Source organism: Flavobacterium ginsenosidimutans, assembly GCF_003254625.1.
GTDB lineage: Bacteria > Bacteroidota > Bacteroidia > Flavobacteriales > Flavobacteriaceae > Flavobacterium > Flavobacterium ginsenosidimutans.
The window spans coordinates 288357-346027 of record NZ_QJRJ01000079.1; the positions used below are offsets into that span (position 1 = coordinate 288357).

The 57671-nt window shown below is 33.1% G+C and carries 54 protein-coding genes and 1 tRNA gene (2 of these 55 cut by a window edge); 36 read left to right on the plus strand and 19 right to left on the minus strand.

Annotated elements, in window-relative coordinates; all coding sequences use genetic code 11:
* The 3 genes in view from DM444_RS15905 to DM444_RS15915 are tightly spaced (at most 37 nt apart) and all read right to left on the minus strand, a layout consistent with a single transcriptional unit that may run on beyond the window.
* Positions 1-464, minus strand: the start of a protein-coding gene (locus DM444_RS15905; protein ID WP_111288542.1) for a peptide MFS transporter. Its footprint begins 1021 nt before the window's first position; 464 of the gene's 1485 nt are visible here — the first part of the coding sequence; the start codon lies at positions 462-464; its stop codon lies beyond the left edge, outside the window.
* A gap of 4 nt (positions 465-468) precedes the next feature.
* The gene (locus tag DM444_RS15910) at positions 469-2160 is read right to left on the minus strand and encodes a peptide MFS transporter (RefSeq protein WP_111288372.1); all 1692 of its coding nucleotides are present in this window, start codon (positions 2158-2160) and stop codon (positions 469-471) included.
* Between the two features lie 37 nt (positions 2161-2197).
* Positions 2198-4369 carry a S9 family peptidase gene (locus tag DM444_RS15915; protein WP_111288374.1) on the minus strand — a complete coding sequence of 724 codons (2172 nt, stop codon included), beginning with the start codon at positions 4367-4369 and terminating at the stop codon, positions 2198-2200.
* A 182-nt stretch (positions 4370-4551) separates the two neighbouring features.
* Between DM444_RS15915 and DM444_RS15920 the strand changes: the two genes are divergently transcribed.
* A complete protein-coding gene (locus DM444_RS15920; protein WP_111288376.1) occupies positions 4552-5865 on the plus strand; it encodes a hydroxymethylglutaryl-CoA reductase, degradative in 1314 nt (437 codons plus the stop codon).
* A 100-nt stretch (positions 5866-5965) separates the two neighbouring features.
* Positions 5966-6874 carry a GYDIA family GHMP kinase gene (locus tag DM444_RS15925; RefSeq protein ID WP_111288544.1) on the plus strand — a complete coding sequence of 303 codons (909 nt, stop codon included), beginning with the start codon at positions 5966-5968 and terminating at the stop codon, positions 6872-6874.
* 18 nt (positions 6875-6892) lie between these two features.
* Here DM444_RS15925 and DM444_RS15930 read toward each other — a convergent pair whose 3' ends face one another.
* The 7 genes from DM444_RS15930 to DM444_RS15960 all read right to left on the minus strand — a co-directional run bounded on the left by DM444_RS15930 (position 6893) and on the right by DM444_RS15960 (position 13847).
* Positions 6893-7339, minus strand: a complete 447-nt coding sequence (locus DM444_RS15930) for a hypothetical protein (protein ID WP_111288378.1) — start codon at positions 7337-7339, stop codon at positions 6893-6895.
* Between the two features lie 276 nt (positions 7340-7615).
* Positions 7616-9715, minus strand: coding sequence for a peptidylprolyl isomerase (locus DM444_RS15935; RefSeq protein ID WP_111288380.1), 2100 nt, complete (start codon positions 9713-9715; stop codon positions 7616-7618).
* 107 nt (positions 9716-9822) lie between these two features.
* A complete protein-coding gene (locus tag DM444_RS15940) occupies positions 9823-11079 on the minus strand; it encodes a hemolysin family protein (protein WP_111288382.1) in 1257 nt (418 codons plus the stop codon).
* A 2-nt stretch (positions 11080-11081) separates the two neighbouring features.
* Complete coding sequence (locus tag DM444_RS15945) at positions 11082-11276, minus strand: hypothetical protein (protein WP_111288384.1); 195 nt, start codon at positions 11274-11276, stop codon at positions 11082-11084.
* Positions 11277-11284: 8 nt separating this feature from the next.
* Positions 11285-11839, minus strand: a complete 555-nt coding sequence (gene lptC, locus DM444_RS15950) for an LPS export ABC transporter periplasmic protein LptC (protein WP_111288386.1) — start codon at positions 11837-11839, stop codon at positions 11285-11287.
* Between the two features lie 51 nt (positions 11840-11890).
* Positions 11891-13120, minus strand: coding sequence for a hypothetical protein (locus DM444_RS15955; protein WP_111288388.1), 1230 nt, complete (start codon positions 13118-13120; stop codon positions 11891-11893).
* The gene (locus tag DM444_RS15960) at positions 13113-13847 is read right to left on the minus strand and encodes a type III pantothenate kinase (protein ID WP_111288390.1); all 735 of its coding nucleotides are present in this window, start codon (positions 13845-13847) and stop codon (positions 13113-13115) included. Before DM444_RS15960 ends, DM444_RS15955 begins: the two co-directional genes overlap by 8 nt.
* A gap of 103 nt (positions 13848-13950) precedes the next feature.
* Between DM444_RS15960 and DM444_RS15965 the strand changes: the two genes are divergently transcribed.
* The 4 genes from DM444_RS15965 to DM444_RS15980 all read left to right on the plus strand — a co-directional run bounded on the left by DM444_RS15965 (position 13951) and on the right by DM444_RS15980 (position 16444).
* Positions 13951-14023: transfer RNA gene (locus DM444_RS15965), tRNA-Phe, on the plus strand.
* Positions 14024-14074: 51 nt separating this feature from the next.
* Entirely contained in the window at positions 14075-14362 is a 288-nt protein-coding gene (locus DM444_RS15970; RefSeq protein ID WP_111288392.1) for a GIY-YIG nuclease family protein, read from the plus strand.
* Positions 14363-14709: 347 nt separating this feature from the next.
* Positions 14710-16203, plus strand: coding sequence for an MFS transporter (locus DM444_RS15975; protein ID WP_111288394.1), 1494 nt, complete (start codon positions 14710-14712; stop codon positions 16201-16203).
* 13 nt (positions 16204-16216) lie between these two features.
* Complete coding sequence (locus DM444_RS15980; protein ID WP_111288546.1) at positions 16217-16444, plus strand: DUF6814 family protein; 228 nt, start codon at positions 16217-16219, stop codon at positions 16442-16444.
* A 61-nt stretch (positions 16445-16505) separates the two neighbouring features.
* Here the strand turns inward: DM444_RS15980 and DM444_RS15985 are convergent, their stop codons facing one another.
* The 4 genes from DM444_RS15985 to DM444_RS16000 all read right to left on the minus strand — a co-directional run bounded on the left by DM444_RS15985 (position 16506) and on the right by DM444_RS16000 (position 24920).
* Complete coding sequence (locus tag DM444_RS15985; protein WP_111288396.1) at positions 16506-19382, minus strand: alpha-amylase family glycosyl hydrolase; 2877 nt, start codon at positions 19380-19382, stop codon at positions 16506-16508.
* 80 nt (positions 19383-19462) lie between these two features.
* Positions 19463-20278 (minus strand): SusE domain-containing protein, encoded by an 816-nt coding sequence (locus DM444_RS15990; protein ID WP_111288398.1) that lies wholly within the window; start codon positions 20276-20278, stop codon positions 19463-19465.
* Between the two features lie 23 nt (positions 20279-20301).
* Positions 20302-21909 carry a RagB/SusD family nutrient uptake outer membrane protein gene (locus DM444_RS15995; protein ID WP_111288400.1) on the minus strand — a complete coding sequence of 536 codons (1608 nt, stop codon included), beginning with the start codon at positions 21907-21909 and terminating at the stop codon, positions 20302-20304.
* Between the two features lie 35 nt (positions 21910-21944).
* A complete protein-coding gene (locus tag DM444_RS16000; protein WP_111288402.1) occupies positions 21945-24920 on the minus strand; it encodes a SusC/RagA family TonB-linked outer membrane protein in 2976 nt (991 codons plus the stop codon).
* A gap of 236 nt (positions 24921-25156) precedes the next feature.
* Between DM444_RS16000 and DM444_RS16005 the strand changes: the two genes are divergently transcribed.
* The 17 genes from DM444_RS16005 to DM444_RS16085 all read left to right on the plus strand — a co-directional run bounded on the left by DM444_RS16005 (position 25157) and on the right by DM444_RS16085 (position 43645).
* Complete coding sequence (locus tag DM444_RS16005) at positions 25157-26188, plus strand: LacI family DNA-binding transcriptional regulator (RefSeq protein ID WP_111288404.1); 1032 nt, start codon at positions 25157-25159, stop codon at positions 26186-26188.
* A 178-nt stretch (positions 26189-26366) separates the two neighbouring features.
* Positions 26367-27722, plus strand: a complete 1356-nt coding sequence (locus DM444_RS16010) for an MFS transporter (RefSeq protein WP_111288406.1) — start codon at positions 26367-26369, stop codon at positions 27720-27722.
* Between the two features lie 24 nt (positions 27723-27746).
* Positions 27747-28400 (plus strand): beta-phosphoglucomutase, encoded by a 654-nt coding sequence (gene pgmB, locus DM444_RS16015; RefSeq protein ID WP_111288407.1) that lies wholly within the window; start codon positions 27747-27749, stop codon positions 28398-28400.
* Positions 28401-28541: 141 nt separating this feature from the next.
* Positions 28542-30845 (plus strand): glycoside hydrolase family 65 protein, encoded by a 2304-nt coding sequence (locus tag DM444_RS16020; RefSeq protein ID WP_111288408.1) that lies wholly within the window; start codon positions 28542-28544, stop codon positions 30843-30845.
* Between the two features lie 28 nt (positions 30846-30873).
* The gene (locus tag DM444_RS16025) at positions 30874-32988 is read left to right on the plus strand and encodes a glycoside hydrolase family 97 protein (RefSeq protein ID WP_111288409.1); all 2115 of its coding nucleotides are present in this window, start codon (positions 30874-30876) and stop codon (positions 32986-32988) included.
* 110 nt (positions 32989-33098) lie between these two features.
* Complete coding sequence (locus tag DM444_RS16030) at positions 33099-33800, plus strand: carboxylesterase family protein (protein WP_111288410.1); 702 nt, start codon at positions 33099-33101, stop codon at positions 33798-33800.
* 1 nt (position 33801) lies between these two features.
* Positions 33802-34110 carry a hypothetical protein gene (locus DM444_RS16035; protein ID WP_111288411.1) on the plus strand — a complete coding sequence of 103 codons (309 nt, stop codon included), beginning with the start codon at positions 33802-33804 and terminating at the stop codon, positions 34108-34110.
* 57 nt (positions 34111-34167) lie between these two features.
* Positions 34168-34347 carry a hypothetical protein gene (locus DM444_RS16040; RefSeq protein WP_111288413.1) on the plus strand — a complete coding sequence of 60 codons (180 nt, stop codon included), beginning with the start codon at positions 34168-34170 and terminating at the stop codon, positions 34345-34347.
* A 28-nt stretch (positions 34348-34375) separates the two neighbouring features.
* Positions 34376-36241, plus strand: coding sequence for a glycoside hydrolase family 13 protein (locus DM444_RS16045; protein WP_111288415.1), 1866 nt, complete (start codon positions 34376-34378; stop codon positions 36239-36241).
* Between the two features lie 163 nt (positions 36242-36404).
* A complete protein-coding gene (locus tag DM444_RS16050; RefSeq protein WP_111288417.1) occupies positions 36405-38072 on the plus strand; it encodes an alpha-amylase family glycosyl hydrolase in 1668 nt (555 codons plus the stop codon).
* Between the two features lie 136 nt (positions 38073-38208).
* Positions 38209-38886 (plus strand): glycerophosphodiester phosphodiesterase, encoded by a 678-nt coding sequence (locus tag DM444_RS16055; protein ID WP_111288418.1) that lies wholly within the window; start codon positions 38209-38211, stop codon positions 38884-38886.
* A 76-nt stretch (positions 38887-38962) separates the two neighbouring features.
* On the plus strand, positions 38963-40171 hold the full coding sequence (locus DM444_RS16060; RefSeq protein ID WP_111288420.1) for a BaiN/RdsA family NAD(P)/FAD-dependent oxidoreductase: 1209 nt from the start codon (positions 38963-38965) through the stop codon (positions 40169-40171).
* Positions 40172-40177: 6 nt separating this feature from the next.
* Positions 40178-40825 carry an HAD family hydrolase gene (locus DM444_RS16065; RefSeq protein WP_111288422.1) on the plus strand — a complete coding sequence of 216 codons (648 nt, stop codon included), beginning with the start codon at positions 40178-40180 and terminating at the stop codon, positions 40823-40825.
* A gap of 1 nt (position 40826) precedes the next feature.
* The gene (locus DM444_RS16070; protein WP_111288424.1) at positions 40827-41399 is read left to right on the plus strand and encodes a Crp/Fnr family transcriptional regulator; all 573 of its coding nucleotides are present in this window, start codon (positions 40827-40829) and stop codon (positions 41397-41399) included.
* 60 nt (positions 41400-41459) lie between these two features.
* Entirely contained in the window at positions 41460-42128 is a 669-nt protein-coding gene (locus DM444_RS16075; RefSeq protein ID WP_111288426.1) for an MBL fold metallo-hydrolase, read from the plus strand.
* Between the two features lie 82 nt (positions 42129-42210).
* Positions 42211-42927, plus strand: a complete 717-nt coding sequence (locus tag DM444_RS16080; protein ID WP_111288428.1) for a hypothetical protein — start codon at positions 42211-42213, stop codon at positions 42925-42927.
* A gap of 10 nt (positions 42928-42937) precedes the next feature.
* Entirely contained in the window at positions 42938-43645 is a 708-nt protein-coding gene (locus tag DM444_RS16085; protein WP_111288430.1) for a hypothetical protein, read from the plus strand.
* 6 nt (positions 43646-43651) lie between these two features.
* Here the strand turns inward: DM444_RS16085 and DM444_RS16090 are convergent, their stop codons facing one another.
* The gene (locus DM444_RS16090) at positions 43652-44128 is read right to left on the minus strand and encodes a TspO/MBR family protein (RefSeq protein WP_111288432.1); all 477 of its coding nucleotides are present in this window, start codon (positions 44126-44128) and stop codon (positions 43652-43654) included.
* A gap of 143 nt (positions 44129-44271) precedes the next feature.
* On the opposite strand from DM444_RS16090, the gene DM444_RS16095 reads away from it, so the two are divergent.
* From DM444_RS16095 to DM444_RS16120, 6 genes are all read left to right on the plus strand, one after another.
* Positions 44272-45372 carry a diphosphomevalonate/mevalonate 3,5-bisphosphate decarboxylase family protein gene (locus tag DM444_RS16095; RefSeq protein WP_111288434.1) on the plus strand — a complete coding sequence of 367 codons (1101 nt, stop codon included), beginning with the start codon at positions 44272-44274 and terminating at the stop codon, positions 45370-45372.
* A gap of 44 nt (positions 45373-45416) precedes the next feature.
* Positions 45417-45671, plus strand: a complete 255-nt coding sequence (locus DM444_RS16100; RefSeq protein ID WP_111288436.1) for a hypothetical protein — start codon at positions 45417-45419, stop codon at positions 45669-45671.
* A gap of 45 nt (positions 45672-45716) precedes the next feature.
* Positions 45717-46655, plus strand: a complete 939-nt coding sequence (locus DM444_RS16105; RefSeq protein ID WP_111288438.1) for a mevalonate kinase family protein — start codon at positions 45717-45719, stop codon at positions 46653-46655.
* Between the two features lie 76 nt (positions 46656-46731).
* Positions 46732-47322 carry a DUF502 domain-containing protein gene (locus tag DM444_RS16110; RefSeq protein WP_111288440.1) on the plus strand — a complete coding sequence of 197 codons (591 nt, stop codon included), beginning with the start codon at positions 46732-46734 and terminating at the stop codon, positions 47320-47322.
* A gap of 59 nt (positions 47323-47381) precedes the next feature.
* Positions 47382-48338, plus strand: coding sequence for a geranylgeranylglycerol-phosphate geranylgeranyltransferase (locus DM444_RS16115; protein WP_111288442.1), 957 nt, complete (start codon positions 47382-47384; stop codon positions 48336-48338).
* A gap of 327 nt (positions 48339-48665) precedes the next feature.
* On the plus strand, positions 48666-49574 hold the full coding sequence (locus tag DM444_RS16120; protein WP_111288444.1) for a pseudouridine synthase: 909 nt from the start codon (positions 48666-48668) through the stop codon (positions 49572-49574).
* A 64-nt stretch (positions 49575-49638) separates the two neighbouring features.
* On the opposite strand, the gene DM444_RS16125 is transcribed toward DM444_RS16120, so the two are convergent.
* Entirely contained in the window at positions 49639-50241 is a 603-nt protein-coding gene (locus DM444_RS16125) for a DUF937 domain-containing protein (RefSeq protein WP_111288446.1), read from the minus strand.
* 275 nt (positions 50242-50516) lie between these two features.
* Positions 50517-51017: a DUF456 domain-containing protein gene (locus DM444_RS16130; RefSeq protein WP_111288448.1), complete on the minus strand. Its 501-nt coding sequence runs from the start codon at positions 51015-51017 to the stop codon at positions 50517-50519.
* A gap of 166 nt (positions 51018-51183) precedes the next feature.
* Here DM444_RS16130 and DM444_RS16135 point away from each other — a divergent pair, with 166 nt between their 5' ends.
* Positions 51184-51669, plus strand: a complete 486-nt coding sequence (locus tag DM444_RS16135; protein WP_111288450.1) for a hypothetical protein — start codon at positions 51184-51186, stop codon at positions 51667-51669.
* Positions 51670-51799: 130 nt separating this feature from the next.
* Here DM444_RS16135 and DM444_RS16140 read toward each other — a convergent pair whose 3' ends face one another.
* Both DM444_RS16140 and DM444_RS16145 read right to left on the minus strand, forming a co-directional pair.
* The gene (locus DM444_RS16140) at positions 51800-52903 is read right to left on the minus strand and encodes a glycosyltransferase family 2 protein (RefSeq protein ID WP_111288452.1); all 1104 of its coding nucleotides are present in this window, start codon (positions 52901-52903) and stop codon (positions 51800-51802) included.
* Positions 52900-53844: a lysylphosphatidylglycerol synthase transmembrane domain-containing protein gene (locus tag DM444_RS16145; RefSeq protein WP_111288454.1), complete on the minus strand. Its 945-nt coding sequence runs from the start codon at positions 53842-53844 to the stop codon at positions 52900-52902. The genes DM444_RS16140 and DM444_RS16145 overlap by 4 nt, the downstream gene beginning before the upstream one ends.
* Positions 53845-53941: 97 nt before the next feature.
* Between DM444_RS16145 and ruvC the strand changes: the two genes are divergently transcribed.
* From ruvC to DM444_RS16175, 6 genes are all read left to right on the plus strand, one after another.
* Entirely contained in the window at positions 53942-54496 is a 555-nt protein-coding gene (gene ruvC, locus DM444_RS16150) for a crossover junction endodeoxyribonuclease RuvC (RefSeq protein ID WP_111288456.1), read from the plus strand.
* A gap of 99 nt (positions 54497-54595) precedes the next feature.
* The gene (locus DM444_RS16155; RefSeq protein WP_111288458.1) at positions 54596-54967 is read left to right on the plus strand and encodes a four helix bundle protein; all 372 of its coding nucleotides are present in this window, start codon (positions 54596-54598) and stop codon (positions 54965-54967) included.
* A 98-nt stretch (positions 54968-55065) separates the two neighbouring features.
* Positions 55066-56202 (plus strand): radical SAM family heme chaperone HemW, encoded by a 1137-nt coding sequence (hemW, locus tag DM444_RS16160; protein WP_111288460.1) that lies wholly within the window; start codon positions 55066-55068, stop codon positions 56200-56202.
* Between the two features lie 80 nt (positions 56203-56282).
* Positions 56283-57047: a cyclase family protein gene (locus DM444_RS16165; protein WP_111288462.1), complete on the plus strand. Its 765-nt coding sequence runs from the start codon at positions 56283-56285 to the stop codon at positions 57045-57047.
* A gap of 58 nt (positions 57048-57105) precedes the next feature.
* The gene (locus DM444_RS16170; RefSeq protein ID WP_111288464.1) at positions 57106-57507 is read left to right on the plus strand and encodes a GNAT family N-acetyltransferase; all 402 of its coding nucleotides are present in this window, start codon (positions 57106-57108) and stop codon (positions 57505-57507) included.
* Positions 57504-57671 carry the beginning of a DUF4260 domain-containing protein gene (locus DM444_RS16175; protein WP_111288466.1) on the plus strand. 183 nt of this gene lie beyond the right edge of the window, so 168 of the gene's 351 nt are visible here — the first part of the coding sequence; it begins with the start codon at positions 57504-57506; its stop codon lies beyond the right edge, outside the window. Before DM444_RS16170 ends, DM444_RS16175 begins: the two co-directional genes overlap by 4 nt.

A 57671-nucleotide genomic window follows, 5' to 3' on the forward strand; every position in this document is an offset into this window, starting at 1 on the left:
ATTCCCGCGTAAAACATTCCGTAACCCGCATCTCTTCTTCCATCATCTTCTTTGTACAACTCTCCAACCATTGATGAAACGTTTGGCTTAAAAAAACCTGTTCCAATAATAGAGAAAGCAATTCCGTAGTAAAACATTTCCTGTGGAGAAAAAGCAATCAAAAGATTTCCAAGAATCATGACGATTGCTCCGAAAAATAATGATTTTTTAAATCCTAAAACTTTATCAGCAAAAATACCTCCGACAAAAGTAAAAGCATATACAAAAGCCTGAATAGCTCCATATTGTAAATTGGCATGCTCATCTTTTAAAAAAAGCTGATCTACCATAAAAATGGTAAGAACACCACGCATTCCGTAGAAACAGAAACGTTCCCACATTTCAACAAAAAACAAGTACCACAATTGCTTTGGGTACTTGCCTTCGAAATTTTGAATTTCTTCTAGAGTAATTTTGTTTTCCATTTTATTATCTAACACCGTGCATCATTTTTTTCAGTAAAGGAGTCAAAGCAAATAATATAATTGCCGCAATACCAGTTAATCCAACAAAAACCATAAAAAATTCAAATAAATTATGGATTTCAAAACCAGCAAATTTTGGATTATGATCACTTATGTGATTATCTGCTAATATTTTTAATTGATCTGCAGTAGGAGTAACTGTTTTATCTAAAATTGGTTGCAAATCAACACCAAACTTTTTGGCTTTCACAAATTTATCACTAGTTGCAGGCAATATTGAACCTAATGTTCCAGACAAAGCGTATCCAGCTGCATTTGACAAAAAGAAAACACCAAACAATAATGATGCAAAACGTTTTGGAGATAATTTACCAACTAATGACAATCCGATAGGAGACAAACATAATTCAGCAAAAGTATTAAGCAAATACAATAAAATCAACCATTTAACACTTAACAATCCTGAAGTCCCCAAAGATTTAAATTGATATGCCAACATAAAAAAACTGATAGTAATTATAGCCAATCCAACCGCTAACTTCACTGGAGAAATTGGCTCTTTACCCTTAGCTCTTAAGTAATCCCATAATATACTAAATGGTAATGCAAAACCAAAAACAAAAATTCCATTAAAAACTTGAACCATTGACGCTGGCATCTCCCAACCAAACATAAATGTTCTGTCCGTTTGATTTGCCGCAATAAATGTCAAAGAAGAACCTGCTTGCTCAAATGTAGCCCAAAAGAAAATAATAAAAAACGACACAATATAGACCACAAGAATTCGGTCTCTTTCAATTTTTGTCAAAGATGAATCTGAAATAATTAATCCCGCTAATGTCAAACCACTAGAATAAATTACAGGAAAAATTAAAGTTTGAATAAAATTTTCTCCATGCAATAAAAATCTAAATAGAAAAAACAATGCAACAAATGCTACTACTGCAATTATCAGAGCTTTAGTAGAAAACACGGCTTTTTGTGCTTCTCCTTCTTCAAAATCCGATGCTATATTTTTAGACGGCAAACCTCCTAATGGTCTTCCATCTGGACCCACAACATATTTATCCTTTAAAAAGTAAAAAACAATAGTTCCTAAAAGCATTGCTACAGCCGCTGCTAAAAATCCCCACTTAAAAGCATGAACATTTTGAACTCCGTTAACCACTCTATCACCTAAAAATGGGCAAATTGATTGTCCAAAAAATGCTCCTAAGTTAATTCCCATGTAAAAAATAGTAAAAGCAGTATCCAATTTTGTTTTTTCCTGTTTTGGATATAAACTTCCTACCATACTGGAAATATTTGGCTTAAAAAACCCATTTCCAAAAATAATCACTCCTAAACCAGCCCACATAAATATGTTTGCCGTACCCATATCTTCACTAAAAATGCTTCCACTTGTAAACAAGCACAGCTGTCCTGCAGCCATCATTAAACCTCCTAATAGGATACAATTTCTATTTCCAAAAAAACGATCGGCAATAAAACCACCTAACATTGGTGTTAAATAACAAAGTCCAAGGAAACCTCCATAAATTAAAGAAGCCTCTTCTTCTTTCATTAATAATGAATTTACAAGAAATAAAGTCAATAAAGCCCGCATTCCATAAAAATTGAACCGCTCCCACATCTCCGTTCCAAACAATACCCAAAGCCCTTTTGGATGTGCAGTTTTTACTTGAGTTTCTCCCATATTATTCGCTTATTTAATTAAGTATAAAAGATTTAGATTATAGATTTTCTTTGATGAAATTAGTCATTTTATTATATAGCTGAACTCTAGTTTTTCCGCCATAAATACCATGATTTTTATCTGGATAAATTTGAGAATCAAATTGTTTATTTGCTTGAATTAAAGCTTCCATCATTTGCATCGAATTCTGAACGTGAACGTTGTCATCAGCAGAACCGTGAATCAATAAAAATTTACCTTTCAGTTTATCAACGTGATTGATTGGTGAGTTTTGATCGTATCCGCTAGCATTTTCTTGTGGAGTCTGCATATATCTTTCTGTGTAAACACTGTCATAAAAACGCCAGTTTGTTACTGGAGCTACAGCAATTGCCATTTTGAAAACATCATTTCCTTGGAAAATGCAATTAGAAGCCATAAAACCTCCAAAGCTCCATCCGAAAATTCCAATTCTAGCAGGATCAACATAAGCATAAGAACCAATTACTCTAGCAGCATCGATTTGATCTTCTACCTCATATTTTCCTAATTCTTTTTGAGTTACTTTTTTGAAATCTGCTCCTTTAAAACCTGTTCCTCTTCCATCAACACAAGCTACGATATAACCTTGCTGAGTAAGAGATACAAACCAATAATCATCAGAATTGTTCCAATCGTTATTTACTTGCTGAGATCCAGGACCAGAATATTGGTACATTAAAACTGGATATTTTTTTGAAGGATCAAAATCTTTTGGTTTTAAAATCCATGCATTTAATTCATTTCCTTTTGCCGTTTTTAGAACAAAAAATTCTTTTGCAGGAAGGTTATAACCTTTCAATTTATCAGCAAGAGCTTGATTGTTTTCGATAACCTGAATTTCTTTTCCTGTTTTTGACTCATTTAAAGTATAAGTCGTAGGTACTAAATTACTTGAGAAAGTTGTAATGAAATATTCGAAGTTAGGGCTGAAAGTTGCAGCGCTTGTTCCTGTTTTTTTAGATAAACGTAATTTGTTTTTTCCGTCTAATCCAATTCTGTAAAGATCTCTATTGATTGAACCATTTTCTGTAGATTGGTAGAAAATAGTTTTTGTTTTTTCGTCGAAACCGTAGTATGAAGTAACTTCCCAGTTTCCTTTTGTAATTTGATTTTTAAGCTTTCCTGTTTTGTCATATAAATAAATATGATTAAAACCATCTTTTTCGCTCGTCCAGATAAAACTGTTATCTTTTAAGAAAGTTAAATTATCTGTTACATCAACGTAAGCTTTATCTTTTTCATTTAAAACTACTTTTGCAGCGGCAGTATTTCCATCAACAAACAATAAATCTAAATTATCTTGATGGCGATTTAAAACTTGTGCAGAAAGAACATTTGCATTATTTGTCCATTGTAAACGAGCAATGTAGAAATCATTATAATTACCTAAATCAACTTTTTTTGTTGCTCCAGCAACTACATCATATATATGTAATGAAACTTCTGAGTTTTTCTCTCCTGCTTTAGGATATTTAAAAGTTTCGATTGTTGGATACAAATCTTTCTGAAATATTGACATTGAAAACTCAGGAACCTGGCTTTCGTCAAAACGAATATAAGCTACTTTTTTACTGTCTTTGCTCCAGTCAAAAGCACGAACAAAAGCAAATTCTTCTTCATAAACCCAGTCCGTAATACCATTTATAACAGCATTCTTTTTACCATCTGTTGTAATTGCCACAGCTTTTTTAGCAGCTACATCGTAGACATATAGGTTATTTTGTTTTGCGTAAGCGATTTTTGTTCCGTCAGGCGAGAAAGTTGGTTCTTGAATTTGAGAGTCAACCAATTTTGTCAATGTTTTCCCTGCGATATCATAAACGAAATAATCTGCAGTAAAAGAGTGACGGAAAATTTTGTTTGAATTACAAGCGATTAGCATCTTTTTTTCAGAAGCATCAAAAGTATAACCATCAATTCCGCCTGCAAGTGCTGCAAAGTTTTTTGTGTCAATTAAATTCGAAACTTTCTTTAAAGTTGCAAAATCATACAAATCAACCTGCATACTTCTGCTAGCCTGATCGACATTTAAAACAGTATATTGATTCGTATTTTTTAAGGATTGCATTTGGTCCATTCCTTTTGCTCGAAATGTTCCGCCGTAAATATTATCGATAGTGATTTTTTGTTGACCAAAAACGGTCGCGACTAGAAATAAAAGTATTACAGTAATTCTACTTGTACTCATTACAATTAATTTAAATATAAAAAAGAGCCCAATTTTAGTGAAAAAAATAAACATAATACACATTTTAAGTGTTAAATGTTAAAAAAAATAACGATTGCGGAGTTCTGTATTTTAAAATAGATTTTAAACAAATCTCTTAAAATGGTATATTTGCCGCAACATTATTATTTAATATACTGAGAATGAACAACGCTGTTGCCGGATTTTCTAAATTATCCAAAAAAGAAAAAATTAACTGGATTGCAAATGAATATTTTTCGAACCCTGAAGAGGCTCAAAATATTATAAGAAATTACTGGAATTCAGACGAAAAGCTTCAACAGCTTCATGACGAATTTATCGAAAACACCATTACAAACCTTTATATCCCACTTGGAGTTGCTCCTAACTTTTTAATCAACGGAAAATACAAAACCATTCCAATGGCAATTGAAGAAAGTTCTGTGGTTGCCGCAGCTTCAAAAGCAGCAAAATATTGGTCGACAAGAGGCGGTTTTAAAGCTACAATTATTAATACCGAAAAAATTGGTCAGGTTCATTTTACTTATAGCGGGGACGCAGAAAAACTAACGCAGTTTTTTGACCAAATAAAACCTAAATTCTTTTCAGAAACGCAAAGCATTACTAAAAACATGCAGCAGCGTGGCGGTGGTATTTTAGATATCAAACTGAAAGACAAGAGAAGTTTACTTGAAAATTACTATCAGCTTCATGCGACTTTTGAAACCAAAGACAGCATGGGGGCGAATTTTATAAATTCGTGTTTAGAACAATTTGCAACGACTTTAAAAGAAGAAGCTCAAAACTGTGACTTATGTGAAAATGGCGAAAAGCTAGAAGTCATTATGAGTATTTTATCTAATTATGTCCCACATTGCCTTGTTAGAGCTGAAGTTTCTTGCCCGATTGAAGAATTGGCTGAAAAACACATTACAAATCCGCAAGAATTTGCTGAACGTTTTGTTCAAGCTGTTCAAATTGCAGAAGTTGAGCCTTTTAGAGCGGTCACACATAATAAAGGAATCATGAATGGTGTAGATGCTGTAATTCTAGCAACTGGAAATGATTTCAGAGCTGTAGAAGCTGGTGTTCATGCTTATGCTGCAAAAAATGGCCAATATGCAAGTTTATCGCACGCTAAAATCGAAAATGGCATTTTTACTTTTTGGCTTGAAATTCCGCTTGCAGTGGGTACAGTTGGAGGATTAACCTCTTTACATCCGTTGGTAAAATTATGTCTAGATATTTTAGAAAAACCTTCTGCTACAGAATTAATGGAAATTGTTGCTGTCGCTGGTTTAGCACAAAACTTTGCAGCATTACGTTCGTTAACGACTACAGGAATTCAGGAAGGCCATATGAAAATGCACCTTAATAATATCATCAATCAATTTGAAGCTACTGACGAAGAACGCCATTTAATTAAAGCGCACTTCAAAAAAACAGCCGTTTCTCACAGTGCTGTAGTAGAATTTATTGAGAACTTAAGAAAATAACCGAGTTAAAAAATTCCAATCCCTAAATTTCGGGATAAATTCCAAATTCCAATGTTTGCACTTGGAATTTGAGATTTGGAATTTATATAATGAAAAAAATATGTCAACAACCTTTTATAGCAACGGGAAACTTTTTATCGCTGGTGAATATCTCGTTTTAGACGGAGCAGATGCTTTTGCGTTACCTACAAAATTTGGTCAGGATTTAGTCATTGAAGATTTAGATAACAAACAGATCGAATGGAAAAGTTATGATTACGACAAACACTTATGGTTTGAAGAAACTATCTCATTTGATGAAGTCATAAAAGGATCAGATCCAGCAATTGATACTGTAAAATCAACCTTGGTTAATATTCTACATGAAGCTTATGTTTTAAACCCAAAATTTATAGATAGTGCAAACGGATATAAAGTAAGCACTCATTTAACTTTTCCAAGAAATTGGGGTTTAGGAACTTCTTCGACGCTTATCAATAATATTGCGCAATGGGCAGGAATTAATGCTTATACTCTATTAAAGAATAGTTTTGGCGGAAGTGGTTATGATATTGCTTGTGCACAAAACAATACTCCTGTTTTGTACCGTATAAAAGATAATTTTGTTGAGCAGGTTGAATTTAACCCAGATTTTAAAGACCATATTTATTTTGTTTATCTTAATAAAAAACAAAACAGCAAATCAGCCATATATTCATACAACAATCATAAGAATAATCATTTGACTGAAAAAGTTGCTGAAAACAACAAGATTACCAATTCAATTCTTCACGCAAAAACGCTAAAAGAATTTGCTTCTGCAGTTCAGAAACATGAAATTCATTTAAGCAATATCTTAGAAATGCAGACTATCAAAGAAGCTGTTTTTCCTGATTTTAATGGTGTAATTAAAAGCCTTGGGGCTTGGGGAGGCGATTTTGTAATGGTGGTGTCCAACAATAACCCAAAAGAGTACTTTTTGAATAAAGGCTATGAAACTATCTTAACGTATGAGGAAATGATCTTGTAAAAAATACCTCAAAAAGATTTAGCAATTTACTTTTTCACCGTTTTCAAGATCTTTTGTCTCTAAACGACGAACAGATTTACTTTCTTGCTCATTTGATTCTATAAGTCTGTTATGCAAGCGTTCTGCCATTTTTTCGATGCTGTTTGTGATAGAATCATAAACAACTTCCATTCGGCGGTGTTTTTCTTCTTTTACAGCCCGCAAAACATCTTCGACGAAAACTTTATCATATTTTTCCGCTACAGAATCATGTGTATTGGTTAATCTAATAACATAATCGTTACTTAAGATTGTAACTTTAAAATGTTGCTCTTCGTTACTCAAATAATATTTTCCACCCAATTCATCAACATTGATGTCGGTGCTGCCAACTTTTAAAAGCTCTGTAATAATCCCGAAAATATGACTTTCAATTTTGGTATATACTCTCTGCTTTTTTCGAAAAAAATTAAAAGTAAAAAACATTAAATGTTTGATTATAAAATATTTGTCAATTGGGTCCTGATTCCTTTTTATTTCAATGTTTTTGGAATGCCAAAAATATGTTAAAATAAAAATTCGGACAAATTAACTGTATTAATTTCAATATCACAAATTTTTCCGACTAAATTTCGATTATTCCTATATACTATTAGAAAATTAACAAAAAAAGCTTACAAAACAGAATTCCAGTATTTTAATAAAAAAGAAACCCGAAACATCAAAGACGTTTCGGGTTTTATTAAGATGATTTACTAATTCTTAGTAGTTGAATTGTAATCTGTTATCTTCAATTTTAGCGTTGTTTTTCAATGCTGGTAATACTCTGTTTGCATCAGATGCGCTTTGAGCTTTTACTTTCTCTACATAAGCAGCATGATTAGCAATTGCAGGAGCTTTTACAGTTTTAATGTTTTTAACTACATAAACACCTGTATTTCCTTCAATTGGAGCAGAAATTTTGTTAGCAGTTAAAGCAAATGCATTTCCTACAACTTGTGGCTCTTGTCCAACTCCTCCAGGTAAAACCGGATTGTCTAAAGTTAAATCTGCAGCTTGTTGTACAGCAACTCCAGCAGCTTTAGCAATAGCTTCAAGGCTTGAACCTTTCATTTTCTCTTTTAAGATTTCAGCTTTTTTCTTGTTTTTCAAAATTGGCTCAACATAAGGTCTTGCCATTGAAACAGAAACTAAACCTGATTTATTTTCACCTTTGTATTGTGCAATAACGTGTCCGATGTTTGCAATTTCAAAACGTTTTACATCTCCAGTACTTGTTTCTTTATCGAAAGCCCATCTTACAATGTTACGTTGATTTCCTAATGGTCCAAACGCTTCATCCATAGCTTTTGCATTTACTGGCTGAGCAACTTTTAAACCTAATTCTTTTGCAGCAGCATTAAAATCTTTATCAGCAGCATCCATTTCAAATTTAGTTGCTAATGTAAATACTTTATCAGAAGTAGCTTCAGATGGCTCAATTTTTTGAGCAATTGTAGCTAAACGAATTCCGTCTTGTTTGTCTGTAATTTTGATAATGTGAAATCCGAATGGAGTTTCTACTAAACCAATTTTACCAATTCCGTTGCTGAATACAAAATCATTGAATGGTTTTACCATTTGGTTAGGACCAAAATATCCTAAATCACCACCTTGCTGTGCAGATGAATCATCAGAACTTGTAAAAGCCAACATCATAAAACTATCTGGATTAGCTTGAACTTGAGCTAAAATTTCTTCAGCTTTAGCTTTAGCTTCTTCTTTAGTTCTCTTCTCTTTTGGATTTGGAGTTTGAGATCCTTCGTAACCAATTAAGATATGACTTGCTTTTGCATTAACACCAGCTTTAAATCCTTGAGATCTAGAGATAGCATAATATCTTCCGTATACGTATGGTCCGTAAATTGCACCAGCAGGTAAGCTGAATAATTTATCAGCGTCGATTGCAGGTAATGCATTTTTAGGAACGTAAGTAGAATCGTAAGGAACATCAGAATTTGCGTTTACAAATTCAGCAATGTTTGCAGCATTTTTAAATCCAGGTAATGTATCGTTTTTACCTGTTTTTGCGTTGTAAACAACACTTCCTGACAATAATGCATTTAATTTAGATTTAATTTCAGCCTCATCTTCTTTAGAAGCTTTGTCTTCAACTAAAACATATTGAATTTCGCGAGTTGCATCCGCTTTGAATTTTTTCTCGTTTTTCTTCATGTAAGCTATAATCTCATCATCAGAGATTTTCACTTCACTATCTTTAATAGAAGAATAAGGAGCTCCTGCAAAATCAAAAGTCACTTTATTAGCTTCCATTTCGTACTTTAATTTTCCTTCACTAGCAGTTGTGTAAAGTCCTGACTTAATTAAAGTATTATAGATTTGAAATTTTGCATTCAATTCAGCATCTTTCTCTTTTTGAGCGATGTATTGTGCTGCTTCTGGGTTTGATTTAAAGTAATCTTTAAACTTAACAACATCAAAAATTCCTGCTGCATTTAAGAACATTGGGTTTTTACCAATGTTTGGATCTGATTTTAAAACCTCTAATAAGTGTTTTTCACCAACTCTCAATCCTAATTTCTCAAATTGAGATGACAATAAAGCGATTGAAACTTCTTGATCCCAAACTCTGTTTGCAGCTTCAGTGGAAGTTATTCCTTGCCCACTTTTTTCAACATTACTAACTTTAACTCTAAAGTCTTCAAATGAAATATCTTTTCCATCGATGCTTCCTACATCTTTTGAACTTTGACCAAATGTTCCTCTTGTGAATAGATCTTGTATTATAAATGCAAATAATGCAAGTGCAATAACTCCTATCAATAAAGCGGAACGCTGTCTAATTTTTGCTAAAACTGCCATTTTATTATCGTTAATTTTATATTCAGTTTGCGAAAATACAATTATCTAGTTAATAACAATACAACTAGCGTTTTATTTTACACATTTTTTTTCATTAATTTAAAAAATCAATCTTTTATTGTCAATTTGACTAGTTCTATTTTCTTATTTGACGCCTCTTTTATAAAAAAATGAAACCTATCTATTACAATTTTATCTCCTTTTTGTGGGATTTCTTTTGTATGATTAACAATAAAACCTCCTAATGTGCCATAAGAGTCTTCTTCTGGAATCATCAATTTGTAGGTTTCATTTAGATATTCAACATCTAATCGGGTTGAAAACAAATATTCGCCTTCGCCTATTTCTTCTTCAATTAGCTCTTCATCCAAATCATGTTCATCTTCAATTTCTCCAAAAAGTTCTTCTACAATATCTTCAATTGTGATAATTCCAGAAGTTCCTCCATATTCGTCCAAAACAACAGCTACATTTTTTCGCTTTTTGATTAATAAGTTCAAAACATCTTTTATCAAAATTGTTTCTGGAACAAATTCAACTGTCATTAAAACTGACTTTATTGTAGATGGCTTTTTAAATAAATCAAACGAATGCACATAACCCACAATATCATCTAATGAATTTTGGCTTATAATGATTTTCGAATAACCTGTTTCTATAAATAATTCTTTAAGATCATCTACCGTATCAAACAAATCAACATCAACGATTTCTGTTCTTGGCGTCATTATATCTCGTGCTTTTACGGCAGAAAATTCTAATGCATTTTGAAAAATTTGAATTTCAGAGTCTACTTCATCTTCTTCTTCAACAGTACTCATTTGTTCGGTAATATAATTTCCGAGTTCAATTCGGCTGAATAAATGAATCTGACTTCCCTCTGTTTTAAAGAATTTGCTGAGTATAAAATCTGCAATCCAAATAAAGAAAGTAGAAATATAGTAGAATAACCTGTAAAATAAGTAAGCGGGAAGTGCCAAAATTTTAATTAAAGAATTGGCATAAATCTGAAAAAATACTTTCGGGAAAAATTCTGAAGTCACCAAAACAATAAATGCTGCCAGAAGTGTCTGAATAAGTACATTCCACCATTCTGAGAAAACAAATCCAAAACAAACCATCCAATTTAAGATCAGATCGCCCATAAAAAAACCGTAAACCACCAAAGCGACATTGTTGCCAATAAGCATGGCTGCAATAAATTTGGACGGATTTTCGGTAAGTTTGGTCAAGATACGAGACAAAAAATCGTCTTGTTTCTTTTCTATTTCAAGATAAATTTTGTTGGAGGAAACAAAAGCGATTTCCATTCCAGAAAAAAAGGCCGCTAGTATTAAACATATTATTATAATACTAATTTCCATTTTTATTGCTTTTTATTACGATTGTCGTGCTTGTTAAGGAATCTTCTCCTAAAGAAAAACATAAAAATTGCCATTCCTGCAATCACAAAATAGAAAGGATAACTCTCGTCTCCTTCATTTAGCTTTACGATACCATCATAAGCAAAGAAAACTGCAAAAAGGATGTAAACGTATTGTGTATATTTTAAATAACCCATAATTTTATTTATTCTTCATCTGATTCAATTTCACCGCTTATTCGCTGTGAATTAATCACTTTAAAATCTTTACTAAAATCTATTCCCTGACCGTGAGAAATTCCTTTTGCATCAGTCAGCTTAAATTTCCTTTCGGTATAAAACCACTCATTCTTCTGATCGTAGTACAATTGTTCTGTTTCCAAACTTTGTCCCGCTTCAGATGTGATTTTTACTTTTCCAATCAAATCAATAATTCCCGTATTTTTATACGAAACTGCATAGTTTCCTTTTATAAAGGTACGTTTTTGTTTTTTATCGTATAAAGTAACATCTATTCCTTTAGGAAATTCTGTAAACGGAAAATCAAGATTTGAATAATCAAGCATTTTAGGGCTAATTAAAACCCCTGTAATGCGTCCAGAATCTGTATATTTAATATTAACTGTATCGGCGTCACTTGCCGGAACAAACTCTGAGAAGTTAATTTTCTGAACTTCTTTAAAATTACTTTCGCATCCAAAAAACATTGTCACAGCAAATACTGTGACAACTATTAGACTATATCTTTTTGGTAAATTCATTTGCCAAATGTAGTAAATTGTAATGAGCTTAGAAAAGATAAAATATTATGTTTATTGGAATTTACTCTTCACAAACCATTTGTCGTTGAAAGAGAAACTCAAACTAAAATTCACGTAGTTTTCTTGTACTAAATCAGAGGCAGTTGTACCACGTTTACCAAACTCAATTCCTAAATTCACATTTGAAAAAGTTCCTGGAACTGGAATTCCTGCCCCCAATGTCATTCCGACATCTTTAATTGATTCATTATTAACTATAAGACCAATTTTTTCGTATTTCAAACCTGCTCTATATGTAATTCTGCTCATATAACTTGTAAATGAAGCGTAGTTAGGAAGATAGTACCCACCAAGAGCATATTTAGAATAGCTTTCGTATCTTACATTACTCATAGTGTTATAATAGTTTGCTAGCTGACCATCTCCTTGAAAAGTCATATTTGCTCCTACAAGCCATTTTCTTGCTTCTCCTACTCCTAAACCAATGCTTAATTTGTTTGGAAGTTTCAATTTAGTTGAGCTTGAAGGATATTCATAAGGATCTGGATCTCCCTGAACAGAAATGACTCTCGTATTATCTGAATTTAAATTACTTGCAAATGAATAGCTTAAACTAGAAAATATGCTGATTTTTTTATCGATTTTTTGCTGGTACATCGTTCCAAGACTAAAAGCTACACCAGACAGTTCTGAAGAATTTACCTCTGCAGTACCATTTTGAACTCCTGTAATAGCCTCTATACTTGTTGTTGTAATTTTCCCAAAATTATATTGCGCATCAACCCCAACATTCCAGTTCTTCATAATTTTATATCCTAAACCGAAATACACTTTGTTTATACCACCTTTTCCATCAAGCTGTGTACTGGTTGCGCCTTCTGTAGCTGAATTATCCTCACGAATTTTGTATCCAACTGAACTTACTGGAATTAAACCAAATGAAGCACCAAATCTTCCCATTGGGATTCCTAATGCCAAGTAATCGAAAGTACTGCGCTGTGCTTTTTCTGATTTAGAACTTGTTTTTAAATTAGAAGTTGCAAATGTTCCTCCAACTGTAAAAGTGGTTTGCATTAAGCTGGCATAACTTGCAGGGTTATCTAAATTTAAGTGAATCGAATCTTGCTCGACTGCTACTCCAGCCATAGATCTGTTTTCAAGGGTTCCCTTGAATCTTGCATCTCCTATTCCGAAAAAAGAATAAGGCGAAGCAGTACCTTGTTGAGCAAATGAAACGAACGATATAAGCAAACAAGCGCTTAGTATTACTTTTTTAATCATTGTCGATTTTATATTGATATGTTTGGTTCAAACTCTCCAGTAGGAAATTTGAATTGGCAAATATGGTATTTTTTAATCGTTTAGCCAAAAAATCTGCATCGCCTCCCGTTAAAATTATGATAAAATTTGAAAACTCTTTGCGATATTCATCGATAAAACCGTCAATCTCATAGACGAAACCGTTCACAACGCCAGAATGTATGGCTTGTGCTGTTGAGTTTCCTATATATGTATCAGGCGTCTCTAATGTTAACAACGGCAGTCTGGCTGTAAAATTATTAAGTGATTCGTATCTCAAACGAAGGCCTGGAGAGATGGCTCCTCCTAGATAATTATCATTTTCGTCGATAAAATCGTAGGTAATGCAAGTTCCAGCATCAATAACTAAACGATTTTGTTTTGGAAATTGTAAGGTTGCTCCAGCAGACAAAATCATTCGATCGATACCTAAAGTTTTTGGTGTTGCGTATTTATTATGGAAAGGAAAAACATCTTCGTGAGAAAAAAAATGAACTTTTAACCGATTTTCGAAAGTTAAAAAAGATTGTTTTTCGATACTTCCAACCGAAGCAACAGCTAAATCGGAGCAATTTGGGTATTTTTCTAAAATATTTTCAATTTTTTTTTCGAGTTCATTTTTCTCAAAAACAAAATTTTCTAAAGAAGTATTACCCTCAAATACAGACGCTTTAATTCTGGTATTTCCAACATCGACCGTTAAAATCATATTTCTATTTTTGCTATTGCGAAGATACAAATAGATTTTTTCTAAAAAATGTTTTGCACAAACCAAAAATGATTATATATTTGCACCCGCAACAAACAAGCACGGTACCTTAGCTCAGATGGTAGAGCAATGGACTGAAAATCCATGTGTCCCTGGTTCGATCCCTGGAGGTACCACAAAACCCGAATAGTAATATTCGGGTTTTTTGTTTTTATACTTTTTTATAGATGCATTACTTATATATCCTGTATTCTAGTTCTACTCAAAAGTTCTATATCGGTGAAACAAACAACATCGATGAACGAATTTTTAAACATCAAAATCATTTTTATGCAAATTCTTTCACTAAAATTGCTTCAGACTGGGAAGTAGTCTTAACTTTTATGTGTGATAATAAAAGTGAAGCACTATATCTTGAAAAGTTTATTAAAAGAATGAAAAGCAAAGTCTTTAATGCTAAAATAATATCAGATCCATCAATCTTAAAAGATATTCTTCTTAAGAGAAAATTATAATGTGTCTCTGGTTCTCCCGAAGCCTCGGGACTGGAGGTACCACAAAACCCGAATAGTCCCGAGGCTTCGGGATTCGGGTTTTTTGTTTTTATACTTTTCTGTTTTGCCTAACCGCAAAGAGCGCAAAGAAAAAAAGCGCAAGGTTCGCAAAGTTAGTTTTAAACTTTGCGAACCTTTGCGTAAATCTTTGCGCTCTTTGCGGTTAAATCTTTTTCACTTCGAAAATCAAATGTCAACAAATAATAAGTTTTTGTTAAAAAAGTATTAAGCGAATAAACAAATATCTCTTATATTCGTAAAACTCTATTTTTAAATTTAATTTATTAACAAGATCTCAAAGCGGTTTTATGAGCAAAACTTCTACTAAGGGCATTTGGAAAGTAATTTCAGCCTCTTCTATGGGCACCATGATCGAATGGTATGATTTTTACATTTTTGGCAGTTTAGCCGTTGTTATTTCAACCAAATTTTTCCCTAGTGATAATCCAACCGCAGCATTTTTATCTACTTTAGCCACATTTGCAGCTGGATTTGTAGTTCGCCCGTTTGGAGCTTTATTCTTTGGGAGACTTGGTGATATTATTGGTCGAAAATATACTTTCATGGCTACCTTATTATTAATGGGTGGTTCTACTTTTTTAATTGGCTGTATTCCTAGTTATGAATCTATTGGTTTTCTAGCTCCTTTATTAGTTCTGGTTTTACGTTTACTGCAAGGTCTTGCTCTTGGAGGAGAATATGGCGGAGCTGCAACTTACGTAGCTGAGCACGCACCAGCTGGAGAAAAAGGATATTGGACTTCTTGGATTCAGACCACGGCTACTGTTGGCTTATTTATTTCCTTAATGGTTATTCTAGCCACTAAAAGTGTACTTTCTGCAGAGGCTTTTGATTTATGGGGATGGCGCGTTCCTTTTTGGGTTTCAATCGCTATGGTTGGAGTTTCGTATTTAATTCGAAAAAATATGGACGAATCTCCAGTTTTCGCGAAAGCCAAAAAGGAAGGAACAACAAGCACAAATCCGTTAAAGGAAAGTTTTGGAAATAGATATAATCTAAAATTTGTTCTTTTGGCTTTGTTCGGTGCGACAATGGGGCAAGGTGTTGTTTGGTATACGGGACAATTCTACGCGATGAGTTTTATGAAGACAGTAATGAATGTTGATTCTTCACAAGTAGATGAATTATTAGGAATAGCTCTTTTAATTGGCACACCATTTTTTATTGCTTTCGGATGGCTCAGTGATAAGATTGGACGCAAATACATCATGATGTTTGGAATGCTTCTGGCTATTTTATCTTATAGGCCTATTTACAAAACGATGTACAACACCACAGATATCAATCAAAAAACTGAAGTTTTAGAAAACCCAAGAGAAACCACAGAACATAAGGATGATGGAAGTTCAGTTACCATAACGCAAAAAAAATATACGGACGGTACAACTGTAATTGAGAAAAAAACGTACATGGAGAAAAAAGATGTGCAAACAAGCGTCTCAATTACAATTAATTCAAGCGACAAATGGACTTTAATTTTCTTGGTTTTTATTCAAGTGCTATTTGTAACAATGGTTTACGGTCCGATTGCTGCGTTTTTAGTCGAAATGTTTCCAACTAAAATCAGATATACTTCTATGTCTCTTCCGTATCATGTTGGAAATGGAATTTTTGGAGGTTTACTTCCTGCTATTTCTACCTATTTTGTATCACACGCCAAAACAGCAGGCAAAGCCGATTTTTATTTGGAGGGTTTATGGTATCCGATAATTATTGCTGGAATCTGCTTTGTTATTGGGATGATTTATATTGACAACAAAAACAAAATTACTCACCTTTAAAATTTACAAAAAAATGAATGCGATTAAACAAGTTTTAGGGGCGTTTTGGATTGCTTTGGCAGCGGCGGCTGCATATTTCTGTGTGTTTGAATTTGGTTTACCAAAACTACTTTCAGACCAACAAGATGATTTAGTATTTGGCGTAATAATTCTTTTTATACTAACCCCACTTATAGTTATGGGATTAGGAACATTTGGTTATTATTCTTTGATTGGAGAATATAACAACAAAAAGAAATAAATATAAAAACAAAAAAAGGCTGTCTATTTCTAGACAGCCCTTTTTTCATTACTAACCAAACCTAATTTTTAATAAACTTCGCAACGCGAGCATTATTGTTTTCGTCAAACGCTTTTACTAGATATAATCCTGAAGTTAATCCACTTACTGAAAATTGAAAATCTGCATTACCGTTTACATTATATGTTTTTACTAATTGTCCTGAAACAGAATAAACATCTACTTTTAAAGCCGCAAAATTTAAGGTAAAATAATCTGCAACTGGATTTGGATATAAACTAACCGCATTTCCTTTTTCAAAATTTTCTATTGCCAGATTTGCTTGCTTATTACCATAAATTCTATATTCTCCTGGAGCAAGACTAATTGTTGCATTTACATCTGTAACATTAATCGTGGTGTTATCCATTAAATTATACCAAGTTCCTGTGTATTGAAATGCAGGAACCATACTTTGTGTAGTTAAATCAAAATTGGCTAAAATCACAACATCTTTTAATTGAGCAGCAGTTAAATTACTATTTGTAATTTTGATATTTACAGACAAAGTTGCTGTATTAGCCATAGTTGCAGTTCCTAAAAACACAGGTTCTGATTTTTTAAGCGTAATCATCTTAGCCCAATCATTATAAATTTTATTTCGATTAGAATCGCCAAGCCAATTTTCTGTCCATTGTGGCTGTGGTTTTGTATCTAATTTACAATCGCCTGAAATTGTTGATGAATTATCATTTACAGTTCCGTCATTGCATGTATAAATTGAATCATCCCATCCTAATTCCCCAAAATGCCAAATCATTTTTGGACCAGGAATTAATAATGAAACTGCTCCAATTGCAGACATTCTTGACAAAGCTGTATTTAATGTTTTCACATTATAACTTCCGCTTGAAGCTCCGTACTGCACATTTTTATACATTAATCGTTCTTCATCATGACTTTCAGCATAACCCATTAAACGATTTGCTGTAAAACCACGACTTGAGCTATTCATTCTATAAATATTACTGCTTGATGAATATCCCATTGACAATTGATTGTATTGATCTGTCATTTTCCCCCACATCATAACTCCTTTACTTGGGGTTTCTGCCACTCTATAATTTGCCCACTGCTGTTCTTCAGCATCAGTTCCTAAGTGTTCAAAAATTGTATAATGCGTAGGGTCTAAACTCCATGAATAATCAGCATATTTTTTTAGAACATCTACTCTATCTTGCTGATAGCTATTGGTGCAACTTTCGTCTGAAGCCGTACAAGCTTGAGTGAATCCTTTCGTTAAATCCCAACGGAAACCATCAATTTTGTATTCCTCAATCCATTGTTTAATTACACGATTTACATAATATTGAGTTTTCAGTGATTGATGATTAAAATCTTCTCCTACACTGTAAGAATGTTTTGCTACTGTATTAAAATATGGATTTTCTGTTGTTGGCGATCCAAAACCGTCTCCATCAGGATCATTCATCCACATTCTTACCATTGGATTTCTTCCAAAAGCATGATTTAGCGCCACATCAAGAATTACAGCAATTCCGTTTTGATGGCATAAATCAATAAACTCTTTTAATTTATCTGAAGTCCCATAGAATTTATCTAAAGCCATGTGAAAGGAAGTATTGTAACCCCAGCTTTCATTGCCTTCAAATTCCATTACTGGCATTAATTCTATTGCATTAATTTGTAGATTTTTAAAGTAATCTATTCTATCAATTAAATTTTGATAGCTTCTACCAGCATCAAAATCACGAACCAAAACTTCATAAACAACTAATTTTTCTTTTTCAGGTTTAACAAAATTAGTCACTTGCCAATTATAAGGAGTTTGTCCTGTTTTTAAAACCGTAACCTCAAAACTTTGTCCTGAAGGATATACAGGCATATTTGGATATTTTGAAGCAGGAATTGAAGGATCATCATAAGGAGATAATACTAAAGTAGAATATGGGTCTGCTGTTTTTACCATTGATGGCGAATTAGCAAGTGGAGTTGTATCGACAACCCAATACTGATACGTATTGTTTACTCCTGATACTAAACCTGTAATTTCTAACCAAAATTTTCCTGAAGAAGGATCTTTTTTCATGGCATACGCCGATGTAGGCTGCCAGTTATTAAAACTTCCTGCAACGTAAACGAAATCTTTTAAAGGAGCATCTAATACCAAAGTGGCTTTTGTAGCATCTGAAGTATTATAATTAATTCCGTCAACCACACCTGCAGGCATCGCCTCAGAAACAGTATTCGGATTTACCACTACCGAAAATTTCTTAGAAATTGTTGTTGTTCCTTGTGTTGCAATCAATTCATAGCTTTGATTACTTGTAAGACCTGTATGCGTATAAGAATAGCTTGAAGTACTTGCGTTTGTATTGACAGTTACGCCATTTGCCTTCAAAGTATAACTTGCCACTCCATTTGTATTTGTTGCAGCTATATTAAAATTGGCTCCTGAAGAAATAATTGAAGTACTATTATCAACAGGCGAAGTTAACGAAACTTGAAAAGAACCAACTTCAACAAGAATATCTTGTGATTTTTTATCACCTGTACCGTTTTTTGTTTTAACAAGAAAACCTATTCTTCCTATTCCATTTCTATTAAAATAAACAGATGGCGTAATTGTTTTAGTGTAAGTATCTGTTCCTGCATTATAAGTAAACTTACTAGCCTCGTTCGATACTGTCCAAGATCCGTTTGAAGGGCTATCTGCCTGATTTGTGTCATTTACATCATAAGACCATGACCAAAGATACAATGCATGAGTTGTACTAATTCCCCATGAAGTTTCATCAACACTTGCCCCATTTATTGTGATCGTTATGGGTGTAGTGTCATCAAATGTTGCCGGATTTATTGAGTACGTCACTGTCTGCACTTGAGCAGAAACAGCTAACGACAACAATAAAAACGTTAATAGTAAAATTCTTTTCATAGTTATAGTGGTTAGCTAAATAGTTCGTTTGATTAAAAAAGGGCTATCTGGAGATAGCCCTTTTGTAAATTATATTAAAACTAATCTAATGTTATTTTTTTCGCAGCATTGTCAATAGTTAAAACTCTTGGTCCTGTTGGTCCAGTATATTTAAAGTTACTGTCTCCATCATTTGCATTTACTAATTCATCATCTATTTCATAACCTAAGTTTGAATAGTAAGTATAGTTATGACTTTGATCCCAGTTACCATCACTTGTAAAGTTGTTACCTAAGAATTCTCTAAAAGCTTCTCCGCTGTTAAGAACAATTGTTACTTTATAAATATTTGTTGTACCAACTACTAATGGGAATTCTGTTTCTGCATCACCAGCCCATGTCCAACCTCCTGGGGTAGCTGCACCAACTAACCAGTGAGAACTTGCTAACGGCACATGATATGGCGTAGCTGTAATAGTGTAAGAATTAGAATACTGTGGAAGTCCAGAAGCTCCAACAACAGCTTTGATACGAATATCAACTTTATTAGCTTCTTTCTCAACAAAACCACCATTAACTAATGCTGAATTTAATTCAGATACTGTTAAGGTTGCAAATTTCTCTGTTGTATTTGTTACTGTAATAGGAGTCGCAAAATTTGTTCCTTCTTTAGCTATTTCAACAGTATAGTTTACTACAGTTTGCATCCCGCTGTATGCTGCATCATCCCACACAACAGTTGTTGCTACATCATTCTCCGTTTCTTTTGAAAGTACAATTGTAAAATCAGATTTAGGATTCAATAAAACAGGAGCCGTTGACGCTTCGATTACAGGTCTGTCTTCTACATCATCAGCATTACATGAAACTGCTAAAACACCGATGAAAGCAATTAAAATTTTATGTATATTTTTCATTTTTAATATTTTTATAAGGTTAGTTAGTATCCTGGATTTTGTTTTAAAGTTGGGTTAGCTTGTATAATTCTAGAAGGAATTGGCATCAAATCTCTATAAGAATCAGTAGCAATTCCATTTATAGAACCACCTTTCCATTGCCAGATTTTAGATCCTCCTGTGAATTTACCAAAACGAATTAAATCGGTTCTTCTATGGCATTCCCAAAACAATTCTCTTCCTCTTTCATCCAAAACAAAATCAAGATTTAATTGTGATGCAGTAATAGTTGCAGCATTTGCTCTCATACGAAGCTGATTGATATATCCTACCGCAGTTCCTGTATTTGCAGATGAAGCTCCTCTTAATGCAGCCTCAGCATACATTAAATATACATCTGATAATCTGAACATTGGAAAATCTGTGTCAGGAATATCATTTCTTTGAGCTGCAGATCCATCTGATTTTTTATTAATGTATTTCGTTACAGCATAACCATCTGTAAATGTTCCAACATTCTTAATATCTTTTGATTGCCCATTTGTATAAAAAGTTCCTCTTTTATCTCCAGTAGCAGTTTCATCAGGAAATAAATTCACAAACTCTCTACGAGTTCTGATTCCCTGCCAACCACCATCCATACCTCTTGAAGCAGCATCCATACTACCTCCGATAGATGCATGAAGAATAAAACTCATTCCTCCTCCTGTAGCTCTAATAGCATTACCATCACTTATAACTGGGAAAATGAATTCTGATTGAGCCCCATTTACATCGTTATCTGCAGAGAATAAATAACTATATGGAACATTTGCAAATGTATATCCTGAATTATTAATAATATCAGCACATAATGTACCAGCATCATTAAATCTATCAGTTCCAGTATAAACTTTTGAATTTAAATAAATCTGTGCTAATAAAAATTTAGCTGCTGTTTTATCAATTCTTCCATATTCGTTTGTTCTTGAAGCCGCTAAACTATTGTCTAAATCTTTTAATTCTGCTTCAACAAAAGCAAAAACTTCAGCTCTTGTTTTTTGCACAGGGTAAAAGAATCCTACTGGATCAGCCTCAGTTGTAATTGGCACATTCCCAAATAAATCCATCAAATTAACATAAGAAAAAGCTCTTAAGAAACGAGCCTCTGCTCTGAATGTAGCAATTTCAGCTTTCAAACTAGCATCAACACCTCTTGAAGCTAATTTTTCTTCTGTCGTTTGTCTTAAAAATTCATTGGCAACACTAATTTCATAGAATGCTCTTGAATATGTTCCTGCCAAAAATTCATTTGCAGGAGACCAAGTTTGAGAATTTAAAGTTGGTAATGTTCCATCTGCCCACGCAATAATAGCCTCGTCAGTAGTGAACTCTTGCGTTACAAAAAGCAAACGCAAATAACTACTAAAATCTCCTCCAATTCCAGAGATATCTGCTTGACCATCTCCATCGTTACCTCCAACATACAAACCTGCATATAATTTCGCTAAGACTTGTTTATATGATGCTGGATCTTGAAAGAACTGCTCTGATAAAAATTCATCATCATCAGTCGGAGTAACATTCAAGTCGCTCGTACATGAAGTAAGCGTCATATTCAATCCTAAAACAAGTAGGAAAAAATAAGATATATATTTAAATGATATTTTCATTTTATGTTTTTTTAAATTTGTTTTTCAAAAATCTACTAGAAGCTTGCATTTACACCAAACAAGAAAGTTCTAGCTCTTGGATATACATTGTTATCAATTCCATTGAATCTCTCTGGATCTAAACCATTGTATTTTGTTAATACAAATACATTCTGAACTCCCGCTGTAAATCTTAAAGAAGCAGCTTTTAATAAATTTTTATCGAAAGTATAACCCAAAGTAATGTTGTCTAATTTGATAAAAGAAGCATCTTTAATGTAGTAATTAGACAAATAACGTTGTGTGCCATTATCTTCATATCTAAAACCTGTATTTAAATAATCAACACTAACATTAGATAAGTCAGTATCTCTTCTTAACGCGGCATCAGAATATCCTAAGTTTGAGCTTACGTTATCGAAAATATAATTTCCTAAACTTGCTCTCCAGTTCATTGTGAAATCAAACTTTTTATAATTCAAAGTAGAAAACAAACCAAAAGTGTAATCTGCGGCAGGTTTATGGAATCTGTAACGATCTGAAGCATCAATTTTTCCGTCACCATTTCTATCTACATAAGCACCTGCAATAGGCTTTTTATTTGCATCATATAATTGCTCATATACTAAGAATGATCTTGGAGCATAACCTACTGAGTTAACTTGTATTTGATTTCCTGAACCTCCTGCAATATTATCACCTGTTAAATAACCTTGGAAACCAGGAACTGTTACTCCTAAATCATCAATTTTTTGGTCGATATAAGTAGTATTAAAAGCAACATTCCATGTTAATTTATCATTCTTAATAACATCTGATTGAATGCTAAACTCAACTCCTTTTGTTCTTACGCTACCAATATTATATGTTCCAGAGTTTCTAATATTTGCTCCATCTGGCACCACTACATCTGCTAATAAATCACTAGATTTTTTATCAAAGTAGTTTACTGATCCTGTAATTCTATCATTTAAGAATCCGAAATCGATACCAATGTTCATCTCTGCCAATTCTTCCCACTTAATATTTTCGTTATAACCTTCAGGTCTTGCAGTAGAATAAATCTGACCTCCAAAAATATACTGAGTATTAATTGTACCTAATGTTACTCTTTTCAAGTAATCATATGCTGCAGATATATCTTGCTGACCAGTTGTTCCATAACCAAATCTTAATTTAAGACTTGATAATGTTTGGTTGTCTTTTAAAAATGCTTCTTCTGCAACATTCCATGCTAAAGCAACTCCACCAAAATCTCCCCATCTGTATTTCTCAGAAAAACGAGAACTTCCGTCTCTTCTGTAATTTATGGTTGCCAAATATCTACTGTCATATCCTAAATTAACACGACCGAAATAAGATTGTAAATTAATATCTGGACTTGTATTAACATCTTCATTAGGATTTGGCTGTCTTAACTCTCCAGATTGATATCTTTCTCTTTGAAATAATTGGTAGTTGTAACCAGCTGTAGCATCAACTTTAAATTTACCTAAATCTTTTGTATAATTAAAGTAAGCATTTAAGTTTTTGTTCTGAAGCATATCTGTGTACTTAGAATAGTTTCCATAGTTCACATAATCAGGACCATTAAATGGTTTTGGCTGATAACCTAAAATACTTTCAGTACTTACTGTAGTATTTCCGTTACTGTCAAATCTATCGATACCAGCTTCAACAACAGCTCTTAAATCTTCAAAGAAGTGAAATTTGTAATCCAATCTAACATTCCCCCATTTTCTAGTCGAAGTAGCTCTTCTGTTATCTTGATTTAATCTTGCGACAGGGTTTCTTGCTGGTAATAATGGTACATTTCCATTAGCTTCTAACCATTCAAAATATCCTCCATAACGAGATCCTTCTTCATAAACTGATTGTGTTGGATCAAATCCAATAGCACTTCCAATAACAGCATTTTCATCTTGAAATTGATTTTTTCCAAAAGCTAAGTTTCCACTAATATCAATTTTCAAATGATTATCAAACAACACAGGGTTTAACGATATCGATGTCGTAGTTCTTTCAAAAGAAGTGTTTCTTAAGATTCCAGGATTATCAACATTTCCAACAGATAAACGTACAGGTAATTTATCAAACAAAGCCCCACTAACAGAGATGTTATTATTAGTTGTTAAAGCCGTATGGAATATTTCGTCCTGCCAATTTGTATTTGCTGTTCCTAACAATGCTTTTTGAGCAGCAGAACCTTTTTCGTTAACTAACGCACGAAATTGATCTGCATTTAATACATCAACTTGATTAGCAACTGTATTAATACCAACTTGAGAGCTAAAATTAACTTTTACTCCACCTTTTGATCCTTTTTTAGTAGTAATAACAATTACACCACTTGCAGCACGAGATCCATAAATCGCTGCAGCAGAAGCATCTTTCAATACTGTAAAAGACTCAATGTCATTTGGATCAATTGTAGACAAAATACTTGTTGCTCCACTAGGAACATCATTTGTTAATGGAAGCCCATCTAATACAATTAAAGGCTCATTTGATGCACTTAATGAAGATCCTCCACGAATTCTAATATCAGCTTTAGCACCTGGAGCTCCTCCTCCTACTACATTCACACCAGCAATACGTCCGCTGATCAAAGTTTCTGGAGTTACGTTAATTCCCTTATTAAATTCTTTTGCTGAAATTTGAGAAACAGATCCTGTTGCATCTTTTTTCTTAACAGTACCATAACCAACTTGTACTACAACTTCCTTAAGTTGATTAGTATCTTCTTCTAAAGAAATGTTAAGTGTTTTTTGACCAGTGTACTCAATTGTTTCTGTTCTGTATCCAATAAAAGAAACAACGATTTTGTTACCGTTTTTAACATTTGACAGCTGGTAATTTCCATCAAATCCAGTTGATGCACCGTTTGGAGCACCTTGTACATTTACATTTACTCCTGGTATTGGTTGACCTGTTGTTTTGTCAACAACAATCCCTTTTAAAGTGTTCTGAGCCAACACACTAAAAGGCAACAATAGGAATAAAAATAACAACTTTTTGTAAATTGTTTTCATACTTTTTGTTTAAATTAGTTTTGAGTTTTTGAATGTTAGTTAAGTTTTTAATTTTACTTCGAATTTCAAAATTATGAATTTATTAACACGAACAACCTGAAGCAATTTTTATTGGTTTACGAAAACGTGGTAGTGTTGAAAACTTTCTATATTTTGTAATCTTTTAGCGTTAAAATTGTCAATTATAAAAATTTCAGATATCTTTATTATTAATTAGATTTTTTTCAATTAACCCCATGAAACGTAAAATAACCTTAAAACAGATTGCAAAGGAACTTGATGTCTCTATATCAACTGTCTCAAAATCACTGCGAAATAGTCTCGAAATTGGCGAAGAAACACGACTAAAAGTGCAGGCTTTTGCAAAGTTTTACAACTACAAACCAAACAATATTGCTCTTAGTTTAAAAAACCGAAAAACGAAGAGTATTGGAATTATTATTCCCGAAATTGTACATTACTTTTTCTCTACTGTAATCAACGGAATTGAACAGGTAGCAAACGAATATGGATATAGCGTAGTCATTTGTGTATCTGATGATTCTTTTGATAAAGAAGTCCTAAATATGGAGATGTTGGCCAACGGAAGCATTGACGGTTTTATCATGTCTCTTTCTAAAGAAACGCAGTATAAAGGCGACTTCCATCACATTACAGAAGTTATAAATCAAGGAATGCCCGTAGTCATGTTTGACCGAGTTACGAATGACATTTTATGTGATAAAGTTATTATTGATGATAAAGCTGCTGCATACGAAGCTGTTCAAAGTTTAATTGACAACGGACGTAAAAAGATCGCTTTGGTAACTACAGTAGATTATGTAAGCGTTGGAAAACTTAGAACTGATGGCTATGAGAAAGCACTTTTGGACAACGGAATTGCTTTCAGCGAAGATTTAATAATTAAAATTGAAGATGTAGATACTTGTGAAATAACTATTTCTGAGCTTCTCCATGCAAGAGCTTTTGATGCTGTTTTTGCTGTAAATGAGCTTTTTGCTGTTACAATTATCAAAACAGCAAATAAAATGGGACTAAAAGTTCCTGAAGATTTAGCCGTAATTGCATTTACTGATGGAATTATTTCCAAATATTCAACTCCAACCATTACAACAGTAAGTCAAAGTGGCGAAAAAATGGGTAGTAAAGCTGCCAAAATGCTTATTGAAAGGCTTGAAGCCGAAGAAGATGATGACGAAGAGCATACCGAAAATTACACAACAGAAGTCATAGAAACCCATTTAATAAAAAGAGAATCTACTGACTAAAAATCTTAAAATCAATACTTTCTAAAGCCATAAAAAATATTTATGGCTTTTTTATTAGCATAAATAAAAAAATAATTAATACTTTTACGCCCGTCAAGGCTTTTACTTTTACTTCGAAAAAACAGTAAGTTTTGATAAGCAAAGCGCTTATCGTATAATTAATTTTTTAATTACGATAATGGAAAAGCGTAAATTAAGTTTCTGGGAAATCTGGAATATGAGTTTCGGTTTCTTAGGAATACAAATGGGGTTTGCACTTCAGAATGCAAATGCCAGTAGAATTCTTCAAATTTTTGGTGCCGACGTACATGAACTTTCTTGGTTCTGGATTATTGCTCCTCTTATGGGATTAATAGTGCAGCCAATAATTGGTCATTACAGTGATAAAACTTGGGGAAGATTCGGCAGACGAAAACCTTTCTTTTTGGTTGGCGCTATTTTAGCTTCGGTAGGATTAATTTTAATGCCGCAGGCTAATATTTTCATTTCTATTTTGCCAGCTTTATGGGTTGGAGCTGGAATGTTAATGATCATGGATGCTTCTTTCAATATTGCCATGGAGCCGTTTCGCGCGCTTGTTGGTGATAATTTAAGAACAGATCAGCGTACTGCAGGATTCAGTATTCAAACTTCATTAATTGGTTTTGGAGCCGTAATTGGTTCAGCATTGCCATATGTTTTAACGAAGTACTTTCACATTTCAAACAGCACAGTTCCAGGAAGTGTACCTTTAAATCTGACTTTGTCATTTATAATTGGAGCCGCAGTTTTAATTGGTTCTATTTTAGTAACCTTATTCACAACCAAAGAATACTCACCAGAAGAATTGGCAAAATTTGAAGATCCGCAAAATGACGTGGTTTCTGATTCTGAGGAAAAATCAAAAATTACAGACATCTTTACCGATTTTGCAAAAATGCCAACAACAATGCGCCAGTTAAGCTGGGTGCAGTTTTTTTCTTGGTTTGGTTTATTCGGAATGTGGGTTTTTACCACTCCAGCAATTGCACATCATATTTACAAACTGCCATTAAATGACACTTCAAGCCAACAATATCAAGATGCTGGAGACTGGGTCGGAATTCTTTTTGGTGTTTATAACTTAGTTTCGGCTATTGTCGCTTTGTTTTTCTTGCCATATATCGCAAAAAAAATCGGGCGAAAAGCAACACATTCACTTTCATTGGTTATTGGAGGAATTGGTTTAATATCAATTTATTTCATGCCAAATGAAGACTGGGTTGTATTGCCAATGGTTTTAATTGGAGTTGCTTGGGCAAGTATTTTGGCAATGCCTTATGCAATCCTTGCAGGATCTATTACACCTAAAAAAATGGGTGTTTACATGGGAATTTTTAATTTCTTTGTCGTTATCCCACAAATCGTAAATGCATTAATTGGAGGTCCAATTGTAAAATATCTTTACAACGGAGATGCCATTTATGCTCTAGTCACAAGTGGAGTTAGTTTTTTAATCGCCGCTGCTTTAGTTTCTAAAGTAAAAGATGTAGACGACTTTACTCAAAAATCATAATTTAAGAATAATTTTTCCCTCACAATGAACAAAAAGGCATTTATATTCGACCTTGACGGCGTAATTGTAGACACCGCTAAATACCACTTTTTGGCCTGGCAGAAAATCGCTCAGTCATTAAATATAAATTTTACACACGAAGACAACGAACTTTTAAAAGGTGTTAGCCGAGTTCGTTCATTAGACATTATACTTGGATTAGGCAATGTCCAAGCTTCTCAAGAAGACAAAGACAAATGGCTAATTCAAAAAAATGAAGATTATTTATCTTATCTAGTTGACATGGATGAAAGTGAGATTCTTCCAGGAGTTTTAAAAGTGCTACAACTATTGAAAGATTTAAATCAAGGAATTGCATTGGGTTCTGCCAGCAAAAATGCAAGACCAATTCTAGAAAAAACTGGGATCCTATCTTACTTCGATGTTATTGTTGACGGAAACGATGTCAGCAATGCAAAACCAGATCCGGAAGTTTTCTTAAAAGCGGCTCAATTATTAAATATTGATCCAAAAAATTCAATTGTATTTGAAGATTCTGTTGCTGGAATTCAGGCAGCAAATATTGCAGAAATGGTAAGTGTTGGAATTGGTGAGGAAACAATTTTACATGAAGCTGATCATATTTTTAAAGATTTTACCCAAATCACACCAGGCTTTATTGAGAAACTAATTGGATAATTAGAAAATATGTCAATGAGAAAATTAATCTCATCGACAAATATTCTAATGCTAATTACTCAAATGAATGTAAAAAAGTTAATAAGAACCAAGGCAATTATCTAATTATCAAATTGCCATATTTTCTAATATGAAGAAAAAATGAATCAAGATTATATAAAACCAGACAATTGGTCCATTATCGAAGAAGGATTTGATGTCGAAAGAGTAAAATCGTCTGAAAGTCTTTTTAGTATCGGAAACGGTGCTATGGGACAACGTGCGAATTTTGAAGAAAGATATTCTGGCGAGACTTTTCAAGGAAGTTATATCGCAGGAATTTATTATCCAGATAAAACAAAAGTGGGCTGGTGGAAAAACGGTTATCCGAAATATTTCGCTAAAGTTTTGAATGCTCCAAACTGGATTGGAATTGATATTGAAATCAATGAAGAAAATTTTGACTTAAACAATTGTACCGAAGTTAGAAATTTCCGTAGAGAATTGAATATGAAAGAAGGATGGTACAATCGTTCTTTTGAAGCTGTTCTTCAAAACGGAACTGAAATCGCAGTAAACATTCGTCGTTTTCTTTCATTAGATTTAGACGAAGCTGGGATCATAAAATATGATATTATACCTTTAAACAAAGATGCAAAAATCGTTTACAAACCGTATATCGATGCTGGTGTAACTAATGAAGATGCAAACTGGGAAGAAAAATTCTGGGAACCGCTTGAAGTTAAAAAAGGAACAAACGAAGCTTTTGTAACTGCTCAAACTTTCAAAACGCATTTCAAGGTTACAACTTTTATGCACAATACGATTTTAGCAAACGGAGAAAATGCAAATATTTCACCTTCAACAATTGATTCAACGGTAGATAAAGTTCAGTACACTTACGGAACAATTATTGCAAAAGGACAAACCTCAACAATTCAAAAAATTGGCGGTTATACGGTTTCTTTAAACCACGAAAATACTTTGGCTGGAGCCGAAAAAGTAATAAAATCTGCTGTTGCTTTAGGATATGATACTTTGCTTCAAAATCAAATTGAGGCTTGGGCAAAAATCTGGGAAATGTCAGATATTACTATTGAAGGCGATGTAAAAGCACAACAAGGAATTCGTTTCAACATCTTCCAATTGAATCAAACCTATTCAGGAAAAGATTCTCGTTTAAACATTGGTCCAAAAGGTTTTACAGGAGAAAAATACGGCGGATCAACTTATTGGGATACTGAGGCATATTGTATTCCTTTTTATATGGCGACAAAAGATCAGCAGGTTGCAAGAAACTTGTTGACTTACCGTTACAATCAATTGGATAAAGCAATTGAAAATGCTAAAGATAATTTAGGTTTCAAAAACGGTGCAGCTTTATACCCAATGGTTACCATGAATGGTGAAGAATGCCATAACGAATGGGAAATCACACACGAAGAAATCCACCGAAATGGTGCGATTGCTTTTGCGATTTATAACTATAACCGCTACACGGGAGATTACTCTTATATTCCAGAAAAAGGATTAGAAGTTTTAATCGGAATTGCGCGTTTCTGGCACCAGAGAGCTTCTTTCTCTAAAGATAAAAATCAGTACGTAATTTTGGGAGTTACAGGACCAAACGAATACGAAAATAACATCAACAATAATTTCTACACCAATTATATTGCAAAATGGTGTATTGATTTTGCTTCAGAACAAATCGAAAAAGTAGCATCAGAATATCCTGCAGATCACAAAAGGGTTTTGGATAAAGTAAATCTTTCTGTAGAAGAAATCAAAGAATGGAAAAAAGTTGCTGACGATATGTACTTCCCTATTTCTAAAGAACTTGGGATTTATTTACAGCAAGACGGTTTCTTAGACAAAGATTTAGTTCCTGTAAAAGATTTAGATCGTTCACAGCGTCCAATTAACCAAAAATGGTCTTGGGATCGCGTTTTACGTTCGCCTTACATCAAACAAGCCGACGTTTTACAAGGTTTCTATTTCTTCGAAGATCATTTTTCGAAAGAGGAATTAAAACGCAATTTTGAATTTTATGAATCATTTACGGTTCACGAAAGTTCACTTTCTCCTTGCGTACACTCGATTCAAGCTGCTGCATTAGATAAAATGGATATGGCCTATACTTTTTATTTAAGAACTTCTCGTTTGGATTTGGATGATTATAATAAAGAAGTGGAAGAAGGTTGTCATATCACGTCAATGGCTGGAACATGGATGAGTATTGTAGAAGGTTTTGGAGGAATGCGTGTTAAAAATGACCAGCTTCATTTCTCTCCAAAAATTCCAAAAGAATGGAAAGGTTATTCTTTTAAAATTAATTTCAGAAACCAAATTCTTAAAGTAGCTGTAAATCACAATGAAACAACTTTTACTGTAGATGGCGATCAAGATTTAACAATTGTAGTTAATGGAAATCCTATAATTGCAAGTAAATTTGTACAAATAAATTAAATTACAATACACTTAAAAACTAAAAAACATGAAAAACTTATTTTTCGCAAGTTTAATTTTGTTTGCGTTTAGCACCGTTGCAAAAGCGCAGCAATTAAAATCACCCGAAGGCAAGTTCGTAATGGAATTTTCTCTTCAAAACGACGGAACTCCAACGTACAATTTAAAATACAAAAACAAAGAAGTTGTAAAAACCAGTAAACTTGGTCTTGAACTTAAAGATGATAAAAAATCTTTATTGAATGACTTTACGGTTGTTGATACTAAAACTTCCACTTTTGATGAAACTTGGAAACCAGTTTGGGGAGAAGTAGATCACATCAGAAATCATTATAATGAATTGGCTGTGACTTTAAACCAAAAAGGAACAGACAGACAAATCATTATCCGTTTTCGTTTATTCGAAGACGGACTTGGATTTAGATATGAATTCCCAGCGCAAAAGAATCTTACTTACTTTGTAATCAAAGAAGAAAGATCTCAATTTGCCATGACTGGAGATCATACTGCTTTCTGGATTCCAGGAGATTATGATACACAGGAATACGATTATACAAAATCTAAATTATCTGAAATTAGAGGTTTGTCTCAAAAAGCATATACAGCAAACGTTTCGCAAAGATCTTTTTCACCAACAGGAGTTCAGACTTCTTTGATGTTAAAAACTAACGACGGAATCTACATCAACTTACATGAAGCTGCTTTGATCAACTATTCTTGTATGCACTTGAATTTAGATGACAAAAGCTTCGTTTTCAACTCTTGGCTAACACCAGATGCAAAAGGTGACAAAGGTTATATGCAGGCGCCAAGCCACTCACCATGGAGAACGATTATGGTAAGTGATGACGCTAGAGAAATCTTAGCTTCAAAAATGACTTATAATTTAAATGATCCTTCAAAAATTGATGATACTTCTTGGATTAAACCAGTAAAATACGTTGGTGTTTGGTGGGAAATGATTACAGGAAAAAGCTCTTGGTCATACACAAACGATTTCCCTACAGTTCAATTGGGAGTTTCAGATTTTTCAAAAGCAAAACCAAACGGAACACATGGAGCAAACAATGCTAACGTAAAAAAATACATTGATTTTGCTGCTGCTAATGGTTTCGACGCTGTTTTAGTTGAAGGATGGAACGAAGGTTGGGAAGACTGGTTTGGTCACTCAAAAGATTATGTTTTTGATTTCTTAACGCCTTACCCAGATTTTGATGTAAAAGGTCTTCACGAATATGCAAAATCTAAAGGTGTAAAAATCATCATGCACCACGAAACTTCAGGTTCTGTTCGTAACTACGAGCGCCACATGGATGCAGCTTACAAATTCATGAATGATAATGGATATGATGCTGTAAAAAGCGGTTACGTAGGTGATATTTTGCCAAGAGGCGAAAATCACTACAGCCAATGGATTGTAAACCACTACCAATATGCAATCGAAAAAGCGGCAGATTACAAAATTATGGTGAACGCTCACGAAGCAGTCCGTCCAACGGGAATTGCAAGAACGTATCCTAACTTAATTGGAAACGAAGCGGCAAGAGGAACAGAGTACCAAGCTTTTGGAGGTTCTAAACCAAACCATGTAACGGTTTTACCTTTTACACGTTTAATTGGTGGTCCAATGGATTACACTCCTGGAATCTTCGAAATGGATATTAGCAAAATGAATCCTGACAACAAATCGCATGTAAACAGTACAATCTGTAACCAATTGGCATTATACGTTACAATGTACAGCCCGTTGCAAATGGCTGCTGATACCCCAGAAAACTACAACCGTTTTCCAGATGCATTCCAATTCATTAAAGATGTTGCTGTAGATTGGTCAGAAAGTAAATATATCGAAGCTGAACCTGGAGATTTTATTACAGTTGCGCGTAAAGCAAAAGGAACAAATAACTGGTTTATCGGAAACGTAAACGGAGAAACTCCACGTACTTCAAACATCGATTTCAGTTTCCTTGAAAAAGGTAAAAAATATACAGCAACCATTTATGCTGATGCAAAAGATGCGCATTACAAAACGAATCCGCAAGCTTATACAATCAAGAAAATTGCTGTAACTAATAAATCAAAATTATCTCAGTTTTCTGCTCCTGGTGGAGGTTATGCGATAAGCATTATTGAAAATAAATAATTTTTAAAGACAAGTAATTAACCCCAAGATTACTTGTCTTTTTACTATAAATTCAAATTAAGAAATTAAATTTGAGGTAACTATTTTCTTCATCTCTAGATAAATTTAATATGAGCTTCAAACTTAATTTCTTGATTTTCCTTTTTATCTTTTTTGGTTTTAATACGTATTCCCAAACCAAAACAAAAGCATCTTATGATTATCTTTTGTATTTGCCGAAAGACTATACAAAAGGAACCAAAAAATATCCACTTGTAATTTATTTACATGGTGGTTCGCAAAAAGGAAACGATCTAAATAAACTGAAAATCTACGGTCTTCCCTATTTAGTAGAAAAAGGTCAAGATTTCGATTTTATAATTGCTTCGCCTCAATGTCCAGACAATAAATACTGGTCATCTGAAAATTGGTTCGAAACATTATATGCCGATTTAGAAGCAAAATATAGAATCGATAAAAGCAGAATTTACATAACCGGAATTAGCATGGGCGGTTACGGAGCTTACATTACAGCTTTAGATTTCCCTGATAAATTCGCTGCAGTTGTTGCATTTTGTGGAGGAATTAACGACAGTGATCTAACTAGAATCTGTAATCTCAGTAAAATTCCTATTTGGGCTTTTCACGGAACTGCAGATGATAAAATTCCGATTAGTGAAACTGAAAGAATTGCAAAAGGTCTTGAATTTTGTGAAACTAAGAATAAATTCAAGTTTACTCGTTTAGAAAATGAAGGGCATGAGATTCAATATCTGTATGAGAAAAATCCAGAAATATATAAATGGATGCTTGAACAGAAGAAATCAAAATAGTATGAAACAGTCAATAATAATTTTTACAAGCTTATTACTTTTTAGTTGTAGTAAAAAAGAAAATACAATTGATTTATTAGATTATTCTTTTTCTGGAACTTTTAGTCAAGTTTATTCTTTAAAAATAAATCAAACGGATACCGTTTATATACATCAAGAATGGATGGGCTATCGTTTGAAAAATGGTATTTCTGACCCAAAAGATAAAACAAACTACTATGCAATTTTAAATAAGAAAGAAAAATTAAAACTATTTAATTATATAGAAAAAGTTAATCTATTCAAATACAAATCTGAATATTCTTTATAACATATTATTGATGGAAGCACTTATATAATTAGCATAACAAAGGATAATAAAAACAAAATGATATCTGTTTATGGTGGTGCGCCTAAAGAAATTGATTCAATTGCAATATTGGTAAATAATCTAAAGCAAAAACTTATATTAAAGGAAACCAAAAAAAATCTTCACTTTGAAAGTGAAAAGATAATTTCTTTTCTAAAGCCACCTCTGCCTCCTCCAGTAAAAAACATCAATAATTAATGTTCAAATTGAACTAAAAACAAAAACTATGAACAACCTAAAAATAAACCATCATATCTATAAATTACTTCTATTGGTTTTGTTGTTTTCCGCTTCCGCAAAAGCACAAATCCAAAAAGTAGAACCACCTTTCTGGTACGCCGGAATGAAAAATCCGGAACTGCAAATTATGTTCTACGGAAAAAACATTTCACAATACGAAGCTTCAGTTTCTAACAATGTTGCGATTAAAAATGTAGAAAAAACAGAAAATCCAAATTACCTTTTCGTAACAATCGATACGAAAGACGTAAAAGCTTCTGAATTGGTTTTTTCTTTCAAAAACAATAATAAAGTTGCTTTTAAACAAAAATATGTTCTGAAAGAAAGAAGAGCAAATTCGGCAGATAGAAAAAGTTATGATGCCTCTGATTTGATTTACCTAATCATGCCGGATCGTTTTGCTAACGGAAATCCTAAAAACGACAGTGATGCTTCTTTAACAGAGAAAGGAAATCGTCAAGATCCAAGCGGACGCCACGGCGGCGATATCGAAGGAATCATTAAAAACTTAGATTATATTTCGTCTCTTGGCGCGACAACAATTTGGAGCACACCTTTATGCGAAGACAACGACAAACAACATTCGTATCATACGTATGGACAATCGGATGTTTACAAAATCGATCCGCGTTACGGAACAAACGATGATTATGCTCGTTTGTCTACAGAAATGCATAAAAAAGACATGAAACTGGTTATGGATTATGTTACGAATCACTGGGGAATTACACACTGGATGATGAAGGATATTCCGACTAAAACTTGGTTCAATCAATTCGAAACGTTCACACAAACACATCACCGTCGTGAAGTAATTACAGATATTCATGCTTCAAAAATAGATCAGGAAGTTTGTGTAGACGGTTGGTTTGTACCTTCTATGCCCGATTTAAATTTAAGAAATCCTCTTGTTGCAAAATACTTAACTCAAAACGCTATTTGGTGGATTGAATTTGCAAATCTTGATGGATTTAGAGTTGACACTTATAATTATTCGGATAAAACAGCAATGGCAAATTGGGCAAAATCAATTACAGATGAATACCCAAATTTTAATATTGTGGGTGAAATCTGGATGCACAATCAAGCGAATTTAGCTTTTTGGCAAAAAGACAGTAAAATTGGAGCAATTGAAAACTACAATTCAAATCTTCCAACTATAATGGATTTTACGCTTCAAAGTCAGATTACTTCTGCCTTTAGCGAAGACACACCAAATTGGGACAGCGGATTGATTAAATTCTACAACAATTTTGCAATGGATTTTTTATATCCAAATACCAATAATATTTTGGTTTTTTCCGAAAATCACGATACTGATCGTATGAACGAAAAGTTCAAATATGATTTACCAAAATACAAACTGGCAATGACATTATTAGCTACCGTTCGTGGAATTCCGCAAATCTATTACGGTTCAGAAATCGGAATGGGCGGTGATAAAGGTAAAGGCGGTGATGCCGATATTCGTCAGGATTTCCCAGGCGGATGGGCTGGCGACAAAAACAATGCTTTTACGGCAGCAGGAAGAACGGCAGAGCAAGCTGCTTATTTTGATTTCTCTTCGAAATTGTTCAACTGGAGAAAAACAAACGAAGCGGTTCATTTCGGAAAAATGAAGCATTATATTCCAGAAAACAACACTTATGTATATTTCAGATATACAGATTCTAAAACGGTTATGGTTGTTTTTAATAATAATGCAAAAGAGCAAGTTGTAAAAACTAACCGTTTTAAAGAAAGCATTAAAAACTACAAATCAGGAAAAGATGTTATTTCAGGAAAAACATTCGATTTAGCTTCTGAAATTACTTTAGAACCAAAATCAGCTTTGGTTTTAGAATTGGAATAATTTTAAACACACAGCATATAACGTAGAGACGCACTGCAGTGCGTCTACGCAAAGTTTTTCCGCCACGAATTCACGAATTTTTATTCTCAAAGATTTTAAAAAATAATTCGTGAATTCGTGGCTATTTTTTTCAACACAATCCATCCTAAAATATTCTAAAATAATGAAAAAATACACTTTCCTTTTTTTATCTTTAGTATACTTAACAATGAGTTGTTCTGGCTCAAAATCAGTTACAATGAATAACGAAAACACTTCGAAAACACCTTTCGTTTGGGAAGGAGCAAATGTTTATTTTTTACTTACAGACCGTTTTTACAACGGCGACAAATCGAACGATTTAAATTTCAACCGAACTAAAACTTCTGGAAAACTACGCGGATTTGAAGGCGGAGATATTATCGGAATCACTAAAAAAATCGAATCAGGTTATTTTGAAAAATTAGGGATAAATGCTATTTGGCTTACGCCGATTGTCGAACAGATTCACGACGGAGTTGATGAAGGAACCGGATTGAGTTACGGCTTTCACGGCTACTGGGCAAAAGACTGGACAGCTCTGGATCCAAACTTTGGAACCAAAGAAGATTTAGCTAATCTGGTAAAAAAAGCACACGAAAAAGGAATCAGAATAGTTTTGGATGGCGTAATCAATCATACTGGACCAGTAACTCCAGAAGATCCCGTTTGGCCTTCTGACTGGGTAAGAACTGGCGTTGTCTGCGATTATAAATCATTCGAAAATACTACAATGTGTACTTTGGTTGAAAATCTTCCTGATGTAAAAACTGAAAGTACTCAAAACGTAGAACTGCCTCCTTTTTTAATCGAAAAATGGAAAAAAGAAGGTCGTTACGAAAAAGAAATTGCTTCATTGGATGAATTCTTCAAAAGAACAGGTTATCCAAGAAGTCCGAAATATTACATTATAAAATGGCTTACCGATTATATTGTAGAATTTGGAATTGACGGTTACCGTGCCGACACAGTAAAACACACCGAAGAAGGCGTTTGGGCCGATTTTAAAAAAGAGTGTGATTATGCATTTGAAACTTGGAAAAAACACCATCCTTTACAGGTTTTAGATCAGAATCCGTTTTATACCATTGCCGAAGTTTACGGTTATGGAATCAGCGGTGGGCAGGATTATGATTTTGGAGATCGAAAAGTCAATTATTTTCAAAATGGTTTTGACAGCATGATCAATTTTGAATTTAAATGGAATGCGGCTCAAAACGATTACGAAGGTTTATTTTCTAAATATTCGAATGCTTTAAATAATGAATTAAAAGGTTATTCGGTTTTAAACTATATGTCTTCGCACGACGATGGTCAGCCTTTTGATGCAAACCGTGTAAAAGGAATTGAAACGGGAACTAAACTTTTGCTTTCGCCAGGAATGTCGCAAGTTTATTATGGCGACGAATCAAATCGTTCCTTAGTTGTTGAAGGTACAAATGGCGATGCAACTTTACGGTCAAACATGAATTGGGACGAAATTCAGAATAATTCTGAAATACAGAAAACACTTTTACACTGGCAGAAATTAGGTCAGTTTAGACGAAATCATCCTGCTGTTGGAGCTGGTGTTCATAAATTAATTAATCCGTATCCTTATACTTTTTCCAGAACATTTACCCAAGGCTCTTTTACAGATAAAGTTGTTATGGGAGTAGATTTACCAAAAGGCAGAAAAGAACTTCCAGTTGGTGACCTCTTCCCAAACGGAACAAAACTAAAAGATGCTTATTCGAATCAAGAAGTTGAAGTCATTGATGGAAAAGTGATTATAGACAACGATTTTGATATTGTTTTATTAGAATTAATTTAACCGCAAAGTTCGCAAAGACATACGCAAGGTTCGCAAAGGTTTATAAAATCTTTGCGAACCTTTTTAATTAAATAAAAAAACTTGTGTCCTTTGCGTAAAACTTTGCGACCTTTGCGGTTAAGAAAAAAACTGTAGAATGCTAAAAATAGCTCACAGAGGCGCCAAAGCCTACGAACCTGAAAATACTTTACAAGCTTTTCAAAAAGCATTAGATCTAAATTCAGACGGAATTGAACTTGACGTTCACCTTAGCTCTGACGAACATATCATCGTAATTCATGACGAAACAATAGACAGAACCACTAACGGAAAAGGTTTAGTCAAAGATTTTACTTTAGCAGAATTAAAATCATTTTTAATTGATGAAAAATATCAAATTCCAACTTTAAATGAGGTTTTTGATTTAGTCGACAAAAAATGCCTGATTAATATCGAATTAAAAGGTTTAGGAACTCCGAATAAAGTGGTATCCCTTATAGAAAAATATATTTCAGAAAAAAACTGGAATTACAATCATTTCATCATTTCAAGTTTCGAATGGAATATGCTGGAAGAAACTTCAACTTTAAATTCAAATATCCCAATTGGTGTTTTAACAGAAGAAGATATTGACATTGCTTTGGCTTTCGCCGAAAAAATAAAAGCAAAAGCAATCCATCCAGATTTTCAGTTATTGAATGAAAAGAATGTCCTTCAAATTCAGGAAAAAGGATTTCTAGTTTTGCCTTGGACAGTAAATACTGAAAAAGACATTCAAAAAGTAAAAAGTTATAAAGTAAACGGAATTATCTCTGATAATCCAGACAAAATATAAAATCCGCTACGAGAAACTTTGACAAAGTTCATCAGGGTTCAATAAAAAATTCGTGAATTCGTGGCTAACAAAAAATATGATTAAAAATTTCGACATAATAATCGTTGGCGGAGGCGCTGCTGGTTTTTTTACTGCAATTAATATTGCCGAGAAAAATCCGAAACTCAAAATTGCCATTTTAGAAAGAGGAAAAGAAGTTCTTTCTAAAGTCCGCGTTTCCGGAGGCGGACGATGCAACGTTACACACGCCTGTTTTGAACCCAACGAATTAGTAAAATTTTATCCTCGTGGAGAAAAAGAACTTCGAGGGCCTTTCCATCAATTTTGTTCTGGCGATACAATTGAATGGTTCGAAAAACATGGTGTAGAATTAAAAATTGAAGAAGATGGAAGAATGTTTCCCGTTTCTAATTCATCACAAACCATTATCGATTGTTTTTTAAAAGCAACCGAAAAATTAGGCATAAAAGTATTGACAGGACAAAGTGTACAATCGATTTTCAAAAAAGAAAATCACTGGAAAATTGATACGCAAACTGATAATTATGCTACCGAAAAATTAGTCATGGCAACAGGAAGCAACCCTAAAATCTGGGAAATGCTTCAAGAGCACGGACACGCTATTGTGAGCCCAGTCCCTTCCCTATTTACTTTCAACATCAAAGATTCTCGAATTAAAGAATTGCCAGGGGTTGCTGCACAAGTTACGGTTAATGTAAAAGACACTAAACTAGAATCGACAGGACCTTTGTTAATCACGCATTGGGGAATGAGCGGACCAGCAATCTTGAAACTTTCGGCTTGGGGCGCACGCATTTTGCACGATAAAAATTATCAGTTTACCATTTTCGTCAATTGGTTAAATGATGTTGATTTTGAAGATGCCGAAAAAATCCTCAAAGATTTAAAACAGGAACACGCTAAAAAAGCCGTTTCTAAAAAATCTCCTTTTGATTTCCCGAATCGTTTGTGGGAAAGTCTGGTTTTGGCTTCGGGAATTGATTCTGAAACGAAATGGGCAGATTTATCTAAAAACCAATTGCTGAATTTAACTTCACAACTAACAAAAGCTGAATTTAAAGTAAACGGAAAAAGTACTTTTAAGGAAGAATTTGTAACGGCTGGCGGAATCGATTTAAAGGAAATCAACTTCAAAACCATGGAAAGCAAAATTCATGAAAACCTTTATTTTGCTGGTGAAATTGTAAATATCGACGCTATTACAGGCGGATTTAATTTTCAGAATGCCTGGACAAGCGGGTTTATTCTGGCTCAAAATATTTAATACAAAATGAAATTTAAAGGAATTATTTTTGATTTAGACGGCACATTAGTCAATTCATTAGAAGACATCTCAGATGCGATGAACAAAGTACTTACCGCTTTAAATTATCCTACACATACTTACGACACTTATCAATATTTTATTGGGAGCGGTTTACGAAATCTGGTAAGTAAAGCTTTACCTGCTACAAACAATTCTGATGATGAAATCGAAAGTTGTTTTGAATGTATGGTCGATGAATATACTAAAATCTGCACGCTGAAAACAAAACCTTATGAAGGTATTGTCGAATTGTTAGAAAACCTGACTTCACAAAATATCAAAATGGCTGTTTTTTCGAACAAAGCTGATGAATTGACGAAGAAAATAGCATCTGAAATTTTTCCAAATCATTTCGATACAGCAGTTGGTTTAAGTACAGAAGCACTTAAAAAACCAAATCCGTTTGAGGCTTTAGAAATTGGCAAGAAATGGAATTTAAAACCCGAAGAAATTCTTTTTGTTGGTGATTCTGATATTGATATGCAGACGGCTGTAAATGCCAATATGTTTCCTGTTGGCGTTACTTGGGGCTACAGAACAGAAGAAGAATTAAAAAACAGCGGTGCGAAACTGGTTGTCAATAGCGCTTCAGAGTTAATTGAGATTCTATAAAATGCATCTTTCATTACAAAAACAAATCACAGCAATTGCCTCTTTTTCTGAAAATGAAATCGAGACAATTGCTTCTTGTTTTGAATATGATAAGTTTAATGCCAAAGAATATCTTTCGTCAATGGGAAAAATCAGCAATAAGATTTTCTTTATTCTAAATGGATTGGCAAGAGTTTATTATCTCAAAGACGGAAAAGAAATCACTACCTATTTAAGTTCTGACGAAGGTTTTATTGCTTCGTATTCTAGCTTTATAAATCAATCTGTTTCTTTTGAAAATATTCAATGTATTGAAGATTGTGAAGTTCTTTCGATTACTTTCGAAAAAATGCAATTTCTATATAGCGAAATCCCAAATTGGGAGCGTGTTGGAAGAATTTTAGCAGAGCAGAATTACCTTTGTATGGCAGATCGCGTTTTAAAACTGCAAATGATTCCTGCCAAAGAAAAATACCAGACTTTTTTAACTTCGGCTCCAGCCAAAATAATTCAGCGAACACCTTTAATTTATATCGCTTCTTTTCTCGGAATTACTCCAGAATCATTGAGCAGAATTCGTCAAGATATTTCTTAACATTTATCAAGTGTATTGAAAAATTGAATTCGAATCTTTGTCAAAATAAAATTTGAAAAGATGAAGAATATAGCCAAAGACGTTTACCAAATTCCATTATTCCCGCGAAACGCTATAAATTGTTATTTGATTGAAGATGTTTTAATTGATGCAGGAATTAGAACTTCTGCCAATAAAATAATAAAAGCAATTAAAGGTAAATCCATTAGCAAGCATGCATTGACGCATGCTCACGCCGACCACCAGGGAAGTAGTAAAGTGATCTGTGAAACTTTGAACATTCCGCTTTTATGTAGTGAACCTGAAAAGGAATTCGCTGAAAACGGAAATGTTTTTACAGAATATCCAAATCCGAATCATTTTATTTCAAAATTTCAGAAGAATTTCTGGGCAGGAAAAGGACATTCGGTTTCTCAGACTTTAAAAGAAGGAGATCAAATTGGCGGATTCACTGTGATTGAAACTCCGGGACATTCTAGCGGGCATTTATCTTTTTTCAGAGAAAAAGACGGCGTTTTAATCGTTGGAGATGTAATGACCAATATGAATCTTTTAACTACAAAAATCGGTTTGAATGAACCTCCACATTTGTTTACCACTGATAAAGAAACCAATAGAAAGTCCATTCTAAAATTGGCTTCGCTAAAACCAAAAATACTTTGTTTTGGTCACGGACCTGTTTTATTTAATAATGGAGAACTGGAAAAATTTGTTCAAAATCTGAAATGATTTTATTAACACGAATTTACATGTTCTGTAAGTTTTCGTTAAGACTATTCTAATAATTTTACTCTCAACTAATCAATTCTTTATGAGAGTAAAATTACTTACCACAATTTCTATTTTCACATATCAAATCAGCGTTTCTCAAACCGAAAAAGTATTAGCTGGGAAGGTTCTTTCGCAGAATATTCCGCTTAACAAGGTGGAAGTGATTAATAAAACTGCAAAAACGAGTACGACGACAAATGAATTAGGTGAATTTTCGATTCTCGTTCGTCCAAAAGACAGTTTGCTTTTTTTCTCTAAAGATTACTTTTTTAAAAGATTAAAAGTTTCCCAAGAAAATATTGATCAAAATAATATCGTAGTTATTATGATTTTGAAACCTGAAGAATTGGATGAGGTTTTAATAACAAACATAAAATTTCCCAAAGTTGGACCGGCTGACGAAAATTCAACTATTGTACCAATGGGACCAATATCTACAGGTGTTTACAGCGGAACTATCCCAAATGGAATGGATTTAGTCGCTATTTTCAATTTGTTTAGAGGAAAAAGAAAAAAAGAGCAATTTAAGTTCAAGGAATTGGATTTCAAAAAATTAGCCGAAGCAACTGTTCCATTAGATTTCTTTACAAATGATTTGAAAATAAAGCCAGAAGAAAAAGAACTGTTTTTACAATTTTGTGATGCTGATCCGCAAGCTAAAGTTCTTGTACAGCAGAAAAATTTACTTTACACAATGGATTTTCTGCATACTAAAAACAAAGAGTTTCAAAAATTAAATTCAGGAATTAAAAACTAAAAGCCATTACATGAAGGTAAAATTACTTACTACAATTTCTTTTCTTACTTATCAGCTTAGTATTTCTCAAACCGAAAAATTACTTCATGGAAAGGTCGTTTATCAAAATTCTGTTATTAAAGACGTCGAAGTCATTAATAAAACGGCCAAGACAAGTACAAAAACCAACGATTCTGGAGAATTCTCTATTTTAGTAAAAGCGCAAGACAGTTTGCTTTTCTTTTCTAAAGATTACTATTTCACACGATTAAAATTGAAAGCCAAAGACATTGAGACTAATAACATTACAGTTAATATGGTCATTAAACCAGAAGAACTAGATGATGTTGTTATCACACAAGTGAAATTTCAAAAAGTAGAATTTGATAGAGAAGCTGTAAACAAAATTTATGTTGATAAACAATCCAGAGACTTAAGTTCTTATACAGGAGTTAATAATGGCACAATAAGAAATCCTGCACAAATATCTTTCCCCTTAGGAGGAGGAAAACCGAAGAAAAAGTATGAAATTGACGAACGTTTTAAAAAAATGGCGACTGCATATTGTCCGCCAGATTTCTTTCGCAATAATTTGAAATTAAATGAAGAGCAAAAGCAACTTTTTCTAGAATTCTGCGATGCCGATCCAAAATCTAAAACACTAATAGATCATCCGAATGTGTTGTCTATAATGGACTTTTTATTTACTAAAAATGAAGAATTTAAAAAACTGGAATAGGCAAAATTACTTATTCAGCCACCAAATACTTGCATTCAGAACAGTAGCAAATCCAACCCATGCTAAATATGGAATCAATAAATAACCTGCAGTTTTATTGATTTTGATGAATTTTAAATACGTTTCATAAATCATCAGCCATAGAAGAACAATTTCGATTAATGCTAACATTGGATTTTTTAATCCGAAGAACAAATAAGACCAAATTGAGTTTAAAATCAATTGAATGATAAAGAAAAGAAGTGCTTTTTTAACCTCTTCTGTGTTTTCTTTTATTCTGTCCCAAACTAAAGCTGCAGCAACTGCCATAAAAATGTAAAGAACTGTCCAAACTGGCATGAAAATCCAATTCGGCGGATTAAAAACTGGCTTTTCTAATGTCACGTACCAAGTCTCAATACTTGGTCTTGTAACCAAACTTGCAGAATATCCTACTGTTAAACAAACAATTAAGGCTATAGCGATTTTTACGAACTTATTCATTTTATCAAATTTTGAATTCAAAAATAGTCAAAAGAAAATTTAAACCATAAAAGTGATATAAGTTCATTCTAGCAAAGTCAATTTATATTTTCTTATATTACTTATATGGTGAAAAAACTATCTTTGCCAAAATTTTATAATTCATGTATTCAGCAGCTGATTTTATACCAAATCCATATACTTCAACAATCGAAAACGGAAACTTTGAATGGAGCGCTCCAAGCAACATTGCATTGGTAAAGTACTGGGGGAAAAAAGACAACCAGATTCCAGCAAATCCATCAGTGAGTTTTACGCTTAACAATTGTAAAACAATTACGAAATTGGCTTTTTCTAAAAAAGACGCTTCGACTCCGCTCAGCGAGACAAATGGTTTTTCTTTTGATTTACTTTTCGAAGGAAAACCAAAAGAAGATTTCAAACCAAAGATTCAGAAGTTTTTAGAAAGAGTTGAAGTTTATTTGCCATTTTTGAAAGAGTATCATTTTACAATTGATACTCAGAATACTTTTCCTCACAGTTCAGGAATTGCATCTTCGGCTTCTGGAATGGCGGCTTTGGCGATGAATTTTATGAGTTTGGAAAGAAAACTAAACCCAGAAATGACAGAGGATTATTTCTATCAAAAAGCTTCATTTTTGGCTCGTTTAGGTTCTGGAAGTGCCTGCCGAAGCGTAAAAGGAAATGTCGTTGTTTGGGGAAATCAAACGAATATTGAAGGAAGTACAGATTTGTTTGGTGTTGAATTTCCATATACGATTCACGAAAATTTCAAGAATTATCAAGACACCATTTTATTGGTTGATAAAGGCGAAAAACAGGTTTCGAGTACCGTTGGACACGATTTAATGCACAATCATCCGTACGCTGAAAGAAGATTTGCTCAGGCGCATGAAAATCTAGATAAGTTAATTGCCATTTTTGAAAATGGAAATTTAGACGAATTCATCAAAGTTGTAGAAAGTGAAGCCTTGACTTTACATGCTATGATGATGACATCAATGCCGTATTTTATTTTGATGAAACCAAATACACTGCAAATCATAAATGCAATTTGGAAATTTAGAAATGAAACTCAAATTCCGGTTTGTTTTACACTTGATGCTGGAGCAAATGTGCATGTCCTTTATCCCGAAAACGTTACCGAAAAAGTATTACAATTTATTCAAGACGAATTAGTTGTATTTTGTCAGAATAGTCAATACATTTGCGACAAAATTGGAAGTGGCGCAATTGCTTTATAATTTTGCGTATCTTTATACAATAATACATATTTTTAAGTCAGAACATGAATACTGCAACTATAAAACTTTACGATTTATTTAGAAAAGAACTTAATCTTGATGAGAGTAAGACTAAAGAATTTGTCGAAGCAATTGACAGAACTATCAGCGAAGAAATAAGACAAGATAAAAACGAGATAGCTACTAAAGATTTTGTGAAAAAAGAAATTATAGATGCTAAAAATGATATGATTAAATGGTTTGTTGGTCTATTTTTTGCATTGGCCATGATGATTATTGGATTATATATTAAAGGCTAAAAATCAACAGAAAAAATCCTGATAAAAAAAGACATAAAATAAATCATGAAAGGACCATTATTTTATTCAAAAATATTACTTTTTGGAGAGTACGGAATTATCCGCGATTCAAAAGGTCTTGCTATTCCTTATAACTTTTACAATGGCGCACTTAAAAAATCTGAAGAACCATCAGACGAAGCCATTGCCTCAAATAAAAGTTTGAGAAGTTTTGCTTCTTACCTTGAAGTTTTACATACACAGCAGCCAGATTTGGTTACTTTCGATTTAGAAAACCTTAAAAATGATGTCGAAACTGGAATGTATTTCGATTCTAGTATTCCGCAGGGATATGGTGTTGGAAGCAGCGGTGCACTTGTAGCGGCGATTTACGATAAATATGCTAAGAACAAAATTACAGTTCTAGAGAATTTGACACGTGAAAAACTTTTACAGTTAAAAAATATATTTTCTCAGATGGAGAGTTTCTTCCACGGAAAAAGCTCTGGTTTAGATCCGTTGAATAGCTATTTGAGTATTCCGATTTTAATTAATTCTAAAGATAATATTCAGACAACTGGCATTCCAACTCAAAGCTTGGACGGAAAAGGTGCTGTGTTCTTATTAGATTCTGGAATTATTGGAGAAACCGCTCCAATGATCAGCATTTTTATGGAAAGCTTAAAAGACAAAGGTTTCCGTGCAATGCTTAAAAACCAATTTGTGAAATATACAGATATCTGCATCGATAACTTCCTGCATGGCGACATGAAGTCTTTGATCGGTAATACTAAAAAACTTTCTAAAGTTGTTTTAAATAACTTCAAACCAATGATTCCAGAGCAATTTCACGGAATCTGGCAGCATGGAATTGATACAAACGATTATTACCTAAAACTTTGCGGTTCTGGCGGTGGCGGTTACATTCTAGGTTTTACCGAAGATTTAGAAAGAGCCAAAGCTTCTTTGAAAGACTATAAATTAGAAGTAGTTTATCAATTTTAAAGTTGAACCTCTTAAAATATTGTTGTGATTTACTGAATACCCTTTCCTAACATTTAATCTTAAAAAATTATTGCCTATGAAAAGTATTTTAAAAATCATTAAAGCAACTTTTTTAGGAGGAATTCTGTTTTTAGTGCCGCTGGTTGTACTATTAATTGTTTTGGAAAAAGGATATGGTATTGTACAAAAAACAACACTTCCGCTAGTAAGTAATTTACCAAAAATAAGTGTTTTAGGACTTGCTATTCAAGAACTCATCGGAATATTGATCATAATTCTAATTTGTTTTGTTGCTGGATTACTGGCAAGAACTGCAGCTGCAGAAAAATTAGTCCAAAAATTAGAAGACGGAATTTTAAGTTTTGTTCCTGGCTATTCATTTATGAAAAGCATGAATGAAAATATATTAGGTTTAGAATCTAAAGATGATTTAAAAGTAATTTTAGTTCCTACAGATGCTGGTTTACAATTTGCTTTTTTAATAGAGCAAGTTAGCGATGAAAAATTTACCGTTTTTATACCAGATGCTCCAAATCCGTGGAGCGGATCAGTGGTTTTTGTAGATAAAAAAGATATTACAGAAATCGATATTACACAAAAACAAGCTTTGGCCTGTATTAGAAAACTAGGTTATGGTTCTAAAGAATTGTTAAAAAACAAACTCTAAATTTTTGAATTAAAAAATATCTTTTAACTTCCCTCATCTAACCCAACAAACCAAACTTTATGTTAAGCAGACAACAAAAACTTTTAATAATGAAAATTGTTAGTCTGTTCTCTGTGGTTAGGGGTTATAATATTCCTATAATTGTTTTAGCTCAATATTTATCTGCGATTTTTATATTGGCGCCAGAAATTAGAGCATTGGATATTCTTCTTGATTTTTATTTGTTTCTAATTGTTTTTGCTTCGGCTATTACGATCGCTTCCGGGTACATCATCAATAATTTTTACGACAGTCAGAAAGATTTAATTAATAGACCCAACAAATCGATGCTGGATCGTTTGGTTAGTCAGAAAACAAAATTGAACGTTTATTTTAGCTTAAACTTTCTTGCTGTTTTAATGGCTTCCATTGTTTCATGGAGGGCTTTTCTGTTCTTTTCTGCTTATATTTTCCTAATTTGGTTTTATTCTCATAAAATAAAAAAGTATCCGATTATTGGGAATTTAATGTCGGCGTTGCTCGCTGTGACTCCGTTTTTTGCCATTTTACTGTATTTTTACAATAAGATTTCTTTTGAAGAAATTGAGAATCACATGAGCCATTTTATAGTCATATCGGCGCATGCTATTTTCTTATTTCTACTTTTACTAATTCGTGAAATGATTAAAGATTTAGAAAATCTAAAAGGCGATTTAATAACCCAATATCGAACAATCCCAGTTTTGTATGGCGAAAAAATCTCTAAGCAAATCATTACGGCTTTGACCCTTTTGACTATTTTACCGGTTTATGTTTTGGTTAATATTCATGATGTTGGTTACATGGACATTTACTTTTATGTCTGTTTTGGAGTTTTACTTTTTTTCTTGATTTATCTATGGAGATCAAATTCTAAAGAGCAGTTTTTAAAACTTCATAATGTTTTAAAATTCCTTATTGTTTCCGGTGTTTTTTGCATTGTATTGATTAATCCTAGTGTTTTATGGCACGGAAAGGAATTGATTTCTAATTATTAAGATTTTTATTCTGCGAAGTCAGCTTTTGTGAATGTCTGTGATATAATCAAAATCTTTAAAGAGAAGCCAATTGCTTGATTTTAGCCCCGATTACTTCACTTAATATTTATTTTCATAGGAGTTCAGTCAACTTTGTTTGCAGTGGAAATCTTTTTATTTTTTCCTTTAAAAAATAAAAAATTGAAACGAAAAGCGGGAAACCATATCTCAAAAAAATCCAATTGTACTGCTTCTGAACATCTTAAAACAAAACGCTATTAATCTAAGAACATTGAACTTAAGATTTATTAGCAGGAAAAAACTATCTTTGCACAAATTAATGATTCTATGAACAACAAGGAAGGCAACAATAAAAGAGGCGGATCGAGACCAAATAGCTCACGACCAAACTCTAACAAGCCAAAACCTCCTATGGCTAAGCGCGCGCAAGGGCCTAAAAAAGTAAAACCTGAAGTTAAAGCTGCTCAGGAAGCTGCTGCTGAAAAATTTAGAAAACAAAATCAGCCAGCAAAGAGACAAAAGGCTTCAGATGAAATTCGTCTAAACAAATACATCTCTAATTCTGGTGTTTGTTCTCGTCGTGATGCCGACATTTATATTCAGTCTGGAAACGTTAAAGTTAACGGTACTGTAGTTACTGAAATGGGTTATTTAGTAAAACTGAATGATGTTGTAAACTTTGACGGCGTTACATTAACTCCTGAAAAGAAAGAATATATTTTATTGAATAAGCCTAAAAACTTTACGACAGCTTTTGACGAAGGTCAGGAATATCGTAACGTTCTTGAACTTGTTCGTGGCGCTACAAATGCAAAAATTGCTGCTGTAGGAAGAATGGACAAGAATACAACTGGTTTATTATTGTTTACTAACGATACTGATATGATTCGTAAATTTACGTTGCCGAATCAAAAATCGCCTAAGATTTATCAAGTTTCTTTAGACAAAAACCTGAAATTTGAAGATTTAGAAAAAATCAGCAAAGGTTTAGTTCTTGACGGACACCGCGTTTTTGTTGAAGAAGTAAGCTACATTGATAATGAACCAAAAAGCGAAGTTGGTCTTAAACTGCGTACTTCTAACGTAAAAGTAGTGCGTGCTATTTTTGAGTCTTTCGAATATAATGTATTACGTATCGATCGTGTTTCGTTTGCCGGATTGACCAAAAAGAATCTCCCTCGTGGAAACTGGCGCTTTTTGACCGATCAAGAAATTATCAATTTGAAAAACATGTAATTGTTTTTCAAATTGTAAAATTATAATGAATCCTGTTTTCTTTTGAAAATGGGATTTTTTATTTTTAGAAACTAAAGAAATTATGTCCGAAAAGGGTAAATATTGATCTTCCGATAGATTGGTTTTTTTCTTCTACTGTTTCGTAATTTGAAAAACCTAGGATGATTTTGATTCCGGGAGGAATGCTGTTTAGGATATCTCTTTTTTGATCGTCTAAAAGGAGTTTTAAACTTTCTATTAATTGAAGATTGAATCTTAAGTAAGACATTACAAGTAATGCTGAAAAGTTAAGTATTTCGCGAGCTGTTTCGCTTTTTATACCTACTTCGTTTGAAACCATTTCTGAAATTCTTCCTTTTTTATTTTCGAATAATTCTTTCAGTAAAACATTTCCTTCCAAACGGTAACAGTCGTCGACTGATAAAATTCTGCCTGCATTAAAATCTACTTCCTGGTAAAAAGTAGAATCTTCTTTGATTAGTGAAACTATTTCAGAGTAAAAATCAGATTCTTCGGCTTTGTTGTAGAGTCCCATTAAAATTGTGCCAATCGAGACGTCTATTCCCTTGATTAAAAGTGCATCGTTCTCAAAATAAAACTTGTTTAACTTGGAGACAACATTAGAAGAAATAAAGCGTCTAAGTTCAATTTGTAGGTTTGGGGTCATACTCATAACTTAAAAAAATGATTATTTATACTCGTTTAAAATAATCGATAAAGTGAGGCTTTTTATCGTTTATCGTGATAAAAATATAAAATATTTTAACATTTCCAAAAATTAAGTTAAAAATTTGCCTACCTAGTAACCAGTTCTTAACAGTAAAAATGTGTTAACACCAATAAACACAACCCTTTCGTATTCAAACACAAAAGAAAAAAATATCAGAAAAACTTCACATTTATTTTTTTTAGCAACGCAAGAGAGTCAAAATTGTTATATAATTAAAAAAAAATGTTTCGATATTCCCACACAATTTTCAAGAAAATACCCAAATAAGTGATTGAAAAAAGAAAGTTTATAAAGCTCGAAGCAAGAAATCCAAGTAAAGATCCTGTAGCTGCTTTTAACGCTCGTTTATGGTTTTGAGAATCATAAATTAACTCTCCAATAAATGCTCCCACAAAAGGCCCAATTATGATTCCGAAAGGTATCGGAGCTATAATTCCAATAATCAAACCAATGTTCGTTCCCCATACTCCGTAAGAGCTTCCGCCAAATTTTTTAGTTCCTTTAGACGGAATCACGTAATCTAATATAGTAATGATGACCATTAGAACAAAAGTAATCCCTAAAACCCAATAATTATTTTCGACTGCTTTGGTAAGATATAGTAAAAGCAATCCAACCCAACAACTGGACAAACCAGGAAGAACGGGAATAAAACTTCCAAGAACACCAACAATTACGCATATAAAACCAAGAATGAGCAGTAATAAATCCATATATTCTTTATAAATTTGTTCTTACAAATTACTATATTTATTCTTTACAAATACAGCTTTTACAATGTATTCTTGCAAAGGTTAAGATTCAAAGTTAGAGAAAGATTCTCAAAAAAATAATCGTATTTTTATATCATCATTTGTTTATTCATTCAACACCAAAATCTTGAGGCAGTTTTTTCTTCTTTTTATATGCGTTACTTTTCATTCTTGTCAATATTTTGAGAAGCAGGTTCCGTCTGAAAAAGAGTTACTTCAGAAAGAATTGAAATCAATTAATTGGAAAGAAGTTGACGAATATCCATCGGTTCCAAGCTGCGAAAAAATTACTGATAAAAAATTGCGTCAGCAATGTTTTTTTGAAGTTATGTCTAGTCTTATTCAGGAAAAACTAAATATAGACAGCTTATCCATAATGTATCCGGAATTGGATACAATCGAGGTAAAAATAACTGTTTTTCCTAACTCTAAGATGAAGTTTGAGCCTCAGTTTCCTAAAGATTCTGTAGTCTATGACACCATAAAAATCGATAGCATTCTGCGTGCACGTCTGGTCGATTTCCCAAAAGTAAATCCGGCTATAAAACGTGGTATTCCAGTAAAAACGCAATTTATTTTGCCCGTTATTATAAAAGCAAAAGACGATAAATAGTTTTATGAGGAGCTCATTCCTGCTGTCCGCTATATTCCCGATAAACAAAAACTACGGCTAAAAAGCCTTGTTTTTCTAAATCGGGAGATGCCGCTCCCATCAGGGCTAGGGCACTCAATTTCAAAAGAAGCTATTTTCTAAACTGACGATCTTTCCATTCGTAAGAACCAAACAAACTATACAAAGCCACAGCCGAACTAAAAAATGGATACAGCAAACTACTCAATAAAAGGCTTTTTATTCTAGTTTTTGTCAAAAATTGATTCGTTATTGAAAGCAAAACATAATCAATTGCAAACTTAGAAAAGGCAAAAATCACAAAAATTGGATACAACCAAATTCCGAAAAGAAGTGAGAAAAATCCAATTACAAAACTCAAATTTCCAAAGAATACTATCAATCCCAGAAACTTTCCGAAAGTGCTATTATATGAACTTGTTTTCGCCGCCCAACGCACTCTTTGATAAAATAAAAATTTCCAGTTTTCGGTTGGTTTTGTTGTTACAATTGCTTCTTCTGCTTTTAAATAATGAACTTTTTCAGGAAACTTTTGAATCGCTTTTTGCAGTAAAAAAACATCATCTCCGCTGGCAATTTTATCATTCCCTTCAAAACCATTTAAACTTTCGAAGAATGCTTTTGTATAAGCAAAATTAGCTCCATTGCACATAAAACCTTTACTCAAACCAAAACTTCCAATTGTAGCGCCTTGCAGACTCGTCAAATCCAATTGCTGAAAATGGTCTAAGAATGAGTTTCCGCATTTATACGTTACAGCGCCCGCAAGCATCGAAACATTATTTGCCTGAACATAATTATCAAACGTTAAAAGCCAGTTTTCAGGAACAATACAATCTGCATCTGTTGTAATAACCCAATTGGTTTTTACGTGTTGCATTGCAGTTGTAATAGCATCTTTTTTAGGAGATTTGGAAACACGAATATTGTTTATTTGTGAAATGTGAAATGTGAAATGTGAGACTTGAAATTTTTCATCTGAAGCATCATCAACTAAAATTACATCAAATAAATCTATTGGATAATTTAGCTTTGAAAAACTTTTTAAAAGTATTGGCAAATTTTCTTTTTCATTCCGAAAAGGAACTATAATCGTAAAACTTGTTTTTGGTTCTAAATCTTGTTTTTGATATTTTTTTATTTTTAAAAAACCATAAATCAGCAACGCAATGCTAATTACATAAATTGCTAATATGGTGAATAATCCGAAAATCATTCTGGAGTTTTCGTTTTAAAATTCAGCACAAAATAGCTTCCCAAAACTACTGGAAGAACTACGTTTAAAAACCACATTAAAGTGCTTATAAATACAACAATCCATTCGTTGACACCCAAAATTCCGAAGAAATAAATCGCAACACTTCCTTTTACTGCAAAGTCTAAAAACTGAAAAGTTGGCAATGAAGAAGCTAAAAAGTAAACTGATGTTATCGCTGCCATCAAAGTTAAATAAGGCAAGTCGACATCAAAACCTAAAAACAAAAAGTAATATTGATGTGAAAAAACCAAATAACGGCAGATTCCTAAAAAAATGTTTTTCTGATGAACTGGTTTTGGAATTTCATTGATTTTATGAATCAGTTTTTCAATTGAATATCCTTTGACTTTTATCTTTTTAATTGAAAACAAAATAATTAGAATCAATACAAATCCACCAAAAAGAATCAAAACTGTTCTGGTCGTAATTACATTAAATTGCGCATTGAAATATAGTAATCCAAAAATTCCAAAAATTACCGTTAGAATCATCTGGATTCCGTTGCAGATTAAGTTCAGAAAAACAACTCTTTTGGCTTCCGATTTTGGATAATACAAAGCTTTTCCAGCGTACTCTCCTACTCCATTTGGCGTAAAAATTCCAGCAGTTAAAGCGGCTAAAACTTGTTTTGTGGCTTCATAAACGGATATTTTATGAATTACATTTGCAAGATTCTGCCATTTTAAAATCTCGAAATAACGGTTCAGCACACTCAAAAGCAAAATAAACGAAACTCCTAAAATCGATTGATTTTTTTGGAATAAAACAATGAACTTATTCCAGTCTAATTTGTCGTTGTTTGCCAGCTGATTGTAAATAAAATAAAATGCACCGCCAACAATCAAAAGTTTGGTTACAAGAACAAGGAATTGCTTAGCTTTGTGAGGAATTGAAATCATGCCGCAAAAGTAATCAATTTGAGAATGTGGCAATTTGAAAATGAGAAAATGAGTCAATTTTCTAAACTTGAAACCTTAAACCTGAAACAACAATCTCTTGACACAAGAACGCATCATATTAGGTATTGACCCCGGAACCACAATTATGGGTTTCGGATTGATTAAAGTAATCAATAAAAAAATGGAATTTTTGCAATTGAATGAATTGCAACTTTCCAAATACGACAATCATTACCAAAAATTAAGAATCATTTTTGAACGAACTATCGAACTCATCGAAACGCATTGTCCAGACGAAATTGCGATTGAAGCACCTTTCTTTGGCAAAAATGTACAATCGATGCTGAAATTAGGTCGCGCTCAAGGTGTTGCAATGGCAGCAGGACTTTCAAGAGGCATTCCTATTACTGAATACGAACCAAAAAAGATAAAAATGGCAATCACCGGAAACGGAAATGCCAGCAAAGAACAGGTTGCTAAAATGCTGCAACAGCTTTTAGGCTTAAAAGAATTACCAAAAAATCTCGATTCAACAGACGGTTTGGCGGCTGCGGTTTGTCATCACTTTAATTCAGGGAAAGTTGTCGCAGGAAAAAGTTATTCGGGTTGGGATGCTTTTGTGAAACAAAACGAGGATCGAGTTAAGAAGTAGTGGTCAGTGGTCAGATTTTTAGTGATCAGTTAATTAAAACCGTGTAAGTTTTTTTTAATAATTTTCTTACTTTATATTCGTTATGAATAAAAAACCTTAATGAAATTTCAAGATTTATTAGCTTACAAAAAATCTTTTTCTTTAGCAATGAAGATATTTGATATTACAAAACAGTTTCCAAAAGAAGAAACTTATTCATTAACAGATCAAATTAGACGTTCATCTAGAAGTGTTCCGGTTACGATTGCCGAAGCTTACAGAAAACGTATTTATCCGAAACATTTTTACAGTAAATTAACTGATTCTGATGGCGAAAACTCTGAAACACAAGTTTGGTTAGAATTTGCCCTTAATTGTAAATATATATCAAACGAATCCTATAATGAGCTTTTATCCGAAAGTATTGAAATAGGTAAATTATTAAACTATATGCTCCTATACCCAGAGAAGTTTGGAGTTAGAAAAGAGTAATCAGTGATCAGTTTTTAGTGTTCAGTAATTTAAAAAAATAATATCAGTCTGAATACTAAAAACTGAACACTAAAAACCTGAACACTGAACACTAAAAAATGAGCGGCATCTACATTCACATACCATTCTGCAAACAGGCTTGCCATTACTGCGACTTTCATTTTTCGACTTCGATGAAAAAGAAAGACGAAATGGTTTTGGCTTTAGCCAAAGAAATTGGTATGCGTAAAAATGAATTTAAAGAAGAAATTGTAGAAACAATTTACTTTGGAGGCGGAACTCCTTCTGTATTGTCAAATGATGAAATAAACTTTTTAATTTCAGAGGTTTATAAAAATTATAAAGTTGTAGAAAATCCTGAAATTACTTTGGAAGCAAATCCTGATGATTTATCTTCTGGAAGAATTCTAGAATTATCTAAAAGTCCGATAAATCGTTTAAGCATCGGAATTCAGTCTTTTTATGAAGAAGATTTGAAGATGATGAATCGCGCTCATAATTCGGCGGAAGCCAAAAAATGTTTAGAAGAAACGACAAAATATTTCGATAATATTTCATTGGATTTAATTTACGGAATTCCAGGAATGAGCGACGAAATGTGGAAACAGAATATACAAACAGCTTTGGATTTTGGAATTCCGCATATTTCAAGCTATGCTTTGACGGTTGAACCAAAAACAGCTTTAAGTAAATTAATTCAAACCGGAAAAGTGGCTGAACCACAAGATGAAGTGGCTTCAAACCATTTTATGATTTTGGTTGAAATGCTTCAGAAAAATGGTTTTATACATTACGAATTATCCAATTTTGGGAAAGAGAATTATTTCTCTAAAAACAATTCGGCATATTGGCTGGGCAAGAAATATATCGGAATCGGACCTTCGGCACATAGTTATGATGGCGAAAAAAGAGGCTGGAATATTGCCAATAATTCATTGTATTTAAAAGCAATTCAAAACGATGAACTTCCAATTGAAAGTGAAGTCCTGACTGTTTCAGATCGTTATAATGAATATATTATGACGGGATTAAGAACCATTTGGGGCGTTTCTTTAGACAGAATTGAAAAGGAATTCGGATCAGAATATTTGAATTATTTACTAGAACAATCTCAAAAGTTCTTAAATGACAATTTACTTTCAATAGAAAACAACATTCTAAAACCAACTCCAAAAGGAAAATTTTTAACGGATGGAATTGCTTCAGATTTATTTTATCTAAATTTGGATGAATAAAAATTAGCCACGAAGGCACAAAGACTCAAATTTATTAAACTTTGTGACTTAGCGTCTTTGCGGCATAAAAATCCAAATTTGTGTTAGCAAAAATCAACAACTTCGAAATCGACTTATCAAAACCCATCGATATTTCTATTCCATTAACCAATACAGACGAAAACCCAATTGCTTGGTATATCAAAAAACCAGTCATTGAACCTGTAGTTTTTGGCGACTGGATAGGAAAAGTTTCGGAAGGAAAATCATCTACGAATTTTAATAATATCTTCTTCAATCCGCATGGACATGGAACGCATACGGAATGTTTGGGACATATTACAAATGATTTTTACAGTATTAATGAATCTCTCAAACAATTCTTCTTTTTTGCTAAACTGATTACGATTGAACCTGAAAAGATTAAAGATGATTTTGTTATTACAAAAGATCAAATTGTAAACTTGCTTGCTGAAAAAACAGAAGCTTTAATCATTAGAACACTTCCAAATCAGCTAGAAAAAAAGTCTCGAAAATATTCTAATACCAATCCGCCTTATTTAGCTGAAGATGCTGCTGTTTTCATCCGCGAAAGCGAAATTCAACATTTATTGATTGATTTGCCAAGTGTAGACAAAGAACATGACGAAGGAAAATTATTGGCGCATAAAGCGTTTTGGAATGTAAAAGACACGCATAATCTGAATTCTGACGCAAGATTAAATGCTACAATCACCGAAATGATTTATGTTTCAGACGAAATTGAAGATGGAAATTACATACTAAATCTTCAAATCGCTTCGTTTGAAAATGATGCAAGCCCGAGCAAACCTTTATTATATAAAATTTTAGATTTTAGAATGTAGATTTTAGATTACTCTACTTCAAAAATCTAAAATCTACATTCTAAAATCTAAAATTAAAATGATAACCGTTTCTACAGATAAAACCAAACTCGATGTTCCGTTTATACAAAACTTCCTGAAAGACATTTATTGGGCGGCGGGTCGAACTATTGAAGAAGTCCAGCGTACGATTGATGCTTCGGTTTGTTTTGGAATTTATTTAGATGGCAAGCAAATTGGTTTTGCTCGCGTCATAACCGATTATGTAGTTTTTGCTTATTTAATGGATGTTTTTATTACAGAAGAACATCGTGGAAAAGGATATTCATCCATTTTAATTGAAACGATGATGACTGAACCCCAATTGCGAGAAGTTAAAATCTGGCGATTGGCAACAACCGACGCTCACTTTTTATACGAGAAATTCGGATTTACAAAACTAAATCATCCTGAAAAGATGATGGAAAAAATAGTCAAATGAAAACAGTCTTAAAACTTGAGGAAGTCGCTTTATTTATTCTTGGAATATTTCTTTTCAACCGTTTAAATTATGAATCGTGGTGGTTTTTGGCTTTAATTTTAATTCCCGATTTATCGATGATTGGTTATGTTTTTGGAAACAAAATTGGAGCATTTCTTTATAAC

What these genes read in the sequence shown, in the direction of transcription:
- DM444_RS15910 (WP_111288372.1), bottom strand. Translation starts at nt 2,160, where the DNA reads ATGGGAGAAACTCAAGTAAAAACTGCACATCCAAAAGGGCTTTGGGTA.
- DM444_RS15915 (WP_111288374.1), bottom strand. Translation starts at nt 4,369, where the DNA reads ATGAGTACAAGTAGAATTACTGTAATACTTTTATTTCTAGTCGCGACC.
- DM444_RS15920 (WP_111288376.1), top strand. Translation starts at nt 4,552, where the DNA reads ATGAACAACGCTGTTGCCGGATTTTCTAAATTATCCAAAAAAGAAAAA.
- DM444_RS15925 (WP_111288544.1), top strand. Translation starts at nt 5,966, where the DNA reads ATGTCAACAACCTTTTATAGCAACGGGAAACTTTTTATCGCTGGTGAA.
- DM444_RS15930 (WP_111288378.1), bottom strand. Translation starts at nt 7,339, where the DNA reads ATGTTTTTTACTTTTAATTTTTTTCGAAAAAAGCAGAGAGTATATACC.
- DM444_RS15935 (WP_111288380.1), bottom strand. Translation starts at nt 9,715, where the DNA reads ATGGCAGTTTTAGCAAAAATTAGACAGCGTTCCGCTTTATTGATAGGA.
- DM444_RS15940 (WP_111288382.1), bottom strand. Translation starts at nt 11,079, where the DNA reads ATGGAAATTAGTATTATAATAATATGTTTAATACTAGCGGCCTTTTTT.
- DM444_RS15945 (WP_111288384.1), bottom strand. Translation starts at nt 11,276, where the DNA reads ATGGGTTATTTAAAATATACACAATACGTTTACATCCTTTTTGCAGTT.
- lptC (WP_111288386.1), bottom strand. Translation starts at nt 11,839, where the DNA reads ATGAATTTACCAAAAAGATATAGTCTAATAGTTGTCACAGTATTTGCT.
- DM444_RS15955 (WP_111288388.1), bottom strand. Translation starts at nt 13,120, where the DNA reads ATGATTAAAAAAGTAATACTAAGCGCTTGTTTGCTTATATCGTTCGTT.
- DM444_RS15960 (WP_111288390.1), bottom strand. Translation starts at nt 13,847, where the DNA reads ATGATTTTAACGGTCGATGTTGGAAATACCAGAATTAAAGCGTCTGTA.
- DM444_RS15970 (WP_111288392.1), top strand. Translation starts at nt 14,075, where the DNA reads ATGCATTACTTATATATCCTGTATTCTAGTTCTACTCAAAAGTTCTAT.
- DM444_RS15975 (WP_111288394.1), top strand. Translation starts at nt 14,710, where the DNA reads ATGAGCAAAACTTCTACTAAGGGCATTTGGAAAGTAATTTCAGCCTCT.
- DM444_RS15980 (WP_111288546.1), top strand. Translation starts at nt 16,217, where the DNA reads ATGAATGCGATTAAACAAGTTTTAGGGGCGTTTTGGATTGCTTTGGCA.
- DM444_RS15985 (WP_111288396.1), bottom strand. Translation starts at nt 19,382, where the DNA reads ATGAAAAGAATTTTACTATTAACGTTTTTATTGTTGTCGTTAGCTGTT.
- DM444_RS15990 (WP_111288398.1), bottom strand. Translation starts at nt 20,278, where the DNA reads ATGAAAAATATACATAAAATTTTAATTGCTTTCATCGGTGTTTTAGCA.
- DM444_RS15995 (WP_111288400.1), bottom strand. Translation starts at nt 21,909, where the DNA reads ATGAAAATATCATTTAAATATATATCTTATTTTTTCCTACTTGTTTTA.
- DM444_RS16000 (WP_111288402.1), bottom strand. Translation starts at nt 24,920, where the DNA reads ATGAAAACAATTTACAAAAAGTTGTTATTTTTATTCCTATTGTTGCCT.
- DM444_RS16005 (WP_111288404.1), top strand. Translation starts at nt 25,157, where the DNA reads ATGAAACGTAAAATAACCTTAAAACAGATTGCAAAGGAACTTGATGTC.
- DM444_RS16010 (WP_111288406.1), top strand. Translation starts at nt 26,367, where the DNA reads ATGGAAAAGCGTAAATTAAGTTTCTGGGAAATCTGGAATATGAGTTTC.
- pgmB (WP_111288407.1), top strand. Translation starts at nt 27,747, where the DNA reads ATGAACAAAAAGGCATTTATATTCGACCTTGACGGCGTAATTGTAGAC.
- DM444_RS16020 (WP_111288408.1), top strand. Translation starts at nt 28,542, where the DNA reads ATGAATCAAGATTATATAAAACCAGACAATTGGTCCATTATCGAAGAA.
- DM444_RS16025 (WP_111288409.1), top strand. Translation starts at nt 30,874, where the DNA reads ATGAAAAACTTATTTTTCGCAAGTTTAATTTTGTTTGCGTTTAGCACC.
- DM444_RS16030 (WP_111288410.1), top strand. Translation starts at nt 33,099, where the DNA reads ATGAGCTTCAAACTTAATTTCTTGATTTTCCTTTTTATCTTTTTTGGT.
- DM444_RS16035 (WP_111288411.1), top strand. Translation starts at nt 33,802, where the DNA reads ATGAAACAGTCAATAATAATTTTTACAAGCTTATTACTTTTTAGTTGT.
- DM444_RS16040 (WP_111288413.1), top strand. Translation starts at nt 34,168, where the DNA reads ATGATATCTGTTTATGGTGGTGCGCCTAAAGAAATTGATTCAATTGCA.
- DM444_RS16045 (WP_111288415.1), top strand. Translation starts at nt 34,376, where the DNA reads ATGAACAACCTAAAAATAAACCATCATATCTATAAATTACTTCTATTG.
- DM444_RS16050 (WP_111288417.1), top strand. Translation starts at nt 36,405, where the DNA reads ATGAAAAAATACACTTTCCTTTTTTTATCTTTAGTATACTTAACAATG.
- DM444_RS16055 (WP_111288418.1), top strand. Translation starts at nt 38,209, where the DNA reads ATGCTAAAAATAGCTCACAGAGGCGCCAAAGCCTACGAACCTGAAAAT.
- DM444_RS16060 (WP_111288420.1), top strand. Translation starts at nt 38,963, where the DNA reads ATGATTAAAAATTTCGACATAATAATCGTTGGCGGAGGCGCTGCTGGT.
- DM444_RS16065 (WP_111288422.1), top strand. Translation starts at nt 40,178, where the DNA reads ATGAAATTTAAAGGAATTATTTTTGATTTAGACGGCACATTAGTCAAT.
- DM444_RS16070 (WP_111288424.1), top strand. Translation starts at nt 40,827, where the DNA reads ATGCATCTTTCATTACAAAAACAAATCACAGCAATTGCCTCTTTTTCT.
- DM444_RS16075 (WP_111288426.1), top strand. Translation starts at nt 41,460, where the DNA reads ATGAAGAATATAGCCAAAGACGTTTACCAAATTCCATTATTCCCGCGA.
- DM444_RS16080 (WP_111288428.1), top strand. Translation starts at nt 42,211, where the DNA reads ATGAGAGTAAAATTACTTACCACAATTTCTATTTTCACATATCAAATC.
- DM444_RS16085 (WP_111288430.1), top strand. Translation starts at nt 42,938, where the DNA reads ATGAAGGTAAAATTACTTACTACAATTTCTTTTCTTACTTATCAGCTT.
- DM444_RS16090 (WP_111288432.1), bottom strand. Translation starts at nt 44,128, where the DNA reads ATGAATAAGTTCGTAAAAATCGCTATAGCCTTAATTGTTTGTTTAACA.
- DM444_RS16095 (WP_111288434.1), top strand. Translation starts at nt 44,272, where the DNA reads ATGTATTCAGCAGCTGATTTTATACCAAATCCATATACTTCAACAATC.
- DM444_RS16100 (WP_111288436.1), top strand. Translation starts at nt 45,417, where the DNA reads ATGAATACTGCAACTATAAAACTTTACGATTTATTTAGAAAAGAACTT.
- DM444_RS16105 (WP_111288438.1), top strand. Translation starts at nt 45,717, where the DNA reads ATGAAAGGACCATTATTTTATTCAAAAATATTACTTTTTGGAGAGTAC.
- DM444_RS16110 (WP_111288440.1), top strand. Translation starts at nt 46,732, where the DNA reads ATGAAAAGTATTTTAAAAATCATTAAAGCAACTTTTTTAGGAGGAATT.
- DM444_RS16115 (WP_111288442.1), top strand. Translation starts at nt 47,382, where the DNA reads ATGTTAAGCAGACAACAAAAACTTTTAATAATGAAAATTGTTAGTCTG.
- DM444_RS16120 (WP_111288444.1), top strand. Translation starts at nt 48,666, where the DNA reads ATGAACAACAAGGAAGGCAACAATAAAAGAGGCGGATCGAGACCAAAT.
- DM444_RS16125 (WP_111288446.1), bottom strand. Translation starts at nt 50,241, where the DNA reads ATGACCCCAAACCTACAAATTGAACTTAGACGCTTTATTTCTTCTAAT.
- DM444_RS16130 (WP_111288448.1), bottom strand. Translation starts at nt 51,017, where the DNA reads ATGGATTTATTACTGCTCATTCTTGGTTTTATATGCGTAATTGTTGGT.
- DM444_RS16140 (WP_111288452.1), bottom strand. Translation starts at nt 52,903, where the DNA reads ATGATTTTCGGATTATTCACCATATTAGCAATTTATGTAATTAGCATT.
- DM444_RS16145 (WP_111288454.1), bottom strand. Translation starts at nt 53,844, where the DNA reads ATGATTTCAATTCCTCACAAAGCTAAGCAATTCCTTGTTCTTGTAACC.
- DM444_RS16155 (WP_111288458.1), top strand. Translation starts at nt 54,596, where the DNA reads ATGAAATTTCAAGATTTATTAGCTTACAAAAAATCTTTTTCTTTAGCA.
- hemW (WP_111288460.1), top strand. Translation starts at nt 55,066, where the DNA reads ATGAGCGGCATCTACATTCACATACCATTCTGCAAACAGGCTTGCCAT.
- DM444_RS16170 (WP_111288464.1), top strand. Translation starts at nt 57,106, where the DNA reads ATGATAACCGTTTCTACAGATAAAACCAAACTCGATGTTCCGTTTATA.